We start from the raw sequence: 43,219 nt of genomic DNA on the forward strand, positions 1-43,219 counted from the left end.
AGTGTTCAATGCCACTATGGTTACCGGTAAAGTGATGTGTGATGGAAAAGTGATGGCACAGTGCGAAATGAAGATTTTCATCAATCCCTTTAAATAGTATTATATGAAACTCAGCAGATTTATCGCCCTGCCCATGATTGTCGCTGGCATGTTCGTCTCTACTGCACATGCACAGAAACTGAAAAGTTTCTTTGAAAACACCGATTCATCCTTTACCTGGCTGGGCGTGGATTTCACCCAGACCCGCCTCCTGGGGGACAACGCCGCCAATGCAGCTGATATCGTAGATCGTCATTTCATCGGTATCAATGATGTGGTGCTCAATGAACCCAAAAAATATGATATCGCCGGTGCATTCCATCGCAAGAGTGTTGCCAATGACCTCAGCGCAGTGAGCAAGCACAATGCTGCCACCAACAAGGAGAGCCTGAAGTCAGACAATTCTGCAGATGCTACACGCCTCAAACCAGAGGACATTGCCCGTCTTGTGAAGGCCTATGACTATGGTGGCAAAAAAGGTATTGGTGTGATTTTCTTCATGGAATCCATGAACAAATCAGAGAAAGAAGCCTCTATGTATGTAACCGTGGTGGACATGGCTACCCGCAATATGCTGATGACCGAGCGTATGACAGGCAAGGCTAAAGGCTTTGGATTCCGCAACTACTGGGCGTTCTCTGTGCATGATGTAATGGATGACGTTAGCTCCAACTACAAGAAGTGGAAAGAGAAATATGCAGAAGCCAAAGATCCGGAACCAGAACCAGCTCCTGCGCCTGCAAAGAAAGAAGTTAAAACAGCTGTTGCTGCCAAAGAAGTAAAGGAAGCAAAAAAGGCTAAAAAGAAGAGCTAGATATTTTGAGATTTGGTTATTTAGTTATTTTTTTATTTGATTTTCGAATTTTTGAGATTTTTGAATGTGAGAATCAAATAAACAAATAGCTAAATAACCAAATAAGAAAATTGAAATGACCGAAAGCACTACTATACAGGTAAAATTCAATGAAGCAGATTCGCTGGGCATAGTTTGGCATGGCCACTATGTACGGTATTTTGAGGACGGAAGGGAGGCTTTCGGTGAAAAATACGGTTTGCGTTATCTTGATATTCTCGCACAGGGATATATTGTACCCCTTGTGAATGTTCAATGCGATTTCAAACGTCCACTTCGTTACGGCGACAGGGTAACAATAGCGACCCGATATGTGGATGACATGGCGGCCAAAATAAAATTTGAGTATACGCTTACCAATCCTGTTACGGGAGAAGTGGTAGCGACAGGTTCCACGGTGCAGGTTTTCCTCGACAAGGAAACTTCCACCCTGCAGCTTATAACACCGCCTTTCTTCAGTGAATGGAAGAAGCGGTATATAGTGGGGTAACAAGGTATTATGCAAGAGGTTTTTGTAGTAGCAGATAATATAACAGGACCGCTCGGACGCACTACAGCTGAGAATTTCAGCCAGGTAATGCAGGGCCGCAGCGGGATCAGTTTGCAGGAGGATGCCGCTTTTGGTGCACCCTTCTATGGCGCTATGATTACGCCGCAGCAACTTGATGCATGCTGCGCTGGTATTAACACAGACGGGTATACGAAATTTGAAAAACTTGTGGTGGCTTCTGTTCACAGGGCCCTGGAGCAAACCGATATCAGTCTGGCTAATTCCCGCACGGGTCTTGTGATCTCTACTACCAAAGGCAATATAGAGCTGCTGGAGCAGCAGCCGGAAGGTATTGAACCGCCGCTGGCGGACATGCAGCCGGCTCATACTGCAGCCAGGATCGCTGCGCACTTTGGTGCTGTATCGAGACCATTGGTGATCAGCAGTGCCTGTATATCAGGACTGGTGGCCATCTTAACGGCGCAGCGTCTTATCGCTGCCGGGCGATATGATCATGTGGTGGTAACTGGTGCAGATGTGCTTACACGTTTTGTGCTATCCGGTTTTCAGTCGTTTCAGGCGGTGAGTGCAGTGCCCTGTAAACCATTTGACGCAGGCCGCACAGGCGTCAGCCTCGGAGAAGGCGCCGCCACTGTAATACTCAGCAACAACGCTGCTGACGCCGGGTTCCTGTTGGGCGCCGGCGCTATCAGCAATGATGCGAATCATATTTCAGGACCATCGCGTACAGGCTTCGAGCTGGCCTCCGCTATGCAGCAAGCATTGAAAGGCAGCGGCCTTACACCAGAAGACATTGGCTTCGTATCGGTGCATGGCACGGCCACCCTGTATAACGACGAGATGGAAGCAAAAGCGCTGCATCACGCGGGACTGGCGGCCACACCTGTGAACAGCCTCAAAGGATATTATGGACACACGCTCGGCGCAGCCGGCCTGATAGAAGCTATCATCAGCATGCAGGCTATGAAAGCCGGCGTGGTGTTGCCTACAAAAGGTTATGAAACGCCGGGCGTAAGCATGCCCGTCAATGTTACCAACACCCTGTTGCAGAAAAAATCGGCGCATATCCTGAAAACCGTTTCAGGATTCGGTGGTTGTAATGCAGCGATGGTTTTTCATTTAAGGAACTAGCAAAAAGCTCAATTCATTATCACTGTGTTTAACAAAGAAACTAAAACAGCATTACAGGCTAAAGAAGCTGCATTATGGCTGGCCTTCGCGCCGATAGCCTTCCAGGCCACCAGGGCGCTGCGCGATATGGGAATACTCACTGCGGTCAGCGACAGCGGCATGAAGGGTATCACGATCGAGGAGATCATGGAGAAAACCAATATGACACGCTACGCCGTAAGAGTATTGCTGGAAGCGGGTCTGGGCATGGAGCTGGTCATCGTCAACGATAAGAAGTATACCCTTACCAAAACGGGTTACTTCATTCTGCATGACCGCCTCACGCGTATCAACATGGATTTCACACAGGATATCTGTTACAAAGGCATGTATCACCTCCGGGAAAGCCTGGAGGAGGGCAAGCCAGCAGGACTGAAAGAGCTAGGCCCCTGGGATACCATTTATCCGGGTTTATCGCTGCTGCCTCCCGCAGTGGGCAAAAGCTGGTTCGACTTTGATCATTACTATTCTGATATAGCTACACCGGCCGCACTCGATATTGTTTTTGAGAATAAGCCCAAGCGTCTGCTGGACATTGGCGGCAACACCGGCAAGTGGGCGCTCGCCTGTACGGCAAAAGATCCGGATGTGGAAGTAACGATCTTCGATATTCCTGGTCAGGCCAACATCGCGCAGCAAAAAATGAAGGAAGCGGGGGTAGCGCATCGCGTACATTTCCACATCGCCAATATCCTGCACGAGGAGATCCCTTTCCCTACCGGCTTTGACGCCATCTGGATGAGCCAGTTCCTCGATTGTTTCTCCGAAGCGGAAATAGTTTCGATATTGTCCCGTTGTCGTGAAGCGCTGAATGATGATGGTACCATCTTCATTCTTGAGCCTTTCTGGAACCGTCAGCAGTTTAAATCAGCAGCTTTCTGTCTTCAGCAGACTTCTCTGTACTTCACTGCTATGGCTAACGGTAACAGCCAGATGTATCATACGGATGATTTCTTCCAGTGTATTGAAAATGCGGGGTTGATGGTAACGGAAGAGAACAATTCTATGGGACTTAATTATACGTTGCTGAAGTGCAAAAAGAAGAAATAAAATTTTGAGATTTTGGAATTATTTGATTTTGGAATTTTTGAATGCAGCAAAGATTGATATTTACTGTTTGAAATAATATACAGAAAGTAGTCTTTACTGCATTCAAAAATTCAAAAATCTCAAAATCCAAAAAATACCCAAATAAAAAAATACCCAAATGAAAACTGAACAGGTTGATGTATTGGTGATTGGTGCAGGGCCAGCCGGAACTGTTGCTGCATCTATTATTCATCAGGCCGGATATAAGGTGAAGATTGTTGAGAAGATGAAGTTTCCCCGTTTTGTGATCGGGGAAAGCCTGCTGCCCCGTAGTATGGACGCGCTGGAGGAAGCCGGCTTCATTGAAGCTATCAAAGCCAAAGGTTTTCAGCAGAAGTATGGCGCCAAGTTCGTGAAAGGCGATGCTGTATGCGATTTCACTTTCAAGGAGCAATATACGCCCGGTTGGACATGGACGTGGCAGGTAACCCGCGCAGATTTCGATAAGACGCTCGCAGACACCGTGGCTTCCATGGGAGTACCAGTAGAATACGAGACAACTGTAACGGCTATACATTTTGACGGCTCTGATTCCACTACTATAGTGGAAGACAGTGCGGGTAACCAATCCGAAATAAAGGCGCGTTTCATCGTTGATGGAAGCGGTTATGGCAGGGTCATTCCCAAGCTTTTCAACCTGGAGCGCAATTCCAATCTGCAACCCCGTAAAGCATTATTTGCACATACTGTTGACCGGCGCCGTTCGATGGCGGATGAGCCTAACCGTATCACTGCTGTAGTTCATCAGAAAGGTGTCTGGATCTGGATTATACCATTTTCCACTGGCGTTACTTCCTTAGGTTTTGTGGGTGATCCTGAATTTTTTGACGCTTATCCTGGTACAGACGAAGAAAAATACCGTGCTCTCCTGGAGGCAGAACCCTATACGAGGGAACGTTTCAGGGATGTGGAGCTGGTATTTGAACCGCGTGTGCTTCAGTCCTGGTCTGCTACCACCGATAAGTTTTATGGAGATGGTTTTGTGCTGACGGGTAACGTAACAGAATTTCTGGACCCGATTTTCTCATCTGGCGTAACTTTGGCCTGCGTTTCCAGCCAGACGGCTGCCAAACTCGTGATCAGGAAGCTGCGGGGAGAAGAGGTAGACTGGGAGAAGGAATACATGGAGCCTACCATGCAGGGTGTGAACACTTTCCGCTCATATGTGATGGCCTGGTATGAAGGTACATTGGATACTATCTTCTTCAAGAAAGATGCTGATCCGCTGATCAAAGGGCAAATCTGCTCCGTACTGGCGGGTTATGTATGGGATATGGACAATCCGTTCGTGAAGAACCACGATACGGCGTTGAAGCGGCTGGCCAGAACAATTGAGTTGACCGAAAAGCTGAAAAACGCGTAATAAATCATTTAAGAGGATAAAAATTAAATTCATCAGGGCAATTTGAGCAGCGGAACAGCATATATCACGGCAAGTTGTATTATTCGCGACCACTGCATTTCCCGAAACGGGGAGGTGGTATTGGAAGCAGATAAGGGACTGGATTTACAGGAGATGTTGAGAGCAGGATACGATCGCTTTTCGGGACAGTATCCGAAATTCCATAAGATGGATACTCTCAGTAAGTTGGGATGGCTGGCAGCAGAGGTGTTATTGCAGGATAGCGGGATTCATCAGCTTCCACCGGAAGCGGCGGGGCTTGTGTTGAGCAACCGCAGCGCCAGCCTGGACACGGACTTGCGTTATTACGCCACTGTAAAGGATATAGCCAGCCCTGCACTTTTTGTATATACATTACCTAATATTGTGATGGGTGAAATATGCATCCGGCATGGTTTTAAAGGTGAGAATACTTTCTTTGTGTCTGATGAATTTGATGCAGCATTGCTGGGAAGTTACCCGGCTCAACTGCTGGCCGAAACTCCGCTACAGGCCTGCCTTTGCGGCTGGGTGGAAGTGATGGGGCAGCAATATGACACAGCCCTGTTCCTGGTGGAGAACAAAGCGTCGGGTCTGTCAATTCCTTTGTCGCCAAAGGCATTGGGGGATTTATATCAGACAGGGAAATAACGAAATACAGAAATACAAAATATCAAAATACGCAATGGAAAAGTTGATGGCGGATCTGAAAGTGCAGATCATAGAACAATTGAATTTGCAGGAGGTAGCTCCGGAGAGTATCGGCAATGATGAGCCGTTGTTCAAAGAAGGGTTGGGACTTGATTCTATCGATGCACTGGAATTGATAGTATTGCTGCAACAGCATTATAATATCCGTATTGCCAATCCAGAACAGGGGCCGGAAATATTTTATTCTGTGCGTACAATGGCAGAATTTATCACGGCTCAACAAACAGCTAAAGCATGAGTGAAAAGGTGTGGATAGCAGGTGGCGGCGTAATATGCGGCATTGGCCTGAATCTGCGGGAGTGCCTGCAGTCGTTCAGGCGGATGGAACCGGGTATGACTACCATGCAATACCTGTCGTCCATACATCGTAATACGCTTCCGGTGGCTGAGGTAAAAGCTGACAATGCTACACTGGCCGATATGGCCAGGCTGCCTGAACATATCAGCAGAACAGCATTGCTGAGCCTGATTGCAGCGCGTGAAGCGTGGCAGTCATCAGGCTTAGGAGATATATCAGCATACCGTGTAGGCTTCGTATCCGGCAATACTGTGGGGGGGATGGACAAGACGGAGGATTTCTTTTCCTCATTCCTTGAAAATCCTTCCGGCGGCCGCTTACACCAGGTAGTGCATCATGAGTGCGGTAGTATTACGGAACTGGTGGCGGATGCAATGGGCATACATCATCATGTATCTACCATCAGCACAGCTTGTTCTTCTGGTGCGAATGCGCTGATGTATGGATCGCGCCTGATCCGCAACAATGTGGTGGATGTCGTGATTGCAGGAGGCACTGATTCGCTGACCCGTTTTACGCTCAACGGTTTCAATACTTTGATGATACTGGACCAGCAGCCTTGCCGTCCGTTTGACGATACCCGCACCGGGCTTAACCTTGGTGAGGGCGCCGGTTACGTTGTGATGGTATCTGACAGGCTGGCGATACAGCTGCATCCCTGGTGTCGTTTGAGCGGTTATGCCAATGCCAACGATGCCTATCATCAGACAGCATCTTCTCCCGAAGGCACAGGTAATTATCTGGCCATGAAAGGGGCCCTGGATATGAGCGGTTTGCAAGCACAACAAATTGACTATATCAATCTGCATGGCACCGGGACACAGAATAATGATGTGTCTGAAGGTATTGCTATCAACCGTTTGTTTGCACCGCATTTCCCGGCAATGAGTTCCACCAAATCATTCACAGGTCATACACTGGGGGCCAGCGGCGGCATTGAAGCTGTATTTTCGGCATTGGCTGTGAAGGAGGGGATCATTTATCCCAATGCAAGATTTGAACATCAGATGAAGGAATTGCCCTTTGCGCCTGCTACAGCGTGGTCTGAGAGTAATGACCTGCAACATGTGATGTCCAACTCATTCGGTTTTGGCGGTAATTGTTCCAGTCTGGTGTTTTCCAAAGAATAAACAGCAATACATGAGTATCTACATAAATGGCACTGGTTGTATTTCTCCGCAGGAAACTGCGACAGGTGGCCCTTTGCTGGGTAATCTGAAAGAGTACGAACAGGCGCGCCTCCATGTTGTGGATCCGGATTATAAACAATGGATCGATGTAAAACAGATCCGTCGTATGGGTCGCGCTATCAAAATGGGGGTGGGCGCCTCTTTTCTGAGTCTTCAGGAAGCCGGCGTTACTATACCGGATGCTATTATCACGGGGACTGCCTATGGCTGTCTGGATGATACCGGCATTTTTCTCTCCAAAATGGTGAAACAAAAGGAAGAGATGCTGACGCCTACAGCTTTCATACAGTCCACACACAACACAGTGGGCGGGCAGATTGCTCTTTTGCTGGGTTGCAACGGTTACAACAATACTTTTGTGCATCGCGGGTTCTCTTTTGAGAATGGCCTGCTTGATGCCATCATGATACTGAAGGAAGGAATGTTGAAACATGTGTTGGTAGGCGGTCTTGACGAGATGACGCCATATAGCCACCAGATACTGGGCCGTTTTGGCCTTTACAAAAAAACGCCGGTGAAAACAATGGAGCTGCTTAACAGCCCCAGCCGCGGTACTATTGCGGGGGAAGGCGCAGCATTTTTTACATTGGGCACGACTATAGGTGATAATACTGTGGCAGAACTGACTGGTATCAGCACACTCTACAAACCTATGTGGGAGGGAGAGGTGATCGGCCATATCATGAAATTCCTGGAAGATAACAACTGCACGCCCGGGAATATAGACCTGCTGCTTACTGGCAGAAACGGAGATATAGACCAAGACGAGATATATGAGGAAGTAGCTGCAGCGCTGTTTCCTGACCATGCTGAAGCCAGCTTCAAACATCTCTGCGGAGAGTATCCTACTGCCACCGCTTTTGGCCTGTGGCTCGGAAACGGCATCATTGCTGAACAGCAAGTACCTGAAGCCGCCGCCTTCTATGGGAAAGCTCCCGAAAGAATAAACCGGATTCTATTGTATAATCATCACCAGGGAACGCATCATTCCCTGATTCTATTAACCGCATGCTAAACAAAAGGGCTGTAAATATCATCTGCATCAGCGCTATCCTGGTACTGCTGGTACTTAGGATAACGGGCCGGTACGCCGTACCGGTATGGATGTTCCTGCTGCCAGTTTTGCTATGCCTTCCCTTCTATGTATGGGGCGCTGCCAATATCCGCTCCGGCTTCTTCATACAAACATTCTGTAACGCAGACACTGCTGAAAAGGTAGTAGCGCTCTCCTTCGACGATGGGCCGCACACTGAACTGACACCGCAGATCCTGGATGTACTGGCCACCCATAAAGTGCCCGCTGCTTTTTTCTGTATCGGTAAAAATATTGAAGGTAATAACCACCTACTCCAACGCATACACGCAGATGGACATGTGATCGGTAATCACACCTATTCGCATGATTACTGGTTTGACGTGTACAGCCGGAGGAAAATGGAAGAGGATATGGAGAAGATGGACAGCGTTACCATCAACGCTACGGGACTGCAGCCACGTTTGTTCCGCCCTCCTTATGGGGTTACCAACCCCAACCTGGCAGGGGCTATCAGGTCAGGTAATTACCTGGCTATAGGCTGGAACATCCGCTCCATGGACACCGTAGCGCAGGATGCTGATAGGCTGCTGCAAAGGGTGATGAATGGATTGCGCCCGGGCGCTGTTATATTGTTGCATGATACCCAGGAGATTACTGCGGGAATATTAGCGCAGCTCATTGAAGGGATACATAAGAAAGGCTACCGGTTTGAAAGAATTGATAAAATGTTAAACGTACCGGCATATGTGTAAATGGATATTAGTACTAATTTGTTGTGTAATTGCGCTGCAATTACAGGCCCAGTCAGGCTTTAAATCTGTGACGGATCTTGCGCTGCTGAAACAGCAGCTCGCAAAAGCTGCACAGCAGACGCAAAGTATACAGTGTGATTTTGTACAAGAGAAAAACCTGAGCATGTTGTCTGACAAGATCACGTCCAAAGGAAAGTTCTGGTTTAAGAAAGACAATAAAGTAAGAATGGAATACCAACAGCCATCTTACTATCTGCTGGTCATCAACGGTAAAGACATCAAAATAAAAGATGCACAGAAAGAGAGTAAAGTCTCCGGTAAGAACAACAAATTGTTTGAGCAGATCAACAAAATCACGGTAGATTGTGTGCAGGGAAAAGTGCTGGATAATACTGAATTTACTGCTAAAGCCTTTGAAAACGCACAGGGCTATAAGCTGGAGCTGACGCCGGTGAATAAGGTAATGAAAGCGTATTTTAAAAATATCATATTGCTGGTAGATAAACAGGATATGGCGGTATCAAAGATTACCATGGAAGAAGTGTCCGGCGATGATACCACTATCAGTTTTCTGCACAGGCAGCTGAATATAAATATCCCCGATGCGGTATTTGTGGCTAAATAGCATATTGAGCATTTTGTTGATGACCGGCTGTCGTTCGGTGTACAGAGGATTACAACCGGGCACAGGGGATGTGGAATGTATCCGGAAATTCAGTCCGCAGTTCAATTCCACGTTGTACAGTACCCAGGTAAATGTACTGAAGCGTCATCTGAGCGGTTTGTTATTTTTCAAGCAGATGCCTGACAGCAGTACCCGTATTGTATTTGCTAATGAAATGGGATTCAAGTTTTTTGATTTTGAATTCGATAGAAAAGGCAACTTCACCAAACATTACCTGCTCCCGAAAATGGATAAGAAGGCGGTGGTGAAAACATTACGGCAGGACTTTGAACTGGTGCTGCTGCGGCCGGATCTGCGTCCGGCGCATACTGCGACGGACAGCCATTACCGTTATACAGTGATCCCTACAGCGAAAGGCAATAATTACTATATCACGGATCCGGACTGCACACAGCTGGAGCGTATAGAAAAATCGTCGGAGCGCAAACCGGCTGTAATAGTCTGGATGAGGCATTATACCAATGGCGTACCGGATACTATCCGGATAGTACATCAGCATTTCCGTTTCAATATCTCCCTCGAAAGGGTGGAGAAATAAAATATTTTAAGACAATTTCATTGATATGTTAGCAGGTAATTTTTATACTGTTTCTGCCGAAACCAAAGAACCAGGACAGGTTACAGCCACTTTTGAACTGAATGCTGCACATAATATTTTCAGCGGGCATTTTCCTGATCAGCCGGTGGTACCAGGCGTATGCATGATGCAGATCATTACAGAGTTCCTGGAAGGAGCTGTGCAAAGAAAAGTAATGTTGCAGAAGGCAAACCAGATGAAGTTCCTCAACATGATTGATCCGAATCAGCAACCGCTGGTGGATATTACACTGACCTGGAAAGAAGAAGAAGCCAGGTTGAAAGTGAATGCCATATTGAAACGCGGAGAACTGACCTTTATGAAATTCCAGGGAGTATTTAAATAAGTGAACCCGCAAGCTACACATAACGAATATTTTGAGCGCCACCGTGTTGCCGTGCTCATACCTACCTACAACAACGCCGCCACACTCGGCGCCGTGGTGAGGGAAGCTCTCACCTATACCCGGCATGTAATAGTGGTTAATGACGGTGCTACTGACGATACCCTGGGCGTACTGGACCAATATCCGGAGCTACAGCTGGTTTCATATAGCCCTAACCGTGGTAAGGGCATAGCCCTCCGCCGCGGTTTTGCTTATGCGCTGGAACAAGGCTATGACTACGTGATTACTATGGACGCAGATGGTCAGCACTTCGCTACAGATCTGCCGGGGATGCTGGACAGGATTGCCACGGATCCGGGCACACTTGTGATCGGTGCGCGTAATCTCCAGGAGGAGAACATGCCGGGCAAGAATACTTTCGCTAATAAATTTTCCAACTTCTGGTTCTATGTGGAAACAGGGCTGAAAGGCCCTGACACGCAATCAGGCTATCGGGTGTATCCGCTGCGGCATATGGGTAATATGCGCTTCTGGTGTACCAAATATGAGTTTGAAATAGAGGTGCTGGTACGTAGTGCCTGGAAAGGTGTGAAGATCGACTGGGCGCCGGTGAAGGTGTATTATCCTCCTGCAGCCGAACGGGTATCGCACTTCCGGCCATTCCGCGATTTCTCGCGTATCAGTGTACTCAATACGGTACTGGTACTGATCACTTTCCTGTATATCAAGCCGAGGGACCTTTTTCGCTATCTGATGAAAGGAGAGAACTGGAAGAAGATGTGGAGAGAGGAAGTATTGAATCCATCAGAGTCCAATGCGGTCAAGGCTGCATCCATAGGCTTCGGGGTGTTCATGGGCATCGTACCCATCTGGGGCTTCCAGTTGCTGGTAGCCATACTCGTATCCATAAAACTGAAGCTAAACAAGGCATTGGTGGTGCTGGCTGCACATATCAGCGTACCGCCGGTGATACCTTTTATTGTGTTTATAAGTTTCCTTACCGGTCGCGTATGGATGGGAGACAAGGCCACTGACCTATTGTTCAGCAACGGCATTTCGCTGAAGACCATCCAGGCAAATATGTTGCAATACATTTACGGAAGCATTACACTGGCCATCGCAGCCGGACTGCTCGCTTGGGCGGTGAGCGCCGTATTGTTGTCGATATTCAGAAGAAAAGCAAAATAATGGGAAGTCTCTTTGTAGCCATCTATAATTTTTTTGAGCGTCATAAGATCTGGCTGTGGTGCGCTACCATCGTGTGTTTTGTGCTGGTATCTTTTTTTGCCTGGCAGATAAAGCTGGAAGAAGACATCACCAAAATCCTTCCGCAAGACAAGAAACTGGATAAACTGCAACAAGTATTCAACGATTCAAAATTTGCTGATAAACTGGTTGTGACCATTTCCCAGCAGGATACTTCCCAGGCTGCGCAACCAGATAGCCTTACAGCCTATGCTGCAGAGCTAGTTGCCAGAGCCGGGTCACAACTGTCGCCCTATATCCGCCAGATACAGGGGCAAGCAGAGGACGGTATGGTATTGGGTCTCATGGAGACCATTCAGCAACACCTGCCGGTTTTCCTGGAAGAAAAGGATTATCTGAAAATCGACAGCTTGCTTACGCCGTCACAACTGCAACAATCGTTACAGTATGATTATAATACCCTGGTATCGCCTGCAGGACTGGTACTGAAAAAGATGATACAGGCAGATCCCGTTGGCATCTCCTGGATAGGGATTAGGAAATTGCAGCATCTGCAATACGATGACCAGTTTGAATTGTACGATAACTATGTGATGACGAAGGACCATCGCAACCTGGTGCTCTTCATCACACCTGCCAATCCTCCCGGCGCAACGAAGATTAATACCAGGTTTCTCCAGGGACTTGATCGCATAAAAGATACGCTGGATCAGCGTTTTCGTAGCATCAACGCCAGTTATTTCGGTGGCACGGCCGTATCAGCGGGTAATGCCGCACAGCTCCGGCAGGATACGTTTCTTACACAAGGCATTACTATTGTGCTACTGGTGGTATTGATCGTATTATTTTTCCGGAAAAAGCGCTCCCCCGTCGTTGTTATGCTACCTGTGATATTCGGTGGCCTGTTCTCACTGGCATGCATATACATTATCAAAGGGCATATTGCCGTGATGGCGATGGGCGCCGGTGCGGTGGTGCTGGGTATTGCTGTGAATTATTCATTGCATGTATTCAACCACTACCGGCATTTGCCTGACATCCGGGAGGTAATCCGTGACCTGGCCACTCCCATGACGTTGGGCAGCTTCACCACTGTGGGCGGTTTCCTGTGTCTGCAATTTGTGCATTCACCCATGCTGCGCGATGTGGGGCTCTTTGCTGCGCTCAGCCTTGTTGGTGCTGCCCTGTTTTCGCTGATTTTCTTACCGCACTGGATTGTATTGGGTGCGAAGCCGCAGCCGGAGACTGCTCATCACGACAACTGGCTCGATAAACTATCGACTTATAAACCTGAAAAGAACAAATACCTGGTGGCCGGGATTTTTGTGCTGACCATCGTATTCTACTTCACAGCAGGCCGTGTTTCTTTTGAAAGCGATATGATGCGCATGAATTTTATGTCGCCGGAGCTGAAGAAAGCGGAAGCGCATCTCAACAGAATAAACAGTTATACAGCACAATCCGTCTATGTTGTAACAGATGGCACTGACCTGGAATCTGCTTTGCAGAACGAGGAAAAACTGATGCCGGCCATTCAGCGTTTACAGCAGGAAGGTATTGTGAAAAAATATGCAGGCGTACAGGCGTTACTGTTATCTACACGTGAGCAGCAGCAGCGCATAGACCGGTGGAACCATTACTGGACGCCAGAGAAGAAACAACAACTGATGACCTGGTTGCGGAGTCATGGTACCGCCGTGGGTTTCAGCGCTACTGCTTTCAATAAATTTGAATCATTGCTGGAGCAGCACTTTCAGCCATTGTCGGCCGAAGCCCTGGAAACCCTGCGCAGCAGCAGTCTGGGTGAATTCATTATACAGAAGAATGGCCGTACGTCACTGGTGACGTTGCTGAAGGTAGACCCTGTGCATAAGCAGGAGGTATACAAAGCACTTGGCAATGAGCCTGCTTCCACTGTACTCGACAAGCAGTACGCAGCCAACAGGCTGGTGGAAGTGATCCGTGAAGAATTCAACAGTATTGCCTGGATGACCTCATTGCTGGTGTTTGCCGCACTACTGCTGTCTTATGGCCGCTTTGAGCTGGCACTCATTACCTTCATCCCGATGGTTGTAAGCTGGATATGGATACTGGGTATCATGGGGCTTTTCGGGATCAAATTCAATATTGTCAATATCATCCTTAGTACCTTCATCTTCGGATTGGGTGATGATTACAGTATCTTCATGATGGATGGTCTGTTACAGGAATATAAAACAGGAAAGAAAACACTCTCATCTTTCAAATCTTCCATCTTCCTGTCTGCTATTACTACGATGCTTGGCCTGGGTGTGCTGATCTTCGCCAAACATCCTTCGCTCAAATCCATTGCACTGATCTCTATCATCGGGATAGGTACAGTGGTGCTGATTTCCCAGGTGATGATTCCCGTTTTGTTTAACTGGCTTATCACCAACCGTGTGCGCAAAGGCTATGCTCCCTGGACACTGAAAGGCTGGACGCTTTCCGTATTCTCATTTACCTACTTTACAACAGGTTGTTTCCTGCTTACTTTTCTGGGATGGATACTGATACGTCTGAATCCCTTTGATAAAGAGAAAGGGAAGTTGTTGTATCACCGTATTTTATCGAAATATACCTGGAGCGTATTGTATATCATGGGTAACGTAAAGAAGCGCATTGTCAACCCTGATAATGAGCAGCTGAAGCGCCCTGCCGTGATCATTAGTAATCATCAGTCTTTCCTGGACATACTGGTATCGACGATGTTGCATCCGAAGGTAATACTGCTTACGAACCAGTGGGTATGGAGATCGCCGGTATTTGGTTCGGTAGTACGGCTGGCTGATTATTACCCGGTAGCCGAAGGGGCAGAAGGCGCCATTGACAAATTGCGTGCAAGAGTTGAGGAAGGATATTCCATCGTGGTGTATCCGGAAGGCACCCGCTCACCTGACCCTGTGATCAAGCGTTTCCATAAGGGTGCATTCTACATTGCGGAACAACTTAACCTGGATGTGTTACCTATTGTAATTCACGGTACCGCCTATACAATGACGAAGGGCGATTTCCTGTTGAAAGACGGTCTTGTAACGGTGAAGTATCTACCACGTATTTCGCAGGAGGATAAAAGCTGGGGAGACAACTATAGCGCACGTACGAAAAGCATCAGCAGATATTTCAAGAAAGAATATGAATCGCTTACCCGTGAAACGGAAGTCCCTGCTTATTTCCGCGAGCAACTGAAATACAACTACATCTACAAGGGGCCGGTACTGGAATGGTACATGCGCATTAAAACACGGATGGAGGGCGACTATGAGCTGTTTCATGAATTATTGCCAAAGAAAGGTCATATACTGGACATTGGCTGTGGGTATGGCTTTATGGATTATATCCTTAGCTTTGCGGCCCCGGAAAGACATATCACTGGTATTGACTACGATGAGGAGAAAATAGCTACTGCCGCTCATTGTCATAATAAGCCCGCCAATCTTCAGTTTATACACGGTGATATTGCAGACACGCCGTTTGAAAAATATGATGCCTTTATTCTCAGTGATGTGTTGCATTACCTGCAGCCGGAAGAACAGGAAAAGCTGTTGCAGCAATGTATTGAGCGATTGCAGCCGGATGGGGTGATTGTGGTGAGGGACGGCGATAGTGACAGGCAACAACGCCATGAGGGTACCAAGTTTACCGAATTTTTATCAACCCGGGTCATAGGATTCAATAAGACGAAGAACAAACAACTGTCATTCTTTTCTGCGGCGCATGTACGCAGCCTGATCAGCAAATATGGTGCGATAGCGGAGGAAATAGACAATACCCGGTACACATCCAACGTAATATTTGTTATAAAAAAAGCTCCCCCAAAAAATTATGCACAGCTATGACGTAATCATTATCGGTAGCGGCCTGGGCGGCCTTGTATGTGGCGCTATCCTGAGCAGGAACGGCTATCGTGTATGCATATACGAAAAGAACCGCCAACCGGGCGGATGTCTGCAAACCTATTCACGTGATAAAGTAATTTTCGACTCCGGCGTACATTATATCGGCGGACTGGCCGATGGTGAGAATCTGAATAAGGTGTTCCGCTATGCCGGTATCCTGGATAAACTCAAGCTGAAACGTATGGACATGGATGGCTTTGACCATATCAGTTTCGCCGGGGATGACAAAGTATACAAGCTGGCACAAGGCCACGATCAATTCATCAGCACCTTGTTGGCTGATTTTCCTGGTGAGAGAGCCGCGTTGGAGGCTTATTCCAACAAGATCAGCGAAGTATGCAGTAAGTTTCCATTATACAATCTGCGCACCGGCAATTATGAAGAGAAGCAGGAAGTGTTGCACATCAATACGGCTGATTTCCTGGCGAGCATTACAGACAACATGCGCCTGCGCAATGTATTGGCTGGCAACAATCTGTTATACGCCGGCGTGGCGGAGAAAACGCCTTTCTATGTACATGCGTTGGTGTTAAACAGTTATATAAGCAGCTCCTGGAAATGTGTGGATGGTGGCTCGCAAATCGCTAAATGGCTTTGTTACCGTATTAAAGAGAATGGTGGAACCATCATTCGTAATACGGCCGTGAGGAGCATTCAAGGCAACGGTGACCGTGTGGATCATATTGTACTTGATAATGGCACAAAGGTCTATGGGGAACATTTCATTTCCAATCTTCATCCGGCGCAGACTACAGCTATGACGGAAAGCGATATGCTGCGTGGCGCTTACCGCAATCGTATGCAGCAGCTCGAAAATTCAGTAGGGGCCTTTGTGCTCAATGTGGTATTGAAGCCGGGCTCATTTCCTTATCTGAATCATAACTTCTATTATCACGCATCCGAAGACGCCTGGGCAGGCATCGATTACCAGGTAGACCGATGGCCTGAAACCTATGCCATATATGTATCTGCCAGTTCCCGTTATGAGAAATATGCGGACAGCCTCTCTGTAATGACTTATATGCGTTATGAAGAAATGGCGCCCTGGCACCATACCTTCAATACCGATACGCAGGAAAGTAGCAGGGGAGAGGATTATGAGGCCTTCAAAATACAACGGGCAGAACAACTCATTGACAGTGTGGAGAAGAAGTTCCCCGGCTTCAGGAATTGTGTGCAATCGTATTATGTGGCTACGCCACTTTCCTATCGTGATTACCTGGGCACCGGCGACGGCAGCATGTACGGTATCCTCAAAGATAGCCGGGACCCTTTGCGGACAATGGTTTCGGCGAGAACCAAACTATCCAATTTGTATCTTACCGGGCAAAACCTGAACTTGCATGGGATTCTGGGTGTCACCATGAGCAGTGTGATCACTTGTTCGGAACTTCTGGGAATGGAATTCCTGGTGGATGAAATTAATCAGTCAATACTCAAATAAGTGGAAAAAAAGAAGCGGAGCGGCTGGCGTAAACTTGGACGCGTTTTACTTTACATTGTTGGCAGCATCCTGTTGCTTTTTATTGCACTGGCTATTTATCTGGTGTCGGTGAGTCGTATGACGCCACCTGAGATAGCGGACAAGAGCGCGTTGCAGCTGCAACGCAAATCACTGAGCAGTAGCGCCTGGACCATTGGTAACAGCTGGTTCCGCAAGAGCAACAGCGGGTTATATGAAATGTACGTAGAAGGTGCGCCCTTTGAGAGGGGCGTGATCAACGGAAAGCTTTCAGGAGAGCTGATCAGGAGGCAGGAAGACAATTTTGTAGCGCAGATAAAGAAGATGATTCCTTCCACCTGGTATCTCAACTTCCTGCGTTATTTCACAGGATGGTTCAACCGTCATCTTCCCCAGCATGTGGATGAAGAATTCAAGGAAGAGATCTATGGCGAATCATTTTCAGCTTCTGATCAATATGATTATATCGGTACCAACTACGAGCGTCTGATGAATTATCACGCGGCACACGACATCGGTCATGCATTGCAGGGCATGATGCTCGTAGGCTGTACTTCTTTCGGTACCTGGGATGAACAGTCGGCAGACAGCAACCTGATCATCGGCCGCAACTTCGATTTTTATATGGGAGATAAATTTGCGGAAGATAAGATGGTGGTGTTTTATCATCCCAATAAAGGATACAACTTTATGTTTGTAACCTGGGGCGGCTTTACCGGCGTTGTTTCCGGGATGAATGACAAAGGTCTTACCGTTACCATCAATGCTGCCAAAACTGATGTGCCTTCCGGTTCTGCCACACCGGTATCACTGGTGGCGAGAGAGATACTGCAATATGCAAAGAATATCAACGAAGCCTGGAATATAGCAAAGAAGAGGAAGATGTTTGTATCGGAATCGTTTCTGGTAGGCTCTGCGGAAGATAACAAAGCTGTACTGATTCAGAAGACACCGGAAGGTATGGACATGTACAGCCCGGGCAAACATTTCATTACTTGTACAAACCACTTCCAGGGTGATTCGCTTGCAAAGCTTGCATCAAATCAGGAACAGATCAGTAAAAGTGCCTCTGAATACCGCTTTGAGCGCCTCTCTGAGCTAATGCAACAGCATGGTGCCAATACCGTACAAAAAACGATCAGCATCCTGCGTGATCGTAAAGGCCTGCATAATACTGACATTGGTATGGGCAATGAGAAGGCCGTCAACCAATTCATTGCGCATCATTCCATCGTGTTTGAGCCAAAGAAAAAATTGGTGTGGGTATCTACAGCACCGTGGCAGATGGGCCGCTTCATTGCCTATGATCTGAGTAAGATCTTCAGCATGCATGGCCTTGACAGCGATCATGAAGTATATGACAGCGCGCAGAATGTAGCCGCAGATACTTTCCTCTTATCGAAGGACTTTGCCGCATTCAGCAGCTGGCGTCATATGAAAGAGGAAATCATGGAAGGCCATGACGTAGACCTGAATGCTTTTGTAACAGCCAATCCTCAGTTCTATCATACCTATGTGCTTGCCGGCGATTATTGTTTTAAAAGACATAACTATGCCGCAGCCAAAGGATATTATGAAATGGCGCTTACCAAAGTGATTGCCACGAAAGGAGAAGAGCAACACATACGGAAGCAGTTGGAAACGTCACTTAAAAAATTAAAAAGCTAAGCGATGATCATTGGTATCGGCACAGATATTACCGACGTAGCCCGCATAGCCGCCAAACTGAGCAAGGGGACGGCTTTTCGTGACCTGGTGTTTACGCCGGTTGAGATAGATTATTGTGAAAAACAGGCCGCACCGCAGGAGAGTTATGCGGCACGCTTTGCCGCCAAGGAAGCCTTTCTGAAGGCACTCGGTACAGGCTGGGGAAACGGCGGTGTGAACTTCAACGAGATCGAGATACGGAATGATGATGCCGGAAAGCCTGAACTATTTCTGGTTGGAGCGGGAGCAGAAAAACATGCAGCGGCGGGGATCAAAAAAATATGGGTATCGCTTTCGCATGAGAAAAGTGCAGCCATCGCCATGGTCATTATTGAAGGATAATTAATTACTATAACTATGTACATACCGGATATTGAACTACAATCAAAAGCTGCTATCAAGACTTTCCAGGAAAGAGAAGTGATGCGCCTGCTGGGCTATCTGCGTGAGTTCTCACCATTCTACAAGTCCTGGTTCAAACAGCATGATATAGATACCGGTAAAGTACGTTCGCTGGACGAGCTTTCGCAGATTCCACCCGTTACCAAAGAACAGCTGCAGGAACATAACTGGGAGTTTCTGTGTGTGGATAAAAGCCGCATTGCCGAATATACCACTACTTCCGGTACACTTGGCCGCCCTGTGATCATTGCGCTCACGGAAAAAGACCTGCAACGTTTAAGTTACAACGAATACATTTCTTTCTGTTGTGCAGATGGTACAGACAGTGATGTATTCCAGCTCATGCTTACGCTGGATCGTCAGTTTATGGCGGGCATGGCGTATTACAATGGTATACGCAAACTGGGGGCCGGTGTGCTGCGTGTAGGCCCTGGTGTGCCGAGTATGCAATGGGAGAATATACAACGTATCAAACCAACTACTATTGTAGGCGTGCCTTCATTTATTGTGAAGCTCATTGCCTACGCAAAAGAACATCACATTGATATCAACAGCACTTCTGTGAAGAAGGCTGTGTGTATTGGTGAAAACATACGCAATACAGATTTCTCGCTGAATGTGCTGGGCAAAAAGATCACTGAGCAATGGAATATACAACTGTATTCTACTTACGCATCTACTGAGATGCAGACTGCTTTTACGGAGTGTAAAGCAGGAAAGGGTGGGCATCATCATCCGGAGTTACTGTATGTAGAATTGTTGGATGAGAACAATCAGCCTGTGGCGCCTGGAGAAGAAGGGGAAGTCACAATCACTACACTTGGTGTAGAAGGTATGCCGCTGCTGCGTTACAAGACCGGCGATATCTGCCAGTATTATGAAGATACATGCAGCTGTGGCCGTCATACGTTGCGTTTATCGCCGGTGATTGGCCGCAAGAAGCAGATGATCAAGTACAAAGGTACCACCTTGTATCCGCCCGCTTTGTTTGATCTGCTGAACGATATGGAAGAAGTGAAGGAGTTTGTGGTAGAAGTGTATTCCAATGAGCTGGGTACGGACGAGATATTACTGCATCTCTGTCCTGTAGAGGAATCCGAAGAGATGGACCGTAAGATCAAATCCTACTTGCAGGCTAAGCTGCGTGTGATTCCGCAGGTGCGTTACTGTAACCACCAGGATATTATGCGTATGCAGTTTCCTGAGAATAGCCGTAAGCCGGTGAAGTTTGTGGATAACAGGCGTTGAGGGATTAGTTTTAAGCCGCTGATTTACCATCATTAATATATTCCGGCATAATCTGAATGCCAAGTGCTTTCTCAAGATGAGTAATTGTTTCAAGCGTCAGATTTTCGTGACCTTTTACAATTTTACTGATCTGCTGAGGAGACACATTCATCTTTTCTGCGAGGTCTTTTTGCGTAAGACCTTGCGCCCGTAATGCAGCTAAGACCTTTATCGCTATAATGGCGGATTTTCTTAGCCATTCTCTGTTTTCCCGCCTGTATTTAGCTTCATTCAACCACTCGGCGTCTGTCCCGGATGCTATCTCTGATAGCTTTTTTTTAATTGGTTTGTTCATCGTGTTAAAATTTAAGATCTTCAGGATAATCGAAATTATTCTCCCGGAGAAATATTCTTGTTTGTTCCAATTTTTTTAATTCTTCTTGTAAATAATCCCTCCGCATATCAAGTGTTAGCTTTATTGCGCCGCCGGTAACTACAAAACAGTTTATATCGACACGTATTGCATATAGCCGTAGCCAGCTTCGTTTAATTCGCGCCTTACTTTTTTGATGCACTGTAATTGAATATTCAAAATTGTTTAATGGCTTAAAGAGGTGTTGAAGATTATAATAGTTGCTTCTACGAGCTTGCAGCGCACAATCTTCCAAAGTATCTTCCATCTCTGCCGCATCCTCGATCGTTTTTATAATTGCATCTTCAACAGTGTAAGTTCCCCAAGGATTGTTGTCCAGGTCATTTGCGTTTTTTGCAAAAAATTCCCTAAGATACTCTATATCATTTATGTTCTTAAAGAAACTGGCGAACTCGTTTCGTTTTGCCGAATCAGAATGAACAGACCAAATGCCATCTTCCGAATTTTCTGGTGTAAAGATACGTATTAACTTCATAAACTCAACTTATAGGTTTATTGATATTTTGAAACCTCAACAAACTATAATCAAATAGTTTATTGCAATCCCGGGTTATTGGTGCTAACATAAATGCGGGTAGCTAAGATGATTGTGCTGAAGTAAGCAGGAATGAAATTATGTAAGCCGGCTTACATAAGATGAGAGATTCTCATTCTTCGATATCTACTTGTGTAGTAATAATTTCATGAGTTAAAATTAATATTTCCTCTTGGTAAGATCCTAATATCGATGCACAAAAATGGGCAAATAATCCAAATTAGATCATTATGAAATTGTAAGTTTTGAATCCATCATTCACTTTTCAAAACCTCATCACTACATCTGCTTTGGGGTTATCCAGTTTGGCGCTTTTCCGTTGACCGCCTACAATAACATGTATCATATTAATCTGCGTGGGATGTTGTGCATAAAGCACATCATTTCTTACTGCTACAGTTCCTGGTGTCGGAATGTTATCTGCTTCCAGGAAGCTCCACACAGCATCTTCTTCAATCTTATAGCCGATAAGATGCAGGTTTGCCTTTTTGCCGTCCAGGGTAATCTGGAGGTGCTGCAGCAGATATGCATTGATATACTCCTCTACCTGTTTGCGATTGGCCGGTTTGGTGAGGTCAATGGGCGTTTTGAACTGTTGTTTTAGGGTGTTCTCCAGGTCGTCTGTGAAAATACGGCAGCTGACCTGCAATTCCTTTCTGGCTGCATCGTGTGTGATTTCCGTAACACTGGCATAGAAGGGATGCAGTACTGCGAGCCACACTGTCATCCACCATTTACATAATAATAAACCCACCGGACTAATTTTATTGGGAAAATTAATTTTTACTTTTTATAATTACCAAATTTAGATAAAAGCAGGGCAATGGATGCGTTGTATTTTCAGCTGGGGTGGCAGCATATTATCAACTGGGAAGGTTACGATCATATACTTTTTGTGATAGCTTTGAGCGCTATTTATCTGCTGAGGGAATGGAAAAAAGTGCTGATACTCGTTACGGCCTTTACAATTGGACACTCTGTCACACTAGCACTGAGCGTGCTGAATATAGTCCATATTTCCTCTTCGCTGGTGGAATTCCTGATACCGGTGACCATTTGTATCACTGCATTATCTAACGTTGTCAGGAAGAATGAAGAGCCGCAGCATCTGCAACTGAATTATTTCTATGCACTTTTCTTTGGCCTGATACACGGACTCGGGTTTTCCAACTATCTGAAAAGCTTGCTGGGAAGCGAGGTGAATATCGTGGGACCTTTGCTGGGGTTCAACCTTGGCCTGGAGTTTGGACAGATCCTGATCGTAATGACGGTGATGTTCTTGTCCTGGATATTTGTAAAGATTGGGCGCATCGGGCGCCGCGACTGGAACATGTTCCTGTCATCAGCCACTTTCGGAATCGCTTTTTTAATGGTTATACAGGGTATCAGAAGCCTGATAACGAATTGATGTTATATATCTGTTTATGAGAAGACATTCTTATTTGCTTGGAATACTCTGCAGCAGCGCACTCACACTGCATGCACAGTACAATAACAATCCGGGCTCCAACCATGGCAACCGCTTCGAGCAGCTGGGCACTATGCTACAGTCGCCCAACATGTACCGCTCCGCTTCAGGGGCGCCAGGGCCGAAATACTGGCAACAGCGTGCTGATTATGAGATCAATGCTGAATTGAACGATGCAGCACAACGACTCACCGGCGCTGAGACGGTTACATATTACAACAACTCTCCCGATCCGCTTACCTACCTCTGGTTGCAGCTCGACGAAAATGAGCATGATCCGAAAAGCGATAACCGCAGTTTTGATATCAGCAGGATTTCTGATAAAATGTCGCCAAAGGACATTGGTAACCTGTTGCCCCCTTCAGGTGATTTCGGTGTGAAGATTGCTAAGGTCACTGATGGAGATGGAAATGCGCTGCCTTACACTATCAACCAGACCATGATGCGCATCGATCTGCCCAAAACACTGATGCCCGGCGAGAAATACCGCTTTAAGGTGGAGTGGTCCTATCACCTCTCCAACCGGATGAAAGAGGGTGGTCGTGGCGGATACGAATATTTCCCGGAAGACAAAAACTACCTCTACACTATTACACAATGGTATCCCAGGCTGGCCGTCTATTCTGACTTCCAGGGATGGCAGAACAAACAGTTTACCGGACGTGGTGAGTTTGCGCTTACTTTCGGCAATTTTCGTGTGCGCATGACCGTGCCTGCCGATCACGTTGTTGGCGCCACCGGCGAATGTCAGAACTACAAAGAAATGCTGACACCTGCGCAGTTTCAGCGCTGGCAGCAGTCACAGCAAAGTAAGGAGCCTGTGGAAGTTGTTACGCTCGACGAAGCAAAGAAAGCTATACAGCAGAAATCTTCTGCACGCAAGACATGGGTGTATGAGGCGCAGAATGTCCGGGACTTTGCCCTGGTGTCTTCCCGCAGGCTGGTATGGGATGCTATGGCCGCCAATGTGGAAGGCAATAAGGTAATGGCGATGTCGTACTATGGTCCTGAAGCTTATCCGTTGTATCGCCGTTATTCCACTAAAGTGGTGGCACATACTGTGAAATCATATTCAAAGCATACTATTCCTTATCCTTATCCGGTGGCTATTTCCGTGGAAGCGGCGAATGGCATGGAATATCCCATGATCTGCTTCAACTACGGCCGTGCTGATAAAGACGGTACTTACTCAGAAGCTGTTAAAAACGGGATGATAGGAGTGATTACCCATGAAGTTGGACATAACTTCTTCCCGATGATTGTCAATTCAGATGAACGTCAGTGGTCATGGATGGATGAGGGACTTAACACCTTCTGCCAGTTTATGGCTGAACAGGAGTGGGACAGCAACTTCCCTTCTTCCCGTGGTCCTGCACATAAGATCGTGGATTATATGAAGATGCCGAAAGATCAGCTGGAGCCGATTATGACCAACTCAGAAAACATTATTGAGTTCGGACCGAATGCCTATGCGAAACCCGCCACCGCGCTGAATATACTCCGTGAAACAGTGATGGGCCGTGAGTTGTTCGACTTCTCCTTCCGTGAATATGCGCGTCGCTGGGCCTTTAAGCATCCTACACCGGCAGACTTCTTCCGTACGATGGAAGACGCCTCTGCTGTTGATCTGGATTGGTTCTGGCGTGGATGGTTCTTCGGTACAGAACCCGTAGATATTTCTCTCGACAGTGTAAAATGGTATCGTCTCAATGATAAAAACCCTGCTGAAACCAGTAAAAGTGCGAAAGCTACCTATGACAGGAATATGGATCACATTGCCCGTCAGCGCAATAAAGCGTCAGGTATGAAATACGTGGTGGATCAGGATACCAGCCTGCAGGATTTCTACAGTAAGTGGAACCGCTTTGAAGTAAGCAGTGAGGACAAAGCCGCTTATGATCAGCTCTATAGTGGTCTTACAGAAGATGAGAAAGCTATGTATGACAGCCATAAGAACTTCTATGAACTTACATTCTCTAACAAAGGCGGCCTGGTAATGCCACTGATCATTGAATGGACGTTCACAGATGGCACGAAAGAAACAGACCGTATTTCTGCCTATATCTGGCGGAAGAATGAAAACACGGTCACCAAAGTGTTTGCAAAGAGCAAAGCTGTAGCTTCCATCAAGCTGGATCCGCTGCGTGAGACTGCTGATATTGATGAGAACAACAACAGCTGGCCCCGTGAAGCGGCTCCGTCGAAGTTTGAAATGTTCAAAGCTTCCGGTGCTGTACGTGGCGCTTCTTCCGGGGATAATCCCATGAAGAAAGCGAACGCCGGCCAATAATATTTGCATGCAATAAGACGCCAGCGGCTATCATCATGTATGGTAGCCGCTGTATTTTTTCTGTTATCTTTAATTTAAAAACATGAGACCATCTGCCCTCCTTCTCTTCTTCTTTTTACTTATACAAGGTGCGCAGGCAGCGGATGTGGATACTATCAGCATTCCCAGTGCCGCCATGCGTCGAAGTTATAAGTGTGTGGTAGTTACGCCGGCATCCTATAAGAGCGGTACGCAACGTTATCCGGTGGTATATCTACTGCATGGTTATGCCGGCAATTATGCCAACTGGATTACCAAAGTACCTGCTATCAGAGAACTGGCAGATGCCTATCAATGTATGATCGTATGTCCTGATGGCGCTTTCGGCAGTTGGTACTTCGACAGCCCTATTGACAGCAATATGCGTTTTGAAACATATGTGGGCAAAGAGATTCCTGCGTATATCGATCAGCATTACCAAACCTTGCCGGACCGTGGGCACCGCGCTATAGCAGGACTGAGTATGGGTGGGCATGGCGCTCTGTATATTGCTATGCGCCACACCGACACATTTGGCGCGGCCGTTAGTATCAGCGGAGGAGTGGACTTAAGACCCTTCCCTAAAAATTGGGATATTGCTAAAAGATTAGGCCCTCCCGGTGAAAATGGCATTAACTGGAATGGTTACACAGTAATTGACCAGGCCGATCATCTAAAACCGGGAACACTAGCTATTTCTGTAGATTGTGGAGTGAAGGATTTTTTTGTAGATGTTAACCGTGAGTTGCACAAGAAATTATTGCAGCTGGATATCAGTCACGACTATACAGAACGGCCGGGTGGACACTCCTGGGAATACTGGGGCAACTCTATCCATTATCAGTTACTGTTCCTGCACCGTTTTTTCCAGCAATAGAAGGAAGCCATCAATAAAAAAGCCGTCCCGCGACCGGGACGGCTGTATCCATTTTACATGTGACCTAGTTGAATGCTAAGCGAAGTATTTTATTGCTTGTCCCACCAAACGCGGGTAGCGAAGTTGTTTGCACCTTGTTTGCCGATAGCGTCCTGATAGTTGGTAGCGTTGGAGCTGGCCTCTGTGGACGGATACAGCATTCTTCTCGGTATCTGACCGCCATTGTTATCGCCGGGATATACAACCGGTGTCAGCTTCGGATAATCTGTTCTTCTCCAGTTGCTCCATGCCTCATACCAGTCAAGGAAGCAGGTAGCCCAGTACTGGGTGTTGATTTGCTCCAGTGCTGTACCGGCATTGTAAGGATGTGCAGACAGGTAAGCGTTGATGTCTCCGTCAGAGATGGCAGCGCTTTGATCGTATTGCGCCAGCTGTTTCATCGCGCCGGTTACACCGTTCTTGTAGTGTGAAGCGGCGTCACCGTTTACGTTCCAGCCTTTCTGTGCAGCTTCAGCGAGCAGCAGCTCAGTCTGTGCATATGTTACCAGGAAGGTAGGACCGTTTAATTTCAGCCATACATCTTTCTGAATGGTAGAGTAGTTGGTGATGTTGCCAGGGAAACCGGGCGCGTTTTTGATGTCGTTGGCAGCGTTGTTCTCGTCATAGCCGTTAGGCATACCTATCTGGGCAGCAGGCGTTTTTACACCGGAAGACCTGATCTGGGCCAGGTACTGCAGCCTTGGGTCATTGTTGGATTTCAGGAAGTCTACCAGGGTTTTGCTGAGGTAAACGTTCCCTTTACCGATCGCATCCCATTCGCCGCTGAGGATATTGCTATTCCTGTTTACGGTATTACGACCGCCAGAAACATCGTGGATGATGTAGGCGTTATCATCATTGGAAGTAAAGGTGCCACCTGCAACGCCTTTTTCCACCCATGTTTTGGCCTGGTCCGGTGCTATTTTAGAGAGACGCATACCTATGCGTACCATCAGCGAGTAAGCCAGTTTCTTCCATTGTACCACGGAATTGTCTGCACCACGGTATATCAGGTCGCCAGTGCCGATTTTGTCTTTTGAAGGATCTAATGCTTTGGCGGCTTCGTCCAGTTCCTTCAGCATGTCTGCATAGATCTGTTGTTGCGGATCGTATACAGGCGTATTGGATTCGCCAGTGCCTGCCTGTGAATAAGGGATGGAACCATACAGGTCTGTAAGTCTTTGGAATATCAGTACACGTGCTATCCTGCCCACCTGGTAGAGGTTTGCGTAGATGGCTTTGTCTTTGGTGTTCTTAATCAGGTCTGCAATATATTTTACCTGGTTGCCATAGGCCATTGTAAAATAGCTGCTGGCAAAGCCATCGTTCCTGCTGTATTTGTCGCCACTGTACCAGCCTGTGGTTGAAGACAGCTGCTGGGTCATGAGGCTGCAGTAGATGATGTTTACGCGCCATGTTTCAAAACTGAAGTCGTGGTTGCCTGTGTATTCCAGCTCTGCGCGCGTGAGGTTGTAGATAGGGATGTTATTTTCAGGAAGGACCCTGTTGGTGTCCTTGTTCAGCTCTTCAAATTTTTTGGTACAGGAGGTCAGCAGGACTGCGGGTACCGCCAGTAGCGCAATATATTTTGATATTGATTTCATGATTCAGTGTTTAATAGTCAGCAATTACTCTCTTAGAATTTAACATTCAGGTTCAGGCCGATGGACCTTGTGGTAGGTACGCCTGCATATTCCAGTCCCTGTGCGTTGGAGTTGTTGTAAGAAGACTCCGGATCGATGTTGGGAGTATGTTTGGAGATATAGAACAGGTTTCTGCCCACCAGGGAAAGGCTTAAGCCACCGATCTTGTTGTTGAATGCGCTGGCAGGGAAATAGTAAGTTAAGCTTACAGAACGGAACTTGATGAAGTCTGCGTTATACACATGCAGTGCAGAGATGGCCTGTAATGCGCCATAGTACGTTTGTGCAGGTACTGTTTTGCTTACATCTTTGCCGTTTGCATCCACACCTTTCACGGTAACGCCGCCTTCTCTTCCGTTAAGTGTTTCTTTGTGCAGACCAAAGCCATATGACAGGGCATTGGTGCCAGAGTAGATTACACCACCACTTTTGAAGTCGATGAGGAAGGAGAGACCAAAGCGTTTGTAGTTGAATTCGTTGTTCCATCCACCAGAAGTTGGCGCTACACCTGTACCCATTGCTGTGAGTTTGCTATCTTGTTGTGGCAGGCCGTCGCTGTTCAGAATGAGATTGCCTTTGCTGTCTTTCAGGTAATCAAATGCCATTACCTGTGATACGGGCAATCCTACCACATGTTTGATAAAGGCGTTATCTGTTCTTGACTGGTCAATTTGCATATCTTCCTGTCCGGGAGCCAATTCAATCACCTTGTTGTTGTTTTTGGTGTAGTTGAAGGAGGTTGTCCATGTGAAGTCTTTTGTCTTCACAGGTACAACAGATACCAACAGTTCAATGCCTCTGTTTTCAATTTTACCAACATTCAGCAGTCGTCTTTCAAAGCCTGAAGCAATAGAAATAGTGCTGGCAACGATATCATTCAGCGTTTGCTTTTTATACCACGCAAAGTCGACGGTGACACGGTTTTTAAGGAATCCTAATTGTGCGCCTACTTCTACTTCTTTCACTTTCAGTGGTTCGAGGTTAGCGTTAGGGATCTCAACAGGGATGTCAGAAATAGGAGCATTGTTGATAGAACCCAGTGCGCCGTAGTAGAAATCTGTGGAGAAGATAGGAGCATCACCACCTACCTGTGAGTAGCCTGCGCGAACCTTACCGAGGTCCAGCCAGGGGAGCTGCAGGGTTTCAGAGAAGAGATAAGCTGCATTTACAGAAGGATAATTATAGGAGTTGTTTTTCACTGGCAGTGTACTGGACCAGTCGTTGCGGTCTGTTACGTTCAGGAATAATGTTCCCTTGTAAGACAGTTCCAGTGAACCATACACAGAGTGTACTTCTTTTCTGGGCGTCTGTATATCCACGTTTTTATTACCGGCGGTGCTGGGGTTGTAGATGTTGTTGTAAGCCAGGCCGTCTGCATTCATATCGATCCTTTTTCCTTCTTGTCTCATGAAGTTACCGCCGGCAGTGAATCCCAGGTTGAAGTCTTTCGCCAGTTTTTTGTTGATGCCGAGGAGGATGTCTGTGTTGAGCTCATTCATATTACGGGTAAGGTCCTGAACAAGTTTGCCGGTTGGCTTAAATGCAGTACCGGTAGGCCAGATGCTCTGTGCGTTGAATGCAAAGAAATCGTTGGCGATACGGCCTTGTACATACAACCAGTCAGTTGCCTGGTAGCGCAGGCTGGCCATACCCATTACCCTGTCTTTGTTGGTATAGTTGGTAAATTTTGCCGCAGCAAAGTAAGGGTTCGTGTTATACTGATTGGAGTTGAATTCTGTTTCTTTACCTGTCAGCGGGTCGTAGCCGGGAGCCAGCATATTGGCCCTTACGTTAGGCGGCAGGAACATGATAGCGAAGTTACCGTTACCGGGAGCATCGCTTACGTTGGAGCGGTTTGCGCGTTCTTTCACGTAGCTGAGGTTGGCCTGACCAGACCATTTGTCGTTCAATTTGTAAGTGAGGTCAATATTAGCGTTGCTGCGTTTGTAGTCGGCATTGGGATAAACAGACTTGTTACGCAGGTCACCGAGTGATACTCTGAAGGTAGTGTTTTCATTACCTCCGGAGAAAGCTACCGTATTACTCAGGGTGCTGCCTGTTTTGTAGAAGTCTTTGAAGTTATGCTGACTCTGTGCGGAATATGGATGTTGTTTGCCATCGAAGAAATAGGCGGGCTGACCATCCAACTTTTCACCCCATGACTGCATACCTGTGCTCATGGCAGAAGCGGCGTTGGTAGGTCTTGCACCTAATGTGCCCTGACCATAAGTATTCTGGAAGTCGCGGAAGTCATTTACCTGATCGATAGTGATGTTACTGTTTACTTCAATACCAATTCCTTTGCGAGCCTTACCAGATTTAGTGGTGATAAGGATAACACCGTTGATACCGCGTTGACCGTATAATGCCGCAGCAGCGCCACCTTTCAGCACTGTCATATCTTCGATGTCATCCGGGTTGATGCTGGATATACCATCGCCGTAATCAGCGCCGCCGTACCTTCCGGGATTACCCTGGTTGTCGTTGCTGATAGGCATACCGTTTACTACGTAAAGCGGTTGGTTATTGTATGATAAAGAGGAGTTACCACGGATGATCACGCGGGAAGAGCCACCAGGGCCTGTAGCAGGTGTGGCGCTGTTTACGCCGGCTACCTTTCCTACGAGTGCGTTAGCGACGTTGATTTCACGTGCCTGTGTAAAGTCGCTACCTTTTACTTTAGAAACAGCGTATCCTACGCTTTTCTCTTCTTTCTTGATACCGAGCGCTGTTACTACAAGTTCATTCAATCCTGTGGAACTTGTCTCAAGCTCGGCATTGACTTCTGCAGATGATCCTACTTTTATTTCCAGCGGTGCATAGCCTACAAACCTGAACACCAGTACATCTCCGGCTTTGGCTGCGAGATGGTACTTACCTTCAACATTAGCTTGTGTGCCTTTGCCGCTGCCTTTGATCACAACAGTTACGCCGGGAAGCGGATTGCCGCTTTTATCTTTTACGATTCCGTGAACTTCCTGTTGCTGGAAATTTGCGTGCCATGCGGTGGAACGGGCCGCAGTAGCAGCTGTTGCTGCGTAGGCATTTGCTGTAAGCATGGTACTGAATGCCAGACCGGCGCCAACGCATACTTTCATAAGGCGTAGGTTGTTTTTCATAACTTGCCTGTTTTAGAGTTTTGATTGATATAAAATAATTCCCGTTCAGAAGAACTATGTTCGCCTGTCAATAAAAGTGAACCGCCAGAATACTGTCGTATCTTGAATTACAGCCTCTTTGTCAGGTGAGTTTTTCGTTTCAACGTGTGTCTATTGGCTTAGCTGGTTCTGTGACAGGAGAGTAGTCGTGTGATTAGGATATTAGTACTATTTGAATGATAAATTTTTGTGAAATTATTTTGACGGTGCGAAAAGCGGGGAGTTTATGAGTGTGTTTAATGCTGCATGGAGAATAATTACTTCATTCATTCTACTTAAACAGCAGCTTTCTTTATTAATGTAAAAGAATGAAATAGAAATGCCGGCCCTGAACAGGACCGGCTTCTTTTTTATGCACGCGATTCAAAATAAGACCTTAATTAGTGAGCCACATCCCACCAGAGGCGGGTACCACCTAAATCCTTGGGAGTACTTAAAGTAGTGATGGCTTTTTCTACGGCGGCGCCATTTACAGCGTATTCATTGCCGGGAAATACTGCCCTGCGAATGAAATCCTCCGTACTGATAGTATTGTTACTATTATTGATAATCACCGGGAACAGTTTGGGATAGCCTGTGCGGCGGAATTCCGACCATGCTTCCTGTCCTTCGGGGAATACAGCAATCCATTTCTGTGTTACGATACGCTCAATCTTGGCTTCCTGTGATGCGGCATCATCCCATTTGATAGTGATGGCGCTAAGGTGTGAGCCTCCTGTAACATCATTCTGGCCAGGAGTGATGGCTTTTGGATCGATATATGGTTTAGGTTTGGACGTAGCGTCGTTGATATAAGCATCAGCTTTGCTGCCGAGTTTATATTGCTCAAACGACTGTCTGATACCGTTGTTGTAATTGTTTTGTGCGCTACCGGCGCCGGTCCATCCGCGTACAGCTGCTTCAGCTCTGAGGAACCATGTTTCTGCAGCGGTCATCAGTTGCAGTTTGCTTTCCAGCGGCGCCAGGGCGGAGTAACCGAGGTAGCGGTCCTTGGCGTCAATATTGATACCGTTTCGGATACCTTTGAAAGTTCCTGTTACAGCGGGATCTGTGGCTTTGAGAAAGTACTTGTCAAGGCGAGGGTCGTTGTATCCGCCCATGATTGATTCCACGGGTGCACCCATACGTGTATCGCCCCATGATGCGCTGATGGTATTCAGTGGATGAGTGGTTGAACCGATATTCACGAGGAAGTTATCATCTGGTGTTTCCAGCAGTCCGCCTGCATCAGATAACGCTGCTTCACCTTCTGCTTTAGCTTTGGCTGCATCGATATTGGAGATGCGGATAGCCAGGCGGAGACGCAGACTGTTGGCTAGTTTCAGCCATTCTGCGTATTTGCCGTTATAGACGAGATCGGATTTGGCAAACAATACGCTGGCAGGTTTATCCTTAATCGGGTTCAGAATTCCGATGGCTTCTTTCAGGTCAGCGAAGAAGGCATAATAGGCATCCTTCTGGCTGTCGAAGTCAATACCGCCCTGCGCATTGGGCTGATTATATTTAGTGTAGATGATAGGTCCGAAGATGTCGCTGATGCGATGCATGCCTTCAACCTGGAGGATCTTGGCCATTGCATACGTCTCAGGGAATTTCTCTTTGGAGAACAGTCCTGCCTTAATGCATGGGTTCATCACGTTATAGTAGGCGGTAGTCCAGGAAGCAGTGATCCAGCCATCGATGAGGTTGTAGTTGGTATTGTTGATGTTGCCGCCAAATGGTGTGGGAGGCATCATGTAACCACTGAACACATCACCCAGCAGGTTTTGCTGCAACTGGAAGGTAGGTACTGGCTGATAGAGGTAAATGCTACGCTGTGCCTGTTGCAGCTGTGCAGCTACGATGGCAAAATCGGCTTCCAGGTCTTTATCTGTTGATCCGTAGGGATCTTTGTTCAGCTCTTCAAAATCTTTGGTACAGCTGCTGAAGCTGAGTGCTGCTGCGGTCAGCATCAGGTAGCCTGTTCTTTTAAATGCTTTATAATAATTCATAAGTCATTTTTTAAGTTGTTCTGAATGGAATTAGAGCGCACATTTCAGGTTGATACCGAAACTGCGGGTAGCAGGTAACCCAAATACATCTACACCCTGTACGCCGTTGCCAGTGCTCATGCTCAGCTCAGGATCATACGGTGCATTTTTGGAGAAGAAGAAAAGGTTACGTCCTACGAGTCCAACTTTCAGATCTTTGATAATGCCGGGGCGCAGCGGGATAGTGTACCCGATGGCCAGTTCACGCAGACGGATGTTGGTGGCGTCGTACATGTAGTATTCTGTGATACCTGCACGGCCGCCTACTGCGCCGAAGAACACATCAGCGGGGATTTTGCCGGCAAATTTACCGCCGCTTGCCTTAGTGGCTGCAATCTCTACGCCGCCATTGTCGCGGGCATTGGCTGTGGTTTTGGATACACCATATTCATCCAGCATGGCTTGTGTAATGCTCATTACTTTGCCGCCGAAACGGCCGTCAATCAGTACATTGAAGGTGAACTGTTTCCAGTTGATGGTGTTGCTCCAGCCCAGCAGGAACTTAGGTGTAGGATTACCCAGGTATTGCAGCGGGCCGGTTTGTGCGATTGGTTTGCCATTGTCGTTCACGAGGATGGAACCATCGTCTGCACGTTTGAATTTCACACCGTAGATATCTCCGAAAGAGCTTCCTTCATGGAGTTTCAGTGCATAGCTGTTTACGTTATCACCTTTGGGGGTGATGGTATAGTCACCTTTCAGTTGCGGCGCCAATTCAATCAACTTGTTCCTATTGTGGGTGAAGTTGAAGTTGGTCTGCCAGGTCAGGTTTTTCTGTTTGATAACCTGATAGCCGAGTGTAGCTTCAATACCTGTGTTCAGCACGTTACCCGCATTTACGTAAGCATTCGGATAGAGATATCCTGCTGAGATAGGGAAGTCGAAGTACTGATCTTTGGTATGTGAGCTATACCAGGTAAAATCGAAGTTCAGGCGGCTGTCGAGGAATCTCCACTCAGTACCGACTTCAATCGAGGTGGTCATCTCAGGCTTCAGTGGTTGTCCGAGATAAGGACCTGAAGTATTGGAGGTGAGCTGACCGGATCTAATGGTGTTAACAGGCAATGTAACGAAAGGCTGCACATCGTTACCTACTTTGGCGTATGATACGCGTACTTTGGAGTAATCTACAAATTTGGGCAGTTTAACGAGGTCGCTGAGGATGGTGTTCAGACCGGCTGAATAATACAGGTAACCTTTTTTGGCATTAGGTGTATAAGCCAGGGTGGAAGACCAGTCGTTACGCGCGGTCAGATCCAGGAATACCTTTTCGCTCAGGTTAAAACCTACAGTACCGAATACAGATTGCAGCTGTCGTCTTACGCCGGTGTTGTAAATTTTTGCAGCCGGGTTCAGGTTGATGTTGCCGATATGAAACTGATTGGCAAAAGCCAGGTCAGCATCTTTTGAGTCTGCGAAGTTGCGGTCCTGTTTCAGATCTGTGATACTGGTACCTGCAGTAAAGTTGAAGCCGATCTTTTCAGAGAGTTTGGTATTACCCAACACGAGGAGGTCGCCATAGTATTGTGTGCTGGAAAGATAGTCATAGGTATAGCGACCATTATTGTCTGCAATGGTGGTTTGTGTACCTGCGTTGGCTTTCAGTTCATATTTATCCCATGATTTGTTCACATTGCCGCGGGCCTGTATACTTAACCAGTCATTAATTGCATATCGTAAAGAGAGGGAAGAGATAAGGTTGTCTTTTCTGTTTTCAGTGACGTTTCTGTTGAGTATCCAGTAAGGATTCTGCTGAGAGTCCTGTCCTGGTAATCCTTTGTCGTAGTTCTGTATCCACCAGTCCTGCAGGAACATGTTACGGGTAGGAGAGAAGTACTCGTAATTATTTTTATATTGATTAAAATCGAGTCCGCGAGGGAACAGGTATACACCGGTGATGGCATTATAGTACAAACCTGAAGAAGGACGGTTGTGTGCGTTCTGTGTAGTCATCAGGATGTTCGCATCTACTGTTAGTTTATCATTCAGGAACTTTGCGGTTTCGCGGAAGTTAGCGGTATGCTGCCCGTATTTAGTAGTTGGTACAACACCTTTGTTGGTGATATTAGAGTAGGAGAAGTAGGTCTGTGCTTTCTCTGTGCCGCCGGAAACGTTAATGGCATTGATCCAGGTGGTACCGGTACGGAAGAAGTCTTTTACATGGTCAGGACTGCTTCCTTTATCTCCCCAGCTATACAGGTTGCCTGTTCCGGGAGATTGTTTGTAGCTGTATTGCAGTTCAGGGCGGTATGCAGCCTGATCAACTGTAAAGTCGGAGGAGAAGTTGATTTTTGTTTGTCCCGATTTTCCTTTTTTAGTGGTGATCATGATAACGCCGTTGGCGGCCTGGCTACCGTAAAGAGCAGATGCGGACGCGCCTTTCAGTACGTTCACACTTTCAATATCATCCGGGTTGATGGTGCTGAGGATGTCGCCACCGTCACGGCCGGCTGAGTTGGAGTTGGGGCCACCGGACTGTCCCCAGAGATCGCTGGGCTGTGCGGCCGTGAAGTTTACGATGGGAATACCGTCAATTACGTACAGTGGCTGGTTTTCACGGATAGATTTCTGTCCGCGCAGCACTACACGTGCAGAACCGCCCACACCGGAAGCGCTTCTGTTGATTTGCAGACCTGCTACTTTTCCGGATAATGAGTTGAGCACGTTGGTCTCTTTTACTACGGAAAGGTCTGCACCTTTTATTTGTTGGGTTGAGTAGGTGAGGTCTTTGGCTTTACGCTGTATACCCAGTGCTGTTACCACCAGTTCATTCAAGCCTTTTACATTTTCGTCGAGTACGGCGTTCACAGTTGTGCCACCGCCCACGCTCTGTTCTTTTACGGCAAAGCCTACAGAGCTGAATACAAGTATATCACCTGCTTTGGCATTGATGTGATAAATACCTTCAGCGTTGGTTTGTGTTCCTTTGCTGGTTCCTTTTATTTGTATTGTAACGCCTGGTAACGGATTGCCTTTCCCATCGCGTACAGTACCGGTTATTTCTTTATCCTGTAAGATACTGCGAACGGTGACAGTTGGCGAATAGGGACCGGCAGCCTTCGCATAAGCATGTACTGCTGTTATGGAAGTGAGCGCCATTCCTGTTACGGCACACACCTTCATAAGGCGTAGGTTTGTTTTCATACTTGCCTTTTTATTGGTTAATAATGGAATTTATATCTGTTGCTAATTTTGGTTTTGAATCGGTTTATGTTTTTAAATGCGCGCATGATATCATATGCCAAAGACGGGCCCTTAGCATGGTAAGACCAGCTTTTCATAACTTTAAATCATATTAAACGGGTAGCAGTTAGTTGGCTACAGAAAAGGTGTCGTGCGAGAATTACAATAGTACTATTACAGCAGTAAATATTTTATTATTTTTTTATTTAGGTATGTAGGTATTTAAAAATGCAGCGGAGATAAACATATGTTATAACTTTTAAAAACAATGCCGATCTCCGCTGCATTTTTAAATACCTACATACCTAAATAAAAAAATAATAAAATAAACTTCATTTCAGGTCCCACCAGAGTGGAGTTCCGCCGTTATCGGGGCCTTTAAGAGATTTTTTTGCTTCTTCGACTGCTTTGGGGTTCGTAATGTATTCTATCTGTGGTAGTGGCAGGCGACGGATGAATTTTTCCGTAGAAATGGTATTGTTGCTATTATTAACCACTACAGGAAATAGTTTAGGATAACCGGTTCGGCGGAATTCGCTCCAGGCTTCTTGTCCTTCGGGGAACATTGCAATCCATTTCTGGGTGATGATACGTTCGAGCTTTTCTTCCTGTGCAGCGCCTTCTTCCCACTTAATAGTGATGGTGCTGAGGTGGCGATTCCCTGCGGGTACGTTGTTTTCACTATTACGTGGATCCACATACGGGTTAGCTTTCAGTGTGCTGTTTTGAAGATAGTCATTAACATTAGGAAGACCATATTGTTCAAATGAAGCAGCTACTCCATGGCTATAGTTCTCTTCTGCGTTACCGGCGCCTCTCCAGCCATACAGGGCTGCTTCTGCTTTCAGGAACCAGGCTTCGGGGACTGTCATAAAAGTGATTTTCTTGTCGAGTTTTACGATAGGAGAGTAGCCGGAGTATTGCTCTTTGGCGGAGATCCTGATACCCTGACGTATACCATGATACTCATTGGCTCCATTCACCGGTACAAAATATTTAGGCAGGCGGGGATCTTTGTAGCCTGTCAGTATTGATTCCATGGGTGCGCTCATCCGCAGGTCCGCCCAGGTGTAGCACATAATATTGAGCGGATTTGTCACGGGGGATATATCTACCGCAAAAATATCATCCTTATCTCTCAGCAGTCCCATTGGATGATTCAATGCGGCCTCTCCTTCCAGCTGTGCCTTTTGTTTGTCAACGCCTGAAATGCGGATAGCCAGCCTCAAGCGCAGTGTGTTGGCAAACCGTATCCATTTGGTATAATTGCCTTTGTAAACCAGATCAAACTGCTGGATACGTTCTGCAGCATGCTTGTTTACGGAATCTGTCAATAACGTGATGGCACTGTCAAGATCGCTGAAGAAATTATAATATGCCTTTTGCTGTGTGTCATAATCCACACCTTTATCGGCATTGAGCTTGCCATACTGGCTGTATATTATAGGCCCGTAAATATCACTGATGCGATGTAATGCTTCCACTTTCAGGATCTGTGCCCATGCATAGAAATCGGGATATTTGTTCCGCGCTTTGTCCTGCGCAAATTTGCACGATTTCATCACGTTGCTATACGTAACATTCCAGGGATGGTTGTTCCAGTAGAAGATCAGCCCGTAGTTGGAATTGTTGTTGTTGCCTTCGAAAGGCGTAGGCGTCATGGTGTATCCGCCGAATATATCGGCGTTGAGATTTTGTTGTAATTGCGCCGTGGGGGGATCGTTATAGATAAGAAGGTTGAGTTGGGCCTGCGACAAAGGCTCGCCCATTAGCCGGTAATCGGCACTCAGTTCTTCTTCCGTAAAATCATACGGATTCGTATTCAGGTCTTCAAACTTCCTGGTACAGGCGCTTCCCAGCAATATCGCTGTGAGGGTCAGCCATGCTATGTTTTTACGCTGTTTCATGGATCATGTTTTTATATTCCCAATCTCAGGTTGATGCCCATGCTTCTAACCTGAGGCAATCCAAATACATCTACGCCCTGCAGTCCGTTGCCTGATCCCATGGACACTTCCGGATCGAACGGTGCATGCAGTTCAAAAAAGAAAAGGTTTCTACCGACTACACCAACACGCATATTACGCAACCATTTCCACTTCAGTGGAATGCGGTAGCTGAGGCTCAGTTCCCGCAGGCGTATGTTGGTGGCGCTGTACATGTACATCTCACCGATACCGGCTCTGCTGCCCACGGCAGTGTAGTAAGCCTGGGCATCCATTTTCCCCGGGAAGGAACTTCCGTCGTCTCTTACAGCATTAATTACTACGCCTCCGTTATCTCTCGCTCTGGCAGTTGTTTCGCTTACGCCATACCAGTCCAGCACGGCTTGCGTTACGCTCATCACCTTTCCTCCGAAACGGCCGTCTATTAAGAAACTGAGGTTGATATTTTTATAGTCAAAGCTGTTATTCCATCCTAATGTGAAATCGGGGTTGGGGTTACCCACTTTCTTGGAAAGGGTGTGCACCTGCAGCCGGCCCTGGTCATCTATACGGTATTGTCCCTTTTCATTGGTAATCAGTTCCTTGTTGGTATAGATATCTCCCCAGGAGCCGCCTTCCTGGATAAAAGAGCCAAACATATTCACACCAAAATCAGTCAGTACAAACATATTGCTGGAGTCGGCACCGGATATGGCAGCATTGCTGAGTGTAACCACCTTGTTTTTGTTGGTGGCGAAGTTGATGGTACTTGTCCAGTTGAATGCTCTGTTTCGTATAGGTATAGCTGTTAGCGTAACTTCCCAGCCCTGGTTCTGGATGTTACCCATGTTCAGGTAATATATGTTATACCCTGATCCGCGAGGGGCGGGCACTTCCATATATTGTTTATAGTTGTTGTTTTTGTAAAAGGTAAGATCTGCACTTACCCGATTTTTGAACAGCCGCATTTCGAGGCCGGCTTCAATGGAGCGGTTGTCTTCTGGTTGCAGATATACGTTTGGGTAAGGTGTGCGTTGATTCAGTACTACGCGGGATACGCCTGCGACCTGTTGCATATTGAAAGCAGAAGGTTTGGAGGCGTAACTGGCAATATCATTTCCTACCTTTGCATAGGAAAGGCGGGAACGCAGGAAGTCAAAAGGTTTCGGCATTTTGAACATATCGCTCCATATCAGCGACAATCCGGCTGAGTAGTAAAAATATCCCTTACCGGCTGTGGGTGTAAATGCAAACGTGCTGGACCAGTCGTTGCGTGCGGTAACGTCCAGGAAAACGTTGTTGTTGATGCCTATCTGCAGGTTAGAAAACAATGCCTGCAGCTGTTTCTGTTCCACATGATGTTGTGCATCCATCGAAGAAGGACTGATATTGGAAACAGAGAATTTGTTGGGATAGACGAGACCGGGTTCTGCATTGGGATTGGAACCATTGTAGGTGCGCTCATGCGCTTTGATGTCTGTGATGCTGGCGCCGATATTCCCGGCGAGATACAGCCATTTGTTGATCTTCGCGCTGGCATTAGCCATGAGATCGGAATAGAGTTGTGTGTTGAATTCCTTTTCTACAGTGTATCTTCCATTGCTGCCGGCCAGTACTATCTGGGTGCCGGCATATGCTTCCAGTTCATATTGATCCAGTGATTTATCAAAGCTGGTACGGCTCTTGAAGGAAAGCCAGTTGTTGAGCTGGTAGGTGAGGGAGAGCGTTGCCATGCCCCTGTAGCGGGAGTCTATGCGGAGGTTACGGCGTAGCGCCCATTCAGGATTTTGTTGATCGTCCTGACCTATCCATCTTTTATCATAACGGATGTCCCACCAGTTCTGCATATACAGACCCCGTTCAAGGTCATAGTATTCGAAATGTTTTTTATAGTAATCGAAATCCTGTCCTCTTGGAAAAACGTACAATCCGGATATTGAACTATAATACAATCCAGATGAGAGGCGGTTATTGGCTTTTTGTGCGAGGAATGAAACGGTGGCATCCATCAGCAGTTTATCGTTCAGCAGTTTCAGTGTTTCACGGAAATTGACTGTATGACGATCAAATCTGGAGGTAGGCAGAATGCCGGTATTAGTGGTGTTGGCATAGGAGAAATAGCTTTGCGCAGTTTCAGTACCGCCACTGAAGGAAATTGTGTTGGTCCAGGTGGTGCCGGTATTGTAATAATTTTTTACATGATCGGGTGCATGTACGGGATTGCCCCAGCTACCGAGAGATCCGGGTTGTGGCTTGCCGGAACTGTCTGTGTCGGGTGTAATAGTCTGACCGTAGCGATATTGCAGTTTGGGCAGCAGCATTGGTTTTTCGATGGTGAAGTCGGAAGACACATCTAGTTTACTTTTGCCAGCCCTGCCTTTTTTTGTGGTGATAAGAATAACGCCGTTGGCTGCCTGGCTACCATACAAAGCTGCGGCGGATGCGCCTTTCAGGATGCTGATGCTTTCGATGTCATCAGGGTTGATGTTGGAAATACCGTCACCGCCATCGCGACCGCCTGCACCAATGATGTTGTTGGCTTGTCCCCATACGTCTACGGGCTGGGCGGGTGTATAGTTGGCATAGGGTACGCCGTCCACGATATACAGTGGTTGATTTTCGCGGGTTGATTTATTGCCGCGCAGTACTACACGCACAGAGCCAGCTATGCCGGAGGCATTGCGGGTGATGGTCATGCCGGCAGTTTTCCCGCTGAGCGAGTTGATGAAGTTGGCATCTTTAGCGAGTGATACATCATCTCCGTCAAGTTGTTGCGTGGAGTAGGGCAGCTCGCGTGCTTTTTTCTGCAGGCCAAGGGCGGTTACCACCAGTTCGCTGAGCGCTTTGATGTTTTCGCGCAGCACCACATTCATTTCATTTCCGGTACCTATATTCATCTCGCGGGTGATAAATCCGATGGAGCTGAATACCAATACGTCGCCGGGGCCGGCTATAATGCTGAATCCTGCTTCAGCATTTGATTGCGTGCCTTTGGTTGTATTTTTTATTTGTATGGTAACTCCTGGAAGCGGCGTGCCTTTACTGTCGCGTACTGTTCCCGTTATTTCTCTTTCGAGTGAAATGTGATTTACCAGGTTAACAGCAGATGATTTACCGTTTTCATCTGCTGTGCCTACAATGATTTTGTTACTGATACGGGTGAACTTCAATCCGGTCTGAGCTGTCAGCATCGCCAGGACCTCATCAACGGGTGTTTTAAAGCAGGTCAGCGTTACCTTTTTCTTCAGGTTAAGATCAGTTTTATCGTAGTGGAAGTTAAGCCCGGTTTTAACGGAAATTTCTGTCATTACATCTTCCAGGTTCTTATTTTTTACCTGAATGGTAATTTCTATGGTGCCTGGTGGCCCCTGTTCCAGCTTCATCCCACTTGTCATGGTATTCAGGCTTCCGGCCAGAAGAAGTGTCAGCATTAACCCCAGGGATACAAACCATTTCAATGGGCATGGTCTTACCCTCATATGAGCCAATTTAGTTTTTGTTTACGAGATATACTGTATCCTTTTTGATAGTGTAAGAAAGTGATGTCGCGATGCAAATAATATCCATCACATCTTTCAGGCTTTCATTGCGGAAGAAGCCTGTGTAATTCCATTCAGTTTTATTGCTTTGGTTGATAACGGTTACGCCGAAACGGTTTTCGATGCCATTCACGATCTCGTTATAGGACGCGTCTTTAAATACCAGGTATCCTTGTTTCCAGCCTGATACATCTTCGGGTTTTGCAAAGGATGTTTTTATGAGGCTGAGCTGCTGGCGGTCGAAGCTGATCTGTTCGCTGGGCAGGAGCACCAATGAAGATGCTTTGCTGTTGGCGGCGTTGAGCTGATCTACTTTTACTTTACCGGTAAGCAATGCTACAGTTACTTTGTTTTCAGTAGTATAGGCCCTGATATTGAAGGTGGTGCCGAGCGCGGTAGTGGCCAGATCAGTAGTGCGTACCACGAAGCTGCGGCCCGGGTCGGGTGCGGCATCGAAGAAGGCTTCACCTTCTTCCAGGTAGATACTGCGCTCAGTGTTACTGAAATGTTCCGGGTAGCGTAATTTGCTGCCGGAGTTAAGGACGATGGAGCTACCGTCCTGGAGGTGGATGGTGTCTTTCACCGTACGGGGTGTGGTGATTTCCACGAAACCGTCTTTAATGATGCGGGTTGTTGTGGTAGAAGCGGCAGCCAGTTGCGTATTGCCGGTGGCTTCATTTGTTGGTGTATGTTGTTGTAACCAGATGATACCTGCTGCAACGAGCAGTACGGCTGCCACAGCTGCTGCGGCATACCAGCGGCGCAAATAGCGCACAGGTGTGCGGGGTGCTATTTGTTCATCTATCCTGGACTTTATATCGCTGAGTTGAAGGTTAAGCTCTCTGTCGTTTGTAATGGTGGACTGATGCTGGTTGATGCGGTCAAACCATTGTTCTACCATCTCAGCTTCCTCTGGTGTGCAGATTCCCTGATTGTATCGTTCCAGCAATATTTTTATCTGTTCTAAGTCCACCTGATAGTATTTTGAATTAAGTAAGTCGTAATAACGTGGAAAAGGTACTATTCGAGATCATGAATTTCCGGGCTAAAAACTGAAGAAGCTGAAAGTCAGTATCATTAAAAGGATGATTAATGACTGGGCGTAATTGCTGCGCAATATTTTCAGTGCCTTGGTGATCTGGTTTTTTACGGTTTGCTGGGATAATCCCAGATGGGCGGAGATCTGTTCTATGGAGAGATTTTCAAATCTGCTCAGCATAAATATTTCTTTCATGCGGTCGGGCAGGTGGTTGATAGCCTCAAACAGGTCCTGGGTCCTGCTTTTATTGTCTACCGTGTCTATGATGGAATGTGGCTGTGCATCGAAGTGTTCGATGAGTTGCTGCAGGTACTTGCGGTAGGTAGCATTTTTACGGTATATATCGATGATCTTGTGACGGGCTGCCTGGAACAGATAGGACTTCAGTGATTCCTGTAATACGAGGGAATGTCTTTTTTCCCAGAGGGAAATAAACAGGTCCTGAAGCACGTCCTTACTGATTTCCCCGGCGTCCAGCTTGCT

General features: G+C 46.9%; 34 protein-coding genes (1 of these 34 running past the window's edge). 23 read left to right on the forward strand and 11 right to left on the reverse strand.

Features of this window, described 5'->3' with window-relative positions:
- From VM802_RS22205 to flxY, 20 genes are all read left to right on the forward strand, one after another.
- Positions 1-97: the 3' portion of a hotdog family protein gene (locus VM802_RS22205; RefSeq protein ID WP_325534696.1), read on the forward strand. 329 nt of this gene lie to the left of the window's left edge; the window shows 97 of its 426 coding nt (coding positions 330-426); its start codon lies beyond the left edge, outside the window; it ends in the stop codon at positions 95-97.
- A 6-nt stretch (positions 98-103) separates the two neighbouring features.
- Positions 104-853, forward strand: a complete 750-nt coding sequence (locus tag VM802_RS22210) for a hypothetical protein (protein WP_325534698.1) — start codon at positions 104-106, stop codon at positions 851-853.
- 115 nt (positions 854-968) lie between these two features.
- Positions 969-1,382, forward strand: a complete 414-nt coding sequence (locus tag VM802_RS22215) for an acyl-CoA thioesterase (protein WP_325534700.1) — start codon at positions 969-971, stop codon at positions 1,380-1,382.
- Positions 1,383-1,391: 9 nt separating this feature from the next.
- Complete coding sequence (locus VM802_RS22220) at positions 1,392-2,534, forward strand: beta-ketoacyl-[acyl-carrier-protein] synthase family protein (protein ID WP_325534702.1); 1,143 nt, start codon at positions 1,392-1,394, stop codon at positions 2,532-2,534.
- A gap of 24 nt (positions 2,535-2,558) precedes the next feature.
- A complete protein-coding gene (locus VM802_RS22225) occupies positions 2,559-3,623 on the forward strand; it encodes an SAM-dependent methyltransferase (RefSeq protein WP_325534704.1) in 1,065 nt (354 codons plus the stop codon).
- A 157-nt stretch (positions 3,624-3,780) separates the two neighbouring features.
- Entirely contained in the window at positions 3,781-5,025 is a 1,245-nt protein-coding gene (locus tag VM802_RS22230) for an NAD(P)/FAD-dependent oxidoreductase (protein WP_325534706.1), read from the forward strand.
- Between the two features lie 42 nt (positions 5,026-5,067).
- A complete protein-coding gene (locus VM802_RS22235) occupies positions 5,068-5,694 on the forward strand; it encodes a beta-ketoacyl synthase N-terminal-like domain-containing protein (RefSeq protein WP_325534708.1) in 627 nt (208 codons plus the stop codon).
- Between the two features lie 34 nt (positions 5,695-5,728).
- The gene (apeE, locus tag VM802_RS22240) at positions 5,729-5,992 is read left to right on the forward strand and encodes an ApeE family acyl carrier protein (RefSeq protein ID WP_325534710.1); all 264 of its coding nucleotides are present in this window, start codon (positions 5,729-5,731) and stop codon (positions 5,990-5,992) included.
- The gene (locus VM802_RS22245; RefSeq protein WP_325534712.1) at positions 5,989-7,182 is read left to right on the forward strand and encodes a beta-ketoacyl-[acyl-carrier-protein] synthase family protein; all 1,194 of its coding nucleotides are present in this window, start codon (positions 5,989-5,991) and stop codon (positions 7,180-7,182) included. The genes apeE and VM802_RS22245 overlap by 4 nt, the downstream gene beginning before the upstream one ends.
- A gap of 10 nt (positions 7,183-7,192) precedes the next feature.
- Positions 7,193-8,257: a beta-ketoacyl synthase chain length factor gene (locus tag VM802_RS22250; protein WP_325534713.1), complete on the forward strand. Its 1,065-nt coding sequence runs from the start codon at positions 7,193-7,195 to the stop codon at positions 8,255-8,257.
- Positions 8,251-9,030 carry a polysaccharide deacetylase family protein gene (locus VM802_RS22255; RefSeq protein ID WP_325534715.1) on the forward strand — a complete coding sequence of 260 codons (780 nt, stop codon included), beginning with the start codon at positions 8,251-8,253 and terminating at the stop codon, positions 9,028-9,030. The genes VM802_RS22250 and VM802_RS22255 overlap by 7 nt, the downstream gene beginning before the upstream one ends.
- On the forward strand, positions 9,023-9,655 hold the full coding sequence (gene lolA2 / locus VM802_RS22260) for a flexirubin biosynthesis/transport protein LolA2 (protein ID WP_325534717.1): 633 nt from the start codon (positions 9,023-9,025) through the stop codon (positions 9,653-9,655). Before VM802_RS22255 ends, lolA2 begins: the two co-directional genes overlap by 8 nt.
- The gene (lolB2, locus tag VM802_RS22265; RefSeq protein WP_524537099.1) at positions 9,633-10,253 is read left to right on the forward strand and encodes a flexirubin biosynthesis protein LolB2; all 621 of its coding nucleotides are present in this window, start codon (positions 9,633-9,635) and stop codon (positions 10,251-10,253) included. Before lolA2 ends, lolB2 begins: the two co-directional genes overlap by 23 nt.
- A 25-nt stretch (positions 10,254-10,278) precedes the next feature.
- Entirely contained in the window at positions 10,279-10,638 is a 360-nt protein-coding gene (locus VM802_RS22270; RefSeq protein WP_325534721.1) for an ApeI family dehydratase, read from the forward strand.
- Positions 10,639-11,826 carry a DUF2062 domain-containing protein gene (locus VM802_RS22275; protein WP_325534723.1) on the forward strand — a complete coding sequence of 396 codons (1,188 nt, stop codon included), beginning with the start codon at positions 10,639-10,641 and terminating at the stop codon, positions 11,824-11,826.
- Positions 11,826-15,701: a 1-acyl-sn-glycerol-3-phosphate acyltransferase gene (locus VM802_RS22280; RefSeq protein ID WP_325534725.1), complete on the forward strand. Its 3,876-nt coding sequence runs from the start codon at positions 11,826-11,828 to the stop codon at positions 15,699-15,701. The genes VM802_RS22275 and VM802_RS22280 overlap by 1 nt, the downstream gene beginning before the upstream one ends.
- On the forward strand, positions 15,688-17,205 hold the full coding sequence (locus tag VM802_RS22285) for a phytoene desaturase family protein (RefSeq protein WP_325534727.1): 1,518 nt from the start codon (positions 15,688-15,690) through the stop codon (positions 17,203-17,205). The genes VM802_RS22280 and VM802_RS22285 overlap by 14 nt, the downstream gene beginning before the upstream one ends.
- A complete protein-coding gene (locus tag VM802_RS22290) occupies positions 17,206-18,891 on the forward strand; it encodes a C45 family autoproteolytic acyltransferase/hydrolase (protein WP_325534729.1) in 1,686 nt (561 codons plus the stop codon). It begins immediately after the preceding gene.
- Positions 18,892-18,894: 3 nt separating this feature from the next.
- On the forward strand, positions 18,895-19,272 hold the full coding sequence (locus VM802_RS22295) for a holo-ACP synthase (protein WP_325534731.1): 378 nt from the start codon (positions 18,895-18,897) through the stop codon (positions 19,270-19,272).
- 15 nt (positions 19,273-19,287) lie between these two features.
- On the forward strand, positions 19,288-20,580 hold the full coding sequence (gene flxY, locus VM802_RS22300; protein ID WP_325534733.1) for a flexirubin biosynthesis putative acyl-CoA ligase FlxY: 1,293 nt from the start codon (positions 19,288-19,290) through the stop codon (positions 20,578-20,580).
- A gap of 10 nt (positions 20,581-20,590) precedes the next feature.
- Here flxY and relB read toward each other — a convergent pair whose 3' ends face one another.
- The 3 genes from relB to VM802_RS22315 all read right to left on the reverse strand — a co-directional run bounded on the left by relB (position 20,591) and on the right by VM802_RS22315 (position 22,281).
- The gene (gene relB, locus VM802_RS22305; RefSeq protein WP_325534735.1) at positions 20,591-20,914 is read right to left on the reverse strand and encodes a type II toxin-antitoxin system RelB family anti-toxin; all 324 of its coding nucleotides are present in this window, start codon (positions 20,912-20,914) and stop codon (positions 20,591-20,593) included.
- Positions 20,915-20,918: 4 nt separating this feature from the next.
- On the reverse strand, positions 20,919-21,467 hold the full coding sequence (locus tag VM802_RS22310) for a hypothetical protein (protein ID WP_325534737.1): 549 nt from the start codon (positions 21,465-21,467) through the stop codon (positions 20,919-20,921).
- A 325-nt stretch (positions 21,468-21,792) separates the two neighbouring features.
- Positions 21,793-22,281, reverse strand: a complete 489-nt coding sequence (locus VM802_RS22315) for a DUF6702 family protein (RefSeq protein WP_325534739.1) — start codon at positions 22,279-22,281, stop codon at positions 21,793-21,795.
- Between the two features lie 69 nt (positions 22,282-22,350).
- Between VM802_RS22315 and VM802_RS22320 the strand changes: the two genes are divergently transcribed.
- From VM802_RS22320 to VM802_RS22330, 3 genes are all read left to right on the forward strand, one after another.
- Complete coding sequence (locus VM802_RS22320) at positions 22,351-22,935, forward strand: HupE/UreJ family protein (protein WP_325534741.1); 585 nt, start codon at positions 22,351-22,353, stop codon at positions 22,933-22,935.
- Positions 22,936-22,951: 16 nt separating this feature from the next.
- Positions 22,952-25,285 carry a M1 family aminopeptidase gene (locus VM802_RS22325; protein WP_325534743.1) on the forward strand — a complete coding sequence of 778 codons (2,334 nt, stop codon included), beginning with the start codon at positions 22,952-22,954 and terminating at the stop codon, positions 25,283-25,285.
- 82 nt (positions 25,286-25,367) lie between these two features.
- Positions 25,368-26,180 (forward strand): alpha/beta hydrolase, encoded by an 813-nt coding sequence (locus tag VM802_RS22330; RefSeq protein WP_325534745.1) that lies wholly within the window; start codon positions 25,368-25,370, stop codon positions 26,178-26,180.
- 89 nt (positions 26,181-26,269) lie between these two features.
- On the opposite strand, the gene VM802_RS22335 is transcribed toward VM802_RS22330, so the two are convergent.
- The 8 genes from VM802_RS22335 to VM802_RS22370 form a co-directional block, all read right to left on the reverse strand.
- Complete coding sequence (locus VM802_RS22335) at positions 26,270-27,823, reverse strand: SusD/RagB family nutrient-binding outer membrane lipoprotein (protein ID WP_325534747.1); 1,554 nt, start codon at positions 27,821-27,823, stop codon at positions 26,270-26,272.
- A gap of 32 nt (positions 27,824-27,855) precedes the next feature.
- Positions 27,856-30,981: a SusC/RagA family TonB-linked outer membrane protein gene (locus VM802_RS22340; protein ID WP_325534749.1), complete on the reverse strand. Its 3,126-nt coding sequence runs from the start codon at positions 30,979-30,981 to the stop codon at positions 27,856-27,858.
- Between the two features lie 419 nt (positions 30,982-31,400).
- Complete coding sequence (locus VM802_RS22345; RefSeq protein ID WP_325534751.1) at positions 31,401-33,011, reverse strand: SusD/RagB family nutrient-binding outer membrane lipoprotein; 1,611 nt, start codon at positions 33,009-33,011, stop codon at positions 31,401-31,403.
- Positions 33,012-33,041: 30 nt separating this feature from the next.
- Positions 33,042-36,194: a SusC/RagA family TonB-linked outer membrane protein gene (locus VM802_RS22350; protein ID WP_325534753.1), complete on the reverse strand. Its 3,153-nt coding sequence runs from the start codon at positions 36,192-36,194 to the stop codon at positions 33,042-33,044.
- A 371-nt stretch (positions 36,195-36,565) separates the two neighbouring features.
- Complete coding sequence (locus VM802_RS22355) at positions 36,566-38,140, reverse strand: SusD/RagB family nutrient-binding outer membrane lipoprotein (RefSeq protein ID WP_325534755.1); 1,575 nt, start codon at positions 38,138-38,140, stop codon at positions 36,566-36,568.
- 11 nt (positions 38,141-38,151) lie between these two features.
- Complete coding sequence (locus VM802_RS22360; protein WP_325534757.1) at positions 38,152-41,637, reverse strand: SusC/RagA family TonB-linked outer membrane protein; 3,486 nt, start codon at positions 41,635-41,637, stop codon at positions 38,152-38,154.
- 10 nt (positions 41,638-41,647) lie between these two features.
- Positions 41,648-42,670, reverse strand: a complete 1,023-nt coding sequence (locus VM802_RS22365) for a FecR family protein (protein ID WP_325534759.1) — start codon at positions 42,668-42,670, stop codon at positions 41,648-41,650.
- 72 nt (positions 42,671-42,742) lie between these two features.
- On the reverse strand, positions 42,743-43,219 hold a 477-nt coding region (locus VM802_RS22370; protein ID WP_325534761.1), incomplete at its 5' end, for an RNA polymerase sigma factor.

The sequence above is a fragment of the Chitinophaga sp. genome, from assembly GCF_035538455.1.
GTDB lineage: Bacteria > Bacteroidota > Bacteroidia > Chitinophagales > Chitinophagaceae > Chitinophaga.

Excerpts from the sequence above, each read along its gene's own strand:
- flxY (WP_325534733.1), top strand. The coding sequence starts at position 19,288 with ATGTACATACCGGATATTGAACTACAATCAAAAGCTGCTATCAAGACT.
- VM802_RS22280 (WP_325534725.1), top strand. The coding sequence starts at position 11,826 with ATGGGAAGTCTCTTTGTAGCCATCTATAATTTTTTTGAGCGTCATAAG.
- VM802_RS22245 (WP_325534712.1), top strand. The coding sequence starts at position 5,989 with ATGAGTGAAAAGGTGTGGATAGCAGGTGGCGGCGTAATATGCGGCATT.
- VM802_RS22320 (WP_325534741.1), top strand. The coding sequence starts at position 22,351 with ATGGATGCGTTGTATTTTCAGCTGGGGTGGCAGCATATTATCAACTGG.
- VM802_RS22270 (WP_325534721.1), top strand. The coding sequence starts at position 10,279 with ATGTTAGCAGGTAATTTTTATACTGTTTCTGCCGAAACCAAAGAACCA.
- VM802_RS22330 (WP_325534745.1), top strand. The coding sequence starts at position 25,368 with ATGAGACCATCTGCCCTCCTTCTCTTCTTCTTTTTACTTATACAAGGT.
- VM802_RS22285 (WP_325534727.1), top strand. The coding sequence starts at position 15,688 with ATGCACAGCTATGACGTAATCATTATCGGTAGCGGCCTGGGCGGCCTT.
- VM802_RS22295 (WP_325534731.1), top strand. The coding sequence starts at position 18,895 with ATGATCATTGGTATCGGCACAGATATTACCGACGTAGCCCGCATAGCC.
- VM802_RS22215 (WP_325534700.1), top strand. The coding sequence starts at position 969 with ATGACCGAAAGCACTACTATACAGGTAAAATTCAATGAAGCAGATTCG.
- VM802_RS22325 (WP_325534743.1), top strand. The coding sequence starts at position 22,952 with ATGAGAAGACATTCTTATTTGCTTGGAATACTCTGCAGCAGCGCACTC.
- VM802_RS22220 (WP_325534702.1), top strand. The coding sequence starts at position 1,392 with ATGCAAGAGGTTTTTGTAGTAGCAGATAATATAACAGGACCGCTCGGA.
- VM802_RS22360 (WP_325534757.1), bottom strand. The coding sequence starts at position 41,637 with ATGAGGGTAAGACCATGCCCATTGAAATGGTTTGTATCCCTGGGGTTA.
- relB (WP_325534735.1), bottom strand. The coding sequence starts at position 20,914 with ATGAACAAACCAATTAAAAAAAAGCTATCAGAGATAGCATCCGGGACA.
- VM802_RS22250 (WP_325534713.1), top strand. The coding sequence starts at position 7,193 with ATGAGTATCTACATAAATGGCACTGGTTGTATTTCTCCGCAGGAAACT.
- VM802_RS22255 (WP_325534715.1), top strand. The coding sequence starts at position 8,251 with ATGCTAAACAAAAGGGCTGTAAATATCATCTGCATCAGCGCTATCCTG.
- VM802_RS22345 (WP_325534751.1), bottom strand. The coding sequence starts at position 33,011 with ATGAATTATTATAAAGCATTTAAAAGAACAGGCTACCTGATGCTGACC.
- lolB2 (WP_524537099.1), top strand. The coding sequence starts at position 9,633 with ATGCGGTATTTGTGGCTAAATAGCATATTGAGCATTTTGTTGATGACC.
- lolA2 (WP_325534717.1), top strand. The coding sequence starts at position 9,023 with ATGTGTAAATGGATATTAGTACTAATTTGTTGTGTAATTGCGCTGCAA.
- VM802_RS22335 (WP_325534747.1), bottom strand. The coding sequence starts at position 27,823 with ATGAAATCAATATCAAAATATATTGCGCTACTGGCGGTACCCGCAGTC.
- VM802_RS22230 (WP_325534706.1), top strand. The coding sequence starts at position 3,781 with ATGAAAACTGAACAGGTTGATGTATTGGTGATTGGTGCAGGGCCAGCC.
- apeE (WP_325534710.1), top strand. The coding sequence starts at position 5,729 with ATGGAAAAGTTGATGGCGGATCTGAAAGTGCAGATCATAGAACAATTG.
- VM802_RS22340 (WP_325534749.1), bottom strand. The coding sequence starts at position 30,981 with ATGAAAAACAACCTACGCCTTATGAAAGTATGCGTTGGCGCCGGTCTG.
- VM802_RS22210 (WP_325534698.1), top strand. The coding sequence starts at position 104 with ATGAAACTCAGCAGATTTATCGCCCTGCCCATGATTGTCGCTGGCATG.
- VM802_RS22310 (WP_325534737.1), bottom strand. The coding sequence starts at position 21,467 with ATGAAGTTAATACGTATCTTTACACCAGAAAATTCGGAAGATGGCATT.
- VM802_RS22350 (WP_325534753.1), bottom strand. The coding sequence starts at position 36,194 with ATGAAAACAAACCTACGCCTTATGAAGGTGTGTGCCGTAACAGGAATG.
- VM802_RS22355 (WP_325534755.1), bottom strand. The coding sequence starts at position 38,140 with ATGAAACAGCGTAAAAACATAGCATGGCTGACCCTCACAGCGATATTG.